At 65.9% G+C, this 57101-nt stretch carries 54 protein-coding genes, 1 tRNA gene and 2 riboswitches (1 of these 57 running past the window's edge); of the genes, 11 read left to right on the top strand and 44 right to left on the bottom strand.

The genetic code is table 11. The features are described 5' to 3' along the window. The 32 genes from L0966_RS00275 to L0966_RS00120 all read right to left on the bottom strand — a co-directional run. Positions 1–1579 carry the 5' portion of an LPD23 domain-containing protein gene (locus tag L0966_RS00275; RefSeq protein WP_234049849.1) on the bottom strand. Its footprint begins 3947 nt before the window's first position, so 1579 of the gene's 5526 nt are visible here — the first part of the coding sequence; it begins with the start codon at positions 1577–1579; its stop codon lies off the left edge, out of view. A 12-nt stretch (positions 1580–1591) separates the two neighbouring features. After that, entirely contained in the window at positions 1592–3730 is a 2139-nt protein-coding gene (locus L0966_RS00270) for a hypothetical protein (RefSeq protein ID WP_234049848.1), read from the bottom strand. 116 nt (positions 3731–3846) lie between these two features. Further along, on the bottom strand, positions 3847–4353 hold the full coding sequence (locus L0966_RS00265) for a hypothetical protein (RefSeq protein WP_234049847.1): 507 nt from the start codon (positions 4351–4353) through the stop codon (positions 3847–3849). Continuing rightward, positions 4326–4853 carry a hypothetical protein gene (locus L0966_RS00260; protein WP_234049846.1) on the bottom strand — a complete coding sequence of 176 codons (528 nt, stop codon included), beginning with the start codon at positions 4851–4853 and terminating at the stop codon, positions 4326–4328. Before L0966_RS00260 ends, L0966_RS00265 begins: the two co-directional genes overlap by 28 nt. 2 nt (positions 4854–4855) lie before the next feature. Continuing rightward, positions 4856–7342 carry a hypothetical protein gene (locus L0966_RS00255; protein WP_234049845.1) on the bottom strand — a complete coding sequence of 829 codons (2487 nt, stop codon included), beginning with the start codon at positions 7340–7342 and terminating at the stop codon, positions 4856–4858. Then, positions 7333–7929, bottom strand: a complete 597-nt coding sequence (locus L0966_RS00250) for a hypothetical protein (RefSeq protein ID WP_370640581.1) — start codon at positions 7927–7929, stop codon at positions 7333–7335. Before L0966_RS00250 ends, L0966_RS00255 begins: the two co-directional genes overlap by 10 nt. A 57-nt stretch (positions 7930–7986) precedes the next feature. Then, positions 7987–8922, bottom strand: coding sequence for a hypothetical protein (locus L0966_RS00245; protein WP_234049843.1), 936 nt, complete (start codon positions 8920–8922; stop codon positions 7987–7989). A 366-nt stretch (positions 8923–9288) separates the two neighbouring features. Then, entirely contained in the window at positions 9289–9543 is a 255-nt protein-coding gene (locus tag L0966_RS00240) for a hypothetical protein (RefSeq protein ID WP_234049842.1), read from the bottom strand. Beyond that, a complete protein-coding gene (locus L0966_RS00235) occupies positions 9540–10319 on the bottom strand; it encodes a lysozyme (RefSeq protein ID WP_234049841.1) in 780 nt (259 codons plus the stop codon). The genes L0966_RS00240 and L0966_RS00235 overlap by 4 nt, the downstream gene beginning before the upstream one ends. An 8-nt stretch (positions 10320–10327) precedes the next feature. Beyond that, on the bottom strand, positions 10328–11140 hold the full coding sequence (locus tag L0966_RS00230) for a hypothetical protein (RefSeq protein ID WP_234049840.1): 813 nt from the start codon (positions 11138–11140) through the stop codon (positions 10328–10330). A 2-nt stretch (positions 11141–11142) separates the two neighbouring features. Beyond that, positions 11143–11322 carry a hypothetical protein gene (locus L0966_RS00225; protein ID WP_234049839.1) on the bottom strand — a complete coding sequence of 60 codons (180 nt, stop codon included), beginning with the start codon at positions 11320–11322 and terminating at the stop codon, positions 11143–11145. Next, positions 11319–12893, bottom strand: coding sequence for a portal protein (locus L0966_RS00220; protein ID WP_234049838.1), 1575 nt, complete (start codon positions 12891–12893; stop codon positions 11319–11321). The genes L0966_RS00225 and L0966_RS00220 overlap by 4 nt, the downstream gene beginning before the upstream one ends. 461 nt (positions 12894–13354) lie before the next feature. After that, on the bottom strand, positions 13355–13813 hold the full coding sequence (locus L0966_RS00215; RefSeq protein ID WP_234049837.1) for a DUF6378 domain-containing protein: 459 nt from the start codon (positions 13811–13813) through the stop codon (positions 13355–13357). Then, complete coding sequence (locus L0966_RS00210; protein WP_234049836.1) at positions 13810–14544, bottom strand: hypothetical protein; 735 nt, start codon at positions 14542–14544, stop codon at positions 13810–13812. The genes L0966_RS00215 and L0966_RS00210 overlap by 4 nt, the downstream gene beginning before the upstream one ends. Before the next feature lie 100 nt (positions 14545–14644). Then, positions 14645–14950, bottom strand: coding sequence for a GIY-YIG nuclease family protein (locus L0966_RS00205; RefSeq protein ID WP_255684170.1), 306 nt, complete (start codon positions 14948–14950; stop codon positions 14645–14647). Then, positions 14922–16796, bottom strand: coding sequence for a DNA polymerase (locus L0966_RS00200; RefSeq protein WP_234049834.1), 1875 nt, complete (start codon positions 16794–16796; stop codon positions 14922–14924). Before L0966_RS00200 ends, L0966_RS00205 begins: the two co-directional genes overlap by 29 nt. Next, positions 16793–16963, bottom strand: coding sequence for a hypothetical protein (locus L0966_RS00195; protein ID WP_234049833.1), 171 nt, complete (start codon positions 16961–16963; stop codon positions 16793–16795). The genes L0966_RS00200 and L0966_RS00195 overlap by 4 nt, the downstream gene beginning before the upstream one ends. A 29-nt stretch (positions 16964–16992) precedes the next feature. Beyond that, on the bottom strand, positions 16993–17196 hold the full coding sequence (locus tag L0966_RS00190) for a hypothetical protein (RefSeq protein WP_234049832.1): 204 nt from the start codon (positions 17194–17196) through the stop codon (positions 16993–16995). Then, positions 17196–18659 carry a DnaB-like helicase C-terminal domain-containing protein gene (locus L0966_RS00185; protein ID WP_234049831.1) on the bottom strand — a complete coding sequence of 488 codons (1464 nt, stop codon included), beginning with the start codon at positions 18657–18659 and terminating at the stop codon, positions 17196–17198. The genes L0966_RS00190 and L0966_RS00185 overlap by 1 nt, the downstream gene beginning before the upstream one ends. A 160-nt stretch (positions 18660–18819) precedes the next feature. Continuing rightward, positions 18820–19056, bottom strand: a complete 237-nt coding sequence (locus L0966_RS00180; RefSeq protein ID WP_234049830.1) for a hypothetical protein — start codon at positions 19054–19056, stop codon at positions 18820–18822. Further along, entirely contained in the window at positions 19053–19298 is a 246-nt protein-coding gene (locus tag L0966_RS00175) for a helix-turn-helix domain-containing protein (protein WP_234049829.1), read from the bottom strand. Before L0966_RS00175 ends, L0966_RS00180 begins: the two co-directional genes overlap by 4 nt. A gap of 76 nt (positions 19299–19374) precedes the next feature. Beyond that, on the bottom strand, positions 19375–19833 hold the full coding sequence (locus L0966_RS00170) for a hypothetical protein (protein WP_234049828.1): 459 nt from the start codon (positions 19831–19833) through the stop codon (positions 19375–19377). Continuing rightward, positions 19833–20534: a hypothetical protein gene (locus tag L0966_RS00165; protein ID WP_234049827.1), complete on the bottom strand. Its 702-nt coding sequence runs from the start codon at positions 20532–20534 to the stop codon at positions 19833–19835. The genes L0966_RS00170 and L0966_RS00165 overlap by 1 nt, the downstream gene beginning before the upstream one ends. 9 nt (positions 20535–20543) lie before the next feature. After that, a complete protein-coding gene (locus tag L0966_RS00160; RefSeq protein WP_234049826.1) occupies positions 20544–20690 on the bottom strand; it encodes a hypothetical protein in 147 nt (48 codons plus the stop codon). Continuing rightward, positions 20687–21409, bottom strand: coding sequence for a DUF3102 domain-containing protein (locus L0966_RS00155; RefSeq protein ID WP_234049825.1), 723 nt, complete (start codon positions 21407–21409; stop codon positions 20687–20689). Before L0966_RS00155 ends, L0966_RS00160 begins: the two co-directional genes overlap by 4 nt. Further along, a complete protein-coding gene (locus L0966_RS00150) occupies positions 21406–21918 on the bottom strand; it encodes a hypothetical protein (protein ID WP_234049824.1) in 513 nt (170 codons plus the stop codon). Before L0966_RS00150 ends, L0966_RS00155 begins: the two co-directional genes overlap by 4 nt. Before the next feature lie 83 nt (positions 21919–22001). Next, a complete protein-coding gene (locus tag L0966_RS00145; protein ID WP_234049823.1) occupies positions 22002–22337 on the bottom strand; it encodes a hypothetical protein in 336 nt (111 codons plus the stop codon). After that, entirely contained in the window at positions 22334–22594 is a 261-nt protein-coding gene (locus L0966_RS00140; protein ID WP_234049822.1) for a hypothetical protein, read from the bottom strand. The genes L0966_RS00145 and L0966_RS00140 overlap by 4 nt, the downstream gene beginning before the upstream one ends. Next, positions 22591–22758 (bottom strand): hypothetical protein, encoded by a 168-nt coding sequence (locus tag L0966_RS00135; RefSeq protein ID WP_234049821.1) that lies wholly within the window; start codon positions 22756–22758, stop codon positions 22591–22593. Before L0966_RS00135 ends, L0966_RS00140 begins: the two co-directional genes overlap by 4 nt. Continuing rightward, positions 22758–22997: a hypothetical protein gene (locus L0966_RS00130; RefSeq protein ID WP_234049820.1), complete on the bottom strand. Its 240-nt coding sequence runs from the start codon at positions 22995–22997 to the stop codon at positions 22758–22760. The genes L0966_RS00135 and L0966_RS00130 overlap by 1 nt, the downstream gene beginning before the upstream one ends. A gap of 111 nt (positions 22998–23108) precedes the next feature. Then, positions 23109–23300: a hypothetical protein gene (locus tag L0966_RS00125; RefSeq protein WP_234049819.1), complete on the bottom strand. Its 192-nt coding sequence runs from the start codon at positions 23298–23300 to the stop codon at positions 23109–23111. Between the two features lie 74 nt (positions 23301–23374). Next, positions 23375–25861, bottom strand: a complete 2487-nt coding sequence (locus L0966_RS00120; protein ID WP_234049818.1) for a DNA-directed RNA polymerase — start codon at positions 25859–25861, stop codon at positions 23375–23377. Positions 25862–26271: 410 nt separating this feature from the next. Between L0966_RS00120 and L0966_RS00115 the strand changes: the two genes are divergently transcribed. Both L0966_RS00115 and L0966_RS00110 read left to right on the top strand, forming a co-directional pair. Continuing rightward, complete coding sequence (locus L0966_RS00115; RefSeq protein ID WP_370640579.1) at positions 26272–28062, top strand: ABC transporter ATP-binding protein; 1791 nt, start codon at positions 26272–26274, stop codon at positions 28060–28062. Between the two features lie 127 nt (positions 28063–28189). Beyond that, a tRNA-Asn gene (locus L0966_RS00110) sits at positions 28190–28265 on the top strand. 350 nt (positions 28266–28615) lie between these two features. Here L0966_RS00110 and L0966_RS00105 read toward each other — a convergent pair. After that, positions 28616–30061: a DUF1254 domain-containing protein gene (locus tag L0966_RS00105; protein WP_234049816.1), complete on the bottom strand. Its 1446-nt coding sequence runs from the start codon at positions 30059–30061 to the stop codon at positions 28616–28618. Between the two features lie 187 nt (positions 30062–30248). Between L0966_RS00105 and L0966_RS00100 the strand changes: the two genes are divergently transcribed. Then, positions 30249–31259 carry an AraC family transcriptional regulator gene (locus tag L0966_RS00100; protein ID WP_234049815.1) on the top strand — a complete coding sequence of 337 codons (1011 nt, stop codon included), beginning with the start codon at positions 30249–30251 and terminating at the stop codon, positions 31257–31259. A gap of 104 nt (positions 31260–31363) precedes the next feature. Here the strand turns inward: L0966_RS00100 and L0966_RS00095 are convergent, their stop codons facing one another. From L0966_RS00095 to L0966_RS00075, 5 genes are all read right to left on the bottom strand, one after another. Then, positions 31364–33145, bottom strand: coding sequence for a methyl-accepting chemotaxis protein (locus tag L0966_RS00095; RefSeq protein ID WP_234049814.1), 1782 nt, complete (start codon positions 33143–33145; stop codon positions 31364–31366). 624 nt (positions 33146–33769) lie between these two features. After that, positions 33770–34531: a substrate-binding domain-containing protein gene (locus L0966_RS00090; protein ID WP_234049813.1), complete on the bottom strand. Its 762-nt coding sequence runs from the start codon at positions 34529–34531 to the stop codon at positions 33770–33772. A gap of 185 nt (positions 34532–34716) precedes the next feature. Further along, positions 34717–35409, bottom strand: a complete 693-nt coding sequence (msrA, locus tag L0966_RS00085; protein ID WP_234049812.1) for a peptide-methionine (S)-S-oxide reductase MsrA — start codon at positions 35407–35409, stop codon at positions 34717–34719. A 358-nt stretch (positions 35410–35767) separates the two neighbouring features. Then, complete coding sequence (gene msrB / locus L0966_RS00080) at positions 35768–36244, bottom strand: peptide-methionine (R)-S-oxide reductase MsrB (protein WP_234049811.1); 477 nt, start codon at positions 36242–36244, stop codon at positions 35768–35770. A gap of 112 nt (positions 36245–36356) precedes the next feature. Then, positions 36357–36809: a nuclear transport factor 2 family protein gene (locus L0966_RS00075; protein WP_234049810.1), complete on the bottom strand. Its 453-nt coding sequence runs from the start codon at positions 36807–36809 to the stop codon at positions 36357–36359. Between the two features lie 315 nt (positions 36810–37124). On the opposite strand from L0966_RS00075, the gene L0966_RS00070 reads away from it, so the two are divergent. From L0966_RS00070 to L0966_RS00060, 3 genes are all read left to right on the top strand, one after another. Beyond that, a complete protein-coding gene (locus tag L0966_RS00070; RefSeq protein WP_234049809.1) occupies positions 37125–37655 on the top strand; it encodes an RNA polymerase sigma factor in 531 nt (176 codons plus the stop codon). After that, positions 37652–38431 carry an anti-sigma factor gene (locus L0966_RS00065; protein ID WP_234049808.1) on the top strand — a complete coding sequence of 260 codons (780 nt, stop codon included), beginning with the start codon at positions 37652–37654 and terminating at the stop codon, positions 38429–38431. Before L0966_RS00070 ends, L0966_RS00065 begins: the two co-directional genes overlap by 4 nt. 257 nt (positions 38432–38688) lie before the next feature. Further along, the gene (locus tag L0966_RS00060) at positions 38689–40191 is read left to right on the top strand and encodes a sensor domain-containing diguanylate cyclase (RefSeq protein ID WP_234049807.1); all 1503 of its coding nucleotides are present in this window, start codon (positions 38689–38691) and stop codon (positions 40189–40191) included. Positions 40192–40202: 11 nt separating this feature from the next. Here L0966_RS00060 and prpB read toward each other — a convergent pair whose 3' ends face one another. The 6 genes from prpB to L0966_RS00030 form a co-directional block, all read right to left on the bottom strand. Next, complete coding sequence (gene prpB / locus L0966_RS00055) at positions 40203–41120, bottom strand: methylisocitrate lyase (RefSeq protein ID WP_234049806.1); 918 nt, start codon at positions 41118–41120, stop codon at positions 40203–40205. A 12-nt stretch (positions 41121–41132) separates the two neighbouring features. Further along, complete coding sequence (prpC, locus tag L0966_RS00050; protein ID WP_234049805.1) at positions 41133–42314, bottom strand: 2-methylcitrate synthase; 1182 nt, start codon at positions 42312–42314, stop codon at positions 41133–41135. A 131-nt stretch (positions 42315–42445) separates the two neighbouring features. Then, the gene (locus L0966_RS00045; protein ID WP_234049804.1) at positions 42446–43993 is read right to left on the bottom strand and encodes an MmgE/PrpD family protein; all 1548 of its coding nucleotides are present in this window, start codon (positions 43991–43993) and stop codon (positions 42446–42448) included. Then, positions 43990–44358 (bottom strand): acyl-CoA thioesterase, encoded by a 369-nt coding sequence (locus tag L0966_RS00040; protein WP_234050779.1) that lies wholly within the window; start codon positions 44356–44358, stop codon positions 43990–43992. The genes L0966_RS00045 and L0966_RS00040 overlap by 4 nt, the downstream gene beginning before the upstream one ends. 133 nt (positions 44359–44491) lie before the next feature. Further along, on the bottom strand, positions 44492–44722 hold the full coding sequence (locus tag L0966_RS00035; RefSeq protein ID WP_234049803.1) for a hypothetical protein: 231 nt from the start codon (positions 44720–44722) through the stop codon (positions 44492–44494). Between the two features lie 195 nt (positions 44723–44917). Next, a complete protein-coding gene (locus L0966_RS00030; protein WP_255684169.1) occupies positions 44918–46567 on the bottom strand; it encodes an isocitrate lyase in 1650 nt (549 codons plus the stop codon). 141 nt (positions 46568–46708) lie between these two features. On the opposite strand from L0966_RS00030, the gene L0966_RS00025 reads away from it, so the two are divergent. The 5 genes from L0966_RS00025 (at position 46709) to L0966_RS00005 (ending at position 56748) form a co-directional block, all read left to right on the top strand. Continuing rightward, positions 46709–48124: a short-chain fatty acyl-CoA regulator family protein gene (locus tag L0966_RS00025; RefSeq protein WP_234049802.1), complete on the top strand. Its 1416-nt coding sequence runs from the start codon at positions 46709–46711 to the stop codon at positions 48122–48124. 53 nt (positions 48125–48177) lie between these two features. Further along, positions 48178–48377, top strand: a riboswitch (cobalamin riboswitch). Positions 48378–48483: 106 nt separating this feature from the next. Next, positions 48484–50820, top strand: a complete 2337-nt coding sequence (metE, locus tag L0966_RS00020; protein WP_234050777.1) for a 5-methyltetrahydropteroyltriglutamate--homocysteine S-methyltransferase — start codon at positions 48484–48486, stop codon at positions 50818–50820. Positions 50821–50938: 118 nt separating this feature from the next. Continuing rightward, positions 50939–51134: riboswitch (cobalamin riboswitch) on the top strand. A gap of 106 nt (positions 51135–51240) precedes the next feature. Further along, the gene (locus L0966_RS00015) at positions 51241–54090 is read left to right on the top strand and encodes a ribonucleoside-diphosphate reductase subunit alpha (RefSeq protein WP_234049801.1); all 2850 of its coding nucleotides are present in this window, start codon (positions 51241–51243) and stop codon (positions 54088–54090) included. Between the two features lie 20 nt (positions 54091–54110). Further along, positions 54111–55247: a ribonucleotide-diphosphate reductase subunit beta gene (locus L0966_RS00010; protein WP_234049800.1), complete on the top strand. Its 1137-nt coding sequence runs from the start codon at positions 54111–54113 to the stop codon at positions 55245–55247. 151 nt (positions 55248–55398) lie between these two features. Continuing rightward, positions 55399–56748 (top strand): FAD-binding oxidoreductase, encoded by a 1350-nt coding sequence (locus L0966_RS00005; RefSeq protein WP_234049799.1) that lies wholly within the window; start codon positions 55399–55401, stop codon positions 56746–56748. Positions 56749–57101 lie beyond the last annotated feature (353 nt).

The following is a 57101-nucleotide window of genomic DNA, read 5'->3' as shown; positions in this document are numbered from 1 at the left end:
TGAATACGGGGGTTCCTCGCTGGATGTCGGCGACGACGCGATTGGCCTCCACCGATCCACGGGCTGCAATATCCTCGGTCGCCGGGTTCCGGGAGAACGGACCGAAGGCGAAGCCCAGGCCGGCGCCGAAAGCGGCCGCCATGGCATAGTCCTCACCGCTCACGGACTTACCGAGGGCGTCCTCACCGGCGGTCAGTGCGAGGTTTCCCCCAGCCGCCGCAGCCCCGGCCGCGATCCGAGAGCCAACGGCGCCGAGCTTCATTGCTCCGCCGGCCGCCGCCCCGAGGCCGCCCGTGCTGATAGCGACGGCAAGCCCGGTCGGATCAAGCATCCCGGCGGCAAGTCTCACGCCCGTCCCGGTCCATCCGGCCCGGCTGATATTCAGCTCGTTCTCGTACTGGCGGTGAGCCTGGGCCGTCAGATAGTCAGAATGAGCGGGGGAGACGCCGAGGAGCTGCCCCCAATATTTCTCGGGGAGCCCCTGCTTGCGCTGTTCAAGCTCCTCGGTGGTTGGCTGATAGTCGGGCGCCGGGGCGAAGACCGGGCTGTCGCGAAACAGGTAGGCCGTGGTGCTCTCGTCGGCGGCGGACTCCACCGTCTGCCAGAAGGTCGGAGGCGGATTGAAGGTGCGCTTGGCAACTCCTGCCGCGACGTCCTCGGGCGAGCCTGCGGGGGTGACGCCCGGGGCCGTATCTACCCAATGGGTCTTGGGGCCGGTGAAGTCGAGAGGAAGTCCGCTCTTCCGCAGCTCCGCCACGCGCTTATCAATCTCAGCCTGGGTGCTCTGGGCGTAGCGGACGCCCTCCATCCCCTTGCGGGAGAACCACTCATTCCCGACCTTGATCTTCCCTCCGATGCTCGGGTTCGCGTCGGCGAAGGCGTGCTCATTCTCCATCCCCTGGTCGGTTGTCAGACCGACGTAGTTGCTGCCTGCCGCGATGTCCTCCAGCGCGGACATGGCCTTTTGGTAATAGGCCGAGCCGGATTGCTCGGGCCGGACGATGCCCCGGCGGACCGGTCCGTAGAAGCTCTTTGCGGTGTTCCCGCCATTGAAGACCAGCTCACGAACCGACTTCCCGTACATCACGGACCGGTTGATGAGGTTCTCCATCGCCGTCTCGGGGTGATCGCCCGTCTCCAGCCGCATCAGCCCGAAGACGTAGGAGCGCAGCTCCGGGTCGTTCGCGAGTTCGTTGATGGCAGATTGCCGCTGCTTGGTCAGAACCTCACGGGTCGCGTACTCGACCGCAGGGTCGGAGGCCGTCCACCCCCCGGCTCTCCGCCGAACCTTAGGCTCCGCAGGGGCCGGGGTGATGGGCGTCTGGTCGGGGTCGCCGGGTCGGGCGGGAATGGGATCGACACCGGGGGCCGCCTGAGTGGGCTGGGGGAGGTTCTGGTCGGCCCCGGAGGTGTCCGGGAGGGATTGTGCCGGGGCCGGATCAGGGGCCGCCGGAGCGGCGCCCTGTGTATCCGGGAGGCCGGCGTCGGGGAATGTGGAAGGGGGTGCCCCCTGGCCGGGGGCGGGCAACTCGGTCGTCTCGATATTGCTTTGCGGCCCAAGGCCGAGGGTGTCGTCCATCAATCCTTGCTGTTATTCACCAAACCACGGAAACACGGGCTTGGAGGCGTTCTTGTTCACATCGGAGTTGGGGTCGGCCAGGGCCTTGAAGCCCGCCGTAAGGCCGCCCAGGTTCGGTTTCTGGGGGTTCGTGAGGAGGTCGAAGATGGGTTCCGCAGGGGTGCCCTCGAAGAGCTTCAAGCCGGCATCGCGGGACTGCGCGGCCTGCTTGCGGTCGTCGATGATCTTCGCGTTGGCCGCCAAGCTCATGGCCTTGTCCGTCTTCCTCAGGTCCCGGTCCGTGAAGGTGAGCTTGTCGCCGTTGACGGAATAGAGGGGCGCACCCGTCGCGGCGTTGATGACGCGATAGATGCCGTTCTCGAAGCGGATCGAAAGGTTCCCCGGCCCGTCGATGCCCTGGGCCTTCAGGTCGTTGGGGAACTGCTTGTAGACCTGATTGAGCACCTCGTTGACCACCGGCTCCTTGCCGATGGAGAGGAAGGAGGAGCGGTTGAACTGCGCCTGCCCGTTGATGACGGGGACCTCCTCTCCGATGCTGGCGGCGGCGGCCTTGACCGCATCCTTGGCGGAGACGCCCTGAGTGCGCACCAGGAGCTGGGCGCGGCGGGTAATCTCGGTCTGGGCGCTTCCGAGGTTGACGGGGTTGGCCTTCCAGTTCCATGGCATGTAGCCGGACTGCGGGTCGCGAAGGCCCTTCACGGCGTCATTGATCTCTTGGTAGGCGGCCTTGATCTGGTCGCCGTTGGCGCTGTCGGGGTCGATGGCTCGGGAGGCACCTTCAATGGCCTCCTGCCTCGTCTTCCCCATCTTCCGCAGGAGATGGTAGCTGTCGTAGAAGTCGCGGTCCTTGGCGTCCAGGAGGTTGTTCACATAGGCGGGGGAGCGGGTGCGCAGCGCCTCGTAGAGGTTCGCGGCCTGCTCCGTGCGCTGCTGCTCGTCGGGGTTCGTGAGCGAGGTGGTGTTGGCTGCCGACTGGATTGCCGAGTGCAGGTACCCCTTCCACTCGGGGTTCTCCACCCCGTTGCGGACGAACTGCTCCGCCTGGGCGGCGAACACGTGGCCGTTGATGACGCTCTGCGGCTGCCCCTGGAACTGCTTGGCGACCTGGGAGCGAATGCTCTGGGCCTGGAAGGTAACGGCCCCGTCCTTGATCTCCTTGGCCCCGAAGGTCTTCATCTCGCCGGTGAAGGGGTTCCGAGCGACGATGTCCTGGACCGCGTCGAAGGAGCCATCCCCGCGCGTTAGGGCCGCCTGGGCCTGCTTGAAGAGGCCATCCTTCTGCTGCGCCTCCCAGTCCTTGCCGAGCACCCGGTTGGCGTCGGCGCGGAGGGACTGGGCATCGGCGACATACTTCGGGTCCTGGGAGAAGGCGGGGAGCGCCTGCCCGGTCTTCACGTCCTTGCCGGGCGCGTCGAGGATGGCGAGCACGTTGCGGGCGGCCTGGGGCGTGGCCCGGCCGTCCGAGAGGCTGGTCTTCAGGACGCCCATGAGGCTGTCGTTCATCTCCGCCCAGGTGGCGCCATTGACGCTTCCCGCCAGTTCGGCCTTGGCCTGACGGACGCGCTCGGCCACCTGATCGGGCGTAAGGCTCCCCATGTCGGGAGCGTTCAGCACGTTGCGGAAGCCGGTGGAGATGGTGACGCCCCGCACGTCGGCATTGTGCCGGGCGATCTGGCCCTGCTGTTCCTTCAGGAGCTGCTCACGGAGCCCCACCACGGACCGCTGGAAGTTCTCGGCGCCGTGGGGCGTCCCCGTGGGGATGCGGTCCATGTAGCCCTTCGCGCGATCGGCGATGAGCTGGTCGATGTCAACGGGGGTTCCGTCCGGGTTGAGGAGCGACTGGGTTCCGCCGGGGCCGAAGTCGGCCTTCATCGCATCGCTGAACTCGTTGCCGACGTTGATGCCCACGGCGGCCTGATAGGCACCATTGGCGACAGGGTTCGCATAATAAGGCACCGTGCCGTTGCGAAGACCCTGGGCAAGCTCGGTGCTGGAAGAGCTGGCGATGTAGCGGGCTGCCGCCTCCTTCGCCTGATCGTTCTCCAGCTTCTTTCGCTCTGCCTCCTGCCGCTTCAGGTCCGCCTCATTGCGGCGGTAGAGCCCCGCCAGGGCGCCGGAGAAGGCCGACAGGGACTGGCCCAGGCGGGCCATGTCGTCGTTCTGAACCGGGCGCTCGGGCTGGACGTAGGTGTCCCCTCGGGCGGGCGCGACCGACAGAGGCTCCGGGGGTGCCAGGTCTCTTGTCTCTTGGCGGCGGTATGGGGCCATCAGCCGAACGCCCCCAGGCCGCCGGAGATGCCGCCGATGAGGAACGGCAGGAAGCTGGGGCTCTTGGCCCGCTGCACGGAATTGATGCGGGACTGGGTGTTGGCCTTCACCTGATCCATCTGGGCGTAGGCGTCATCCCGCGCCGTCTGATAGTTCTGCATGGTTGCGTCGTCCCGGCGCCCCTGCTGCGCCCACAGGTCATTGACGAGGGCGTTGACGGAGAGGCCGGTCACGCCCGCCTCGCCAGCCGAAGTTCGGGCCTGGGAGCGGGCGCGGAGGGCGTCTATATTGTTCTCGAAGAGCTTCTGGTCGGCGGCGTTGCGCTCCTGGATGCTCTTGTGCTGGAGCGCGGCATACTGGTTGTCCGCCGCCTTGTTCGCGTCGCGAGCGTTCTCGCGGTACATCTGGTTCTGCGCGTCCGCCTGGGACTTCGCGGCCTGATAGCTGGCGACACCGCCAGCAATGCTCAGGCCCAGGCTCAGGAGGGGAAGAGCGGCAACGCACATGGCGTGCTTCTGGTCCTTTCAAATGGGTAGAACGGGAGGAGCTTCGAACCCCACAGGATGGGCTCCTTGGCGACCTCGAAACCCAGCCACTTGAGCCACTGAATGTGCTTCGCATTGCGGGCATCAACAACGTTGTTCAGGGTCTCATACCGGGCCTGCTGTTCCTCCACCCACTTGCGGCTGGCGCGGAGGAACTCGATGGGACGCTTGTCGAGCACGTCGCTGCCCATCATCCACGGCTGCCCGAGCTTCGGGGTTCCGGTCTTGAGAACGCCGGGGTAGTCGGGGGTTGGCGGATAGATCGGGTCCACGCCGCACATTCCCGCCAGCTCCCCGGCGTCGGAATACATCGCCCAGGCGTCGTGCTCCCGGACCATTTCCAGAAGCACCCCCAACGGCTCACGGCCGGTGAGTGCCTCGACCTCGGCCCGGTCAGCCGGCCGCAGGATGGGCGCCAGGGCTCGGGCGTGTTCTTCAGTGGCCTTGACGATGTATCCCACGTCTATCTCTCCAGGTTGTTCTGGTTCCACATACCCCGCCAGGAAGCGGAGATGAATGAACTTGGAAGCCAGCTATCGTTGACAAGGTCGATGATGACCCTGTCATTGCGGCTCATGATGGGCACGCTCCAGCGCCGGTTCTCGGGCTTCACGGTGCCGAAGACGTGCTGGGAGTCCCCAAGCACTCGGCCGTGGTATTCCTCGGACCGGAGGGAACGGCCGTCAGGCGTCACCTCAACCCGGAAGTACCCGGTTTTGTCGAACGACAAAGCGAGGTGGTGGAGCTGGAGGCGACCGTTGATCTTCGCAATGGAGCTTCCATCGGCGGACTGGCCCCGAGCAAAGAGCGTCGAGAAGCGGTACCGGCTCTCATAGGGGTAGCCAAAATAGACCAGCTTCCCCCGCGTGTCCCCCTTGAGGGACACCGACACACCTCCGATGGAGGAGACGTCGAGCATCCGCCCGGACGACACGGCTATGATGCCGTCCTGGGGAACGAAAGGCAACGTGTAGGTGGTGACCTCGGATGAGGACTTATACACCGGGGACGCGAGCTGGTCCGAGGTCACGCGCCGGTCCAGGTGGATGAGGTAGCCGTGGTCGGCGTCGAGCGCGGAGGTGCTCATGCGGAGCTTCTCCAGGCATGTCCCGCCGGGCCGGGCCACCAGGGCGTAGATGTCGGACTTGATGAAGGCGGCGCGAAGGATGGTCCCTGCGGTCGTCCAGCGCATCCAGGCGGACTGTACCTTGTTCTGCCCCGCCCAATAGAAGCGATGGATGTAGACCGCCGAAGGGTCTCCATCGGTCAGGACGGCGAGGCAGCTCTCGTCCGGGCTCCCGATGATCTGGGTGACGCCGGTTGGGATGTAGCTCGGGGTGTGGGCGGTGACGTTGTCAGCGTCTCCGGTCTCGCTGTTGTTGTCGTAGAAGAAGTCGTAGACCGCCGCGTAGTCCCGGCTGGCGGTGCTGTCGGCGATGAAGAAGACGCTCTTGCCAACGGCCACCGGAGGCACGGTGGGGGACGAGGAGAACTCTGTCATCGGCCGAAGGGATACCGACTTGGGGGTCAGCGTCTCGTTGCCGGAGAGGCGGAACTGGGTGCCATCCGAGAATAGGATGAGGTTGTCCTGGGTGGGCACTACATGCCGCATGATCGACACCTTGACGTGGCTGGCGGCAACGTCGATGGGGTCGTCATCCAGGTAGGCGGTGGCCGTGGTCCGGTAGAAGTTGAAGAAGTCCCCAGAGCGCGAGAGTATGACGTTCTCGTCGGAGAGGAAGCCGAGCCGGTTGTGGTGGAAGAAGACGTCCTGGATGGTCCCGCCCACAAAGGACGGGTCCGGGTTGACGTCCTCGTCGTCACCGCACTCACGCTCGTTCCAGGATGCTGGCTTGAAGGTGAAGCTACCGTCCGCCTCGCGCACCAGGATGTGCGGCATGGTCGAGGCGTCCAGGCCCTTGCGGGAGCCGGGCTTGCAGGTCTCCTTCCAGAGGACTTGGGAGTTGCCGTCGTTGTCCCCGTCCTTCTGGGCGACGACCCAATAGCTGTCGGCTGCGTTTCCTTCCGTCCCGGTGATTTCGACGGTGTACCCGGTGGGCGCGAAGTTGGGCAGGTCGGAAAACCTCTGCGTCTGCCCCTTCACCACCTTCATGGCGTTGCCGTTGTACCCGTCCGCGACCGCAATCGCGAAGTCGCTGGTCGGGTGCTGGAGATGGATGGAGGAGGTGTATCGCGTCACCGACCACCCATTCGCAGCATCAATGCCGCGCTTGGACATGATCTTCGCGACCCACCCGGCATTGTCCACCATTTGGTTCACGTCCTCAGAGATGCCCCAGATGACGCGGTTCTCGGTCCCGTTGGGGGACATACCGTTGTAATAAACGCCCCCTGCCGCAGCCATCGTCCCGTCAATCAGGAGCTGGGCAATGTTCTCCGTCGAAGCGCAGCTTGCGGAGCCGGACAGCCCCCCGCCTGGAGTTACGTATTGAGCAACCCGGACGCCGTTGATGTCCACCGTGTAGGGCTTGGAATAGTTTCCTTGCACCACATTCACGAGGGCTTCGTACGGACGGGTTGGGAACCTCCCATCCGCCGCCAGCACCTTCTTCTTCTGGTTCACGATGATGGTGTAGTCGGCCACCGTCAGGGCCGCGTAGCTGGTTCCCGCACCGGACAAATAGCTGAAACCGGAAGGAGCGCTGACGGCGCGGGCGGTGCCGTCGAAACCATACACAAAAAGCTTCCCGTCCCGGATCACGAGCACGTAGCGCTCGGCCTCGTCGCGGTTGATGAGGTGCATGAACGTGGCACCGCCCGAGGTGGGGATGTTCGCGACGTGCTCGAACGGCGGGCGCTTCTTCAGGCCAGCCACGAGGGTGGCATCAAAGTTCTCCTGAAGCTCCCCCTGGGTGGGGAGGCGCATGGCGACGGCCTGCTGGGAGACGCCGTTGTAGAGCCCCGGAAGCTCGCCCGTGATTAGGCCCACGAGCGGCTCCGGCGGCGGAGGATGCGGGACGGAAGTGAGGCGTCGAGAACGTTGAGGTCCTCGTTCTCCGCTTCGTCCGACACGAACTCGGCCCAGGCGGCCTGCTCGTCCTTGACGGAATAGTTGTGCAGGTTGTCGGCCCCGAGGAACTGGTCCTCGAAGCGGCGGCCGGCGGCGATCACGATGAAGTTGCGGGCCGTCTCTGGAAGCTCGTAGAAGTCGAGACCGAAGACGATGTCCACCTTCACCGGCTGTCCGATGTTGTAGGTGTGGCCCACCGGATCATAGAGGCGCCCGCCACGCTGAACGTAAGGGCACGACGGGTCGGAAGGGTCCACCTTGAGGGTGTTGAGGGGGAGGATGATCTCGCCGTCCGTATTGGGAGACAGCGGGAAATTCTCCTCGGAGTTGAAGGACCAGCCCGATTTCTGGAGCTGGCGAGAGAAGCGTCGGATGGAGGCCAGGGCCGTGCCGGCATCAGCCGGGAGCACGGTCAGGAGGGTTTCCACAGGGCTCTCCCCGATGGCGGAGAGAAGCGCGTTTACGGCCTCCAGTTCGGTGGTCGGTGTGAGGAGAGGTGCGGTCACTTCGAAAAAAGGCAGAAGCCCCGTGAGGGACCTCTGCCATTGGAGTTGAAGGGAAGGTTACGCCACCGCGCCGGTCGCGACCTCAATCGCGCAGTCGGGCCGCAGAATGCCGTGACCCACGAGGTACTTGGCGATGAAGAACGTGCCCTGGCGGCGAATTTCGTATTCGCTCTCCATGGACATATCCATGAGCTGCACGGTGCCGGCGGCCATCTTGTTGAAGATGAGGCCCACGGTGGTGCGGAAGTCGCCCCGGTACTTGGCCGGGCCGGTCGTCACGTTGGTGGACGGGACGTGGTTCGACTTCACGATGGGGAAGCCGGCGATGGTGTCCACGCGGCCCGTCGCGACAGAACCGCGAGCGCCGAGGGTGGTGTCCACCAGACGGTCGCGCTGGGCGAGGAGATAATACTGCGCCGGGCGGAACACCGCCTGGGTGTCGGTGAGGCCGACGTTCTTCTCGTCCAGGGTCTGGGCGGCGGTGAACAGGGCCGCTTCCAGCTTCGCCGGGTCGGTCGCCATCGCGGCGTCGGTGATCCGGGAGCCGCCGGGACGGCCGGTCAGCGGGGATGCGGCACGCGCGGCAAGGGTGATGACGCGGGCGACGTTGCTGTCATAGGCGAACGCCAGGGCCTGACCCAGCTCCTTCGAGTAGGGGCCGCGCACGTCATAGTGGTTCATGGCCTCGTCCACGTTCGCGATGAACACGTTCGACTGGAGGAGGTCGTCCACGGTGATGATCGTCTCGGCGTGGTCGATGGAGCTGCCGTCGATCCAGTTGCCGGGCGTGTGATAGCCGGAGGTAGCCCGGCCGATCAGCGGGAACTGGGCGGACTTGCCGTTGCTGATCTGGCGGACGAAGTGGAGGCCCTTGAAGATGTTGATGCGCTCGAACTCGGTGAGCACCTCACCAGAGAAGAGCTTGAGGAAGAGGGCCTGAACGTCGCCTGCGCCGTTGATCTGGCCGAGGCGGCTGACAGTGGTATTGGTCACTTAGAAAATTCCTGAATGCGGGAGGATGGTTCCTCGGCATCCAGCACACGGGTCGGTAGTTGTCGGAGAGAGAACCTCAGCTCTCTTCTGCGACAGCCGCTGTAATGCGGAGCCGTGGCAGCCCCCTAGAGAGGGGCACTGCTTCACGCGCTTTCAGGAATGCTTGCCCTGGGGCGCATACCACCCCGGAGGATGGCAGAGGCGGTCCCCAGGGAGCACAACCAGTCTCAACCGCCGCAGCGGTCGAGCTTCTGGTAGTGCTTGTCGAGGGCCACCGCGTAGTTGCAGGTGGCCGTGTCGCCGGCCTTACACGCCTTCTCCATCACGTCGATGGTGGCGGTGGGCGGGGCGACGAGGGAGGGGCACTTAACGGCCCGGACGGGCTCGCTGACGCAGGCTGTCAAAAGCACCGCCAGCGGCAGAAGGAGCGCTGTCAATCGCATCCCATTCCCTTTCAATCTTCTGGATGGCATCCGTCTGGGCCTTCCGCTCGGCCGCCTTGCCGGCACCGCGCCCCTTGAGGAACACGGTGCCGAGAATGGCGAAGGCCACGCCGAAGATGGCGAGGTACTTCTTGAACGGGGAGAGGAGGCTGGCGAGCCACGCGAGGAGCGCGGTCACGCCCGGCGCATCAGGAAATAGACGGCGCCACCGGCAACAGCGGCAGCCACCACGGCGACGAGAACGGCCGGGCCAATGGAGCCGATGCCGGACACGATGCCGACAGCCTGCTTCATCGGCTCGGACACGGCCGACACAGTGTCGGAGACCTGCTGAACTCCCGCCAAAACCACGGCGGTGCCGGTGGCAGACGAGAGGATGGTCTTCATCGGGACTGGCGCCTTGGGGGCATCCACCTGCTCGGGGACGTTGGAGGGCGCGGCGGGCAGGTTCTTGGCGGCGTAGTCGTAGTCCGCGTCCCACAGCGCCACCTCGCCGGTGCGGCGGCGGACGAGGCCATTGAGGACCTTGCCCTTCGAGCGGGTGTAGAGCGCGAACTTGGCGCGGGTGCCGTCATAGTCGCCCCGGTTCAAAGGGGCGATGAGCTTCTTGAGGTTGCCGGTGCCGCAGTTGAAGGTGAACGACACCAGGGCATCGAACTGGCCCTGGGAGAGCGGCACCTTCACGAGCCGGTTGACGTCCCCTTCACACTCGTCGAGGTCCACGTCCAGGATTTCAGACGCTTCCTCCTCGGTGATGGAGATGCCGGGGACGACGCGAAGGGAATGCTTGGCGGCGTTGGTGTGGCCGTAGCCGATGGTGGCGGTGCCCTTGAGCGGGCTTCCGGTCCACTCCCGGTACTTGCCCTTTACGGGCGCCAGGAGGTCGTCATAGGGGTATGCGACGAAGCTCTCGAAGCCCTTGATGAAGTCGAGGCCTCGCTTGGAGATTTTCATGGTGGGCATCAGAAGCTGGACTTAAAGACCCTTTGCTCGACCTCGGCTCGGTATGCGGGGTCGGAGGAATAGCGGGGATCGGCCATGGCCTTGGTCATCTCGTAGACGCTGCTGAAGCCACTCTTGGTGGCAATCGGCTGGCCGGCATTGAGGAGCTGTGGCTCGTGGCCGTTGGCGCCCTCGAAGCGAGAGCGAAGGCCCTTGATCGCGAAGAGTGCGGCGTTGTGGTCACCGCTGGTGATCGTGCTGTCGAACTGGGCGATCTCGGCCGGCGTGAGCGCGGTCTTGGCCCAGGCGACCATTTCCTTGTAGCCGGCCTCCCCACCACCTGCCGAGAACAACTCAGCGGTGCGGGCGGTGGAGGCGGCCTTCTGGCCGTCGATGAACTTGTCCACCACGGCGCGAGCCTGATCTCCGAACAGGCCCTTGAGGCCCTCGGCCAGCTTCTCGCGGCTCTCGGGGGAGACATCTCCGGTGGTGTCGAACTCGTCCTGGTAGGGAGCGACGTCGAGGCCGGCCGCCTTGACGGCATCCTCGGCCGCCTTCTGCTCCTCGGTCTGCTTCGGGGGCTCGGCCGGGGGCGGCTCCTTGGCGGGGGTGCCTTCAGGAACGGCAGGCGTCTCGGGAGTGGCCGGGGGCGGCTCCTGGCCGGGGGCTTCCGGAGCCTTCTTCAGCGCGGCCAGCTCCTGCTGAACGCGGGTCAGTTCGGCCTTGGTATCGGAAAGCGCCTTTTCCAGGTTGGCGGGGGCGGCGGGCTCTTGTACTGCGGGAGGAGCCTCCGAGCCGGTGGTGGCCGGCGCGAAGGTGACGGTCTCAACCACGTTCAGAAGCTCTCCAGGACCAACCCGTTGTGGAGTTCGGTCTTGGCCCCCGGCATCACGGTCTCGGGGAAGAGGGCAGAGGTAGGCACCGGGACGGACGCATCAGCCTTGGCGGTTTCGACCTTGGTCTCGGTCTCTTCGTCGGCGGGGGCGGCAGTCTTGGTTGCGGTCTTGGTGTTCATTGGGCCTTTGCGGGAGGGGGGTTGTCGATCTTCATCTGCGTCTGCGCCATGCCACCGAGCTGCTGGAGGGCCTGGGGGCCGAGCTGCTGGACGAGCTGCATCATCTGCGCCTGCTGTTCCTGCTGGGCGAGCTGCTCGTCGGAGGCCAGGAGGCCGCCAGGGTCGATGCCGTAGGACGCGGCCGAGCGCTTCAGGAACTCCTGCGGGTTGAGGAACTTCATGGCGAGTTCCGGCCCGAGGACCTGGAGGATGTCGGCGACGAAGAGCTTGAGGTTCTGTTGGTCGTAGCCCCGGCCGATGGCCTGGAGGCCGGTGACAATCTGGGGCTGGACGAGGTCGTGGGGGAGCGGGGGAACCTGCCGGTTCTTCTCCATCCTCCGCTCGAACAGACGCACGACGGGAAGCTGAAACTCCGCGCCGAGGAGCGTGTAGACACCGCCAAGGGCGTCATCCAGCTCCGAGGCCATGTAGCGGATTTCCTCGGCCGTCACGCGCTCGCCGGAGCGCTGCACCGCAGCGTTGAGCATGAAGGCATAGGACAGCGACTGGGCGATGTCGGTGGCCTGCTGACGGGCTACGGAGAGGTCAACCTGACGGTTCGTCTGGATGACGCCGACGTCGTCCGCCGATCCGGCGATGGTGTCGCCGGTGCGGGCCTTCGCGAACTGGCGAAGCTGCACGGTGCCATTGGGCGACACCACGAAGATGACGCGAGCGGTTGCAGCCGAGCCCTCGACGATGGCCTCGACGAGCCCTTCCAGGCTGTCCAGGTCGCCCAGGTACTCCTCGACATAGGACCTGCCATAGTCCTCACCCGGCTGCACCGACAGGCGCAGAGGGAGCCACGGCAGGGCATCGGGCGTGTAGGAGCCCGTGCTGCCGGGGACCACGATGTCGCAGATTTCCTGATAGACCCTCCACATGCCGCCTTCCAGGTGGATGCGGGTGTACAGGTCCAGGTCCTTCTGCTCGTCTCCCGGCGTGCCCTTCGAGAGCTTGTCCGCCAGGGCGGCGGCTGCCTCGCGCGGGAGTGCGGCGCGGGCCACGCTTTCCTTGACCACGATCTCCAGCAAGTTGCCGGAGGCGTCGCGCTTGACGACGTATTGGTCGAGGCGGAAAACCCTCACGCGGCCTTTAGGTGGAACGTAGACGAGAACGTTGCCAACCACGATGAGGTGCTGGAGGGTGGTGAAGGCGGCCGGCCGGAACAGGGCGCTCTCCATCTCGGCGAGCACCGCCTTCTCGCGGGACGACAGCGCCTGCTCAACGGTCCCGCGCATCTGGTCTGATTGCGTGAGCTGCTGAAGAGCTTGGTCGTCGATCTGGTAGCGAAAGAACGGGGTGTTCGGGGGGAAGAGGGAGAGGAGGAGCTTCGAGCTTAGAACCCGCTGACCTCGCGCTCCCAGGGACTGGAAGGGCGTGTCGAGCTTGGAGTTCGGGCTGAAGCCGGACGGCGGTAGAAGATAAGGTACGGTAAGAGCGGCGCAGTCTCGACCGCGATCTAAGAACGGGTCTCGCCCGCCTTCGAGCGCGGCGTAGCGCTGCGCCGCCGTGGCCTGTTTCTGGTCCAACGCTAGGCGATGGTCAGGCCAGAGGAAGTGGAGGGAGCGTTGAGGTCGATACGCAGGGCACTTCGCCCGCGCCGGGCGCCCTCAACCGCCTTCGAGGCGTTCTTGGCCTCGGTCGTGGACTCATTCAAAGCGGGTGACTTCGGGGTATCCGCAGGAGGCGGAGGAGGTGGAGCCGATGCCGCTTGATGAGGAGGGGTTTTACTGCCCCCCAGGCACATGAGAGTTCTCCTGTTCTTCGCGGAGCTGGCGAAGGTGGTCGATGACGCGGCGCGTCCCCATTGCCTCTCGGACATCTCCGAAGTCCCGCCATGCGGGGTCAACGCGGTCTTTGAAGACGGCGTCAAGATAATCGAGAAGTTGCTTGGAGATGTCAGGAAGCGGTATCTTAAGAGGGGACGGTCCGCTGTAGGCTAGAGTGGCGGGAAAGTCTTCGCCGAGCGGGGGCCGGGAGATGCGAGCCACTAGCTCACCTTGCAGCGGTCCGCCACCAGCGTGGCGTAGCCGGCGATGTCTCTCCAGTGGTCCTCGGTGTCGGGGTCACCGGCGACGATGCGGCCGACCTTGTGGAAGATCATGTCGAGGGCTTCCTGCTTGTCGTTGTCCAGGCCGTTCTTGCCGGCCGCCTTCATCCAGCTCTTCGCCATGCGCTTCAGGTCCTGAGTGCACGCGGCATGGATGCCGAAGTCCCCGTGGGTCTTGGCCCGGTTGGCGAGGATGCCTTCGAGGAGGCTCCCTGTGCCAGCCCCAGGCAGCTCAGGTTTGCCGGGGCGTGCGCCACCACCGCCGAAGGGGCCTTCCTTGGGAACCCCGCGAGTGGGGGGAGCCAGCGTGTCGCCCGGCCCCATCCCCCAATTGCAGTAGCAGCACGGCTCCTCGAAAGCCTTCTTCTCGTCGAACACGCACTCTTCGCAACCAGTCATTTCGGTTCCCAAAACTTCACTTCCTTCTTCTTGTGGTCGTAATCATCGAACCGCAGGATGCGGGCGAGGCGGGCCTGGACCAGCGCGTCCTCTTCGGTGAGCTTGGCCTTCTCGTAGGCAGTCACGATGCCCGGCCAGCCCAGCTTCACGATGCCTTCAGCCCGCTTGGGGCCGATGCCAGGGCACCCAGGGTAGTTGTCGGCGGGGTCGCCGGTCAGCGTTTGGAGGAGAAAGAGCGCTTCCCCCTCCTCCTCGGTCACGGTGACCAGCTCGTTGCGCTTGATGTCCAGGATGTCGCAGGGGATTTGCCGCAGGTCCTTGTCGCCCGTGACGATCACCTTTCGGAACTTGCGGTTATTCGGGTGGGTCGCCAGAATGCCGAGCACGTCGTCGGCTTCGAGGCCCGGCTTGATGACGGCCCGGTACTCCTCCTCGGCCCACGCCACCAATGCCTTGTGGACCAGCGGCTTACGCTTGCGGCCCTCCTTGTAAGTCGGCCAGAGGGCGTGCCGGAAGGTGGGGCCAGATGGCGTGAAGCAGATGACCGGAGCCGCGTCGGCGGCCTCGGCCTCCTTCTTCGCCTTGGTCAGCATCGTGACGAAGGCATCTTTCGCTTCGTCGAGGTCGGCAGCCAGGGTGAACGTGTCGTCGTCCCATCGGGTCTCCCGCTCCACGGCAGCCCCGGCGGTATAAGCCAGGATGTCCCCGTCAACGAGGACGAGGGTCTTCACTCCCCGCCGTCCTCGTCTTCATCGTTCTCGAAAGTGACGGGGCACGAGATACCGTACTTCTCTTTGAGGAGGTCCATCCAATCGAGGACGTCACCAATGTTCATCGCAACTCCTTCTTGAGTGTGGCTAGGATGTTCTTGGCATCCTGAGGGTGAACTTGAAACCATTCCGTGCTTCCAACGCGATAGCCCTTCATCGCCTCGTGAAAGCGATGCTCGAACCCACGGCGGTCGGGGACGAACACGGCGTCCACGAGGGCGTAATCTCGGAAGGGGCTGGAGGTTTGATAGGTGCGGAGGCGCTCTGCGACGTCGAAGCTGGAGCCGACCTTCACAAATCCAGGCCATGCCGGGTTGCGAAGGACGTAGACCCAACCGTCAGTGCGTCTCCGCCCAGTTGTCGCCAATGTCGAAGTTGCCTTTCAGTGGGCAGCGGAAGCCGAAGTATTCTCCGGACTTGCGGATGGCGTCGGCGGCCAAGGTGCCGACCAGCTCCGCGAATTGAGGAAGCACCTCAATCTGCCATTCGTCGTGGTACGTGATTACGAACTCGTAGTCCTTGCCCGGAACGAGGCCGGCGGCCTGGATGTCGGCATCTAGGATCACCTGGGCCTTCTTCATGAGGACCGCCCCAGCCGATTGCAGGAGCGTGTTGAGGGCAGCGTGCTCGGACCGGACGCGGAGCTTGCGGCCGTCGAGGCCCAAGAGATAACCGCGCCCCGGCTTGATGAGCCGGCCGTCCCTGCTGCGCTTTCCGTTGAGGGTCACGCCAACGGCCTTCACGAGCTTGGCGAGAGCCGGCAGGTTCGCCAGGAACTTGGCGCGAGCGGCTCGGCCTGCGCCGACGAGGCGAGCTTTCGAGAGGGCGCCGAGGAGGGTGAAGCCCAACTTCGCATCCCCCGCCCCATAGATGAAGGCATAGAACCAGGTCTTTGCGGTGTCCCGGTCACACCCCAGCGCCTTGGCGTTGAGCGTGTGCATGTCCGTGCCATCTTCCTTGCGGCCTTCCAGCACGGTCTTGATGTAGGCGCCGCCGTCGTGCCGGGCCATGAAGCCAGCGAGGCAGCGCAGCTCCAGGGCGTCGGCGTCGCAGCCCACCAGTTTGAAGCCGGTGGAGGCCCGGAACAGTGCCCGCATCTCGTGGCCGTAGGTGGTCCTCTCCGCCGGGACGTTGGCGATGAGGCGATGCGTCATGCGCCCGGTGACGGCGCCGTTCTGGATCACCCAGCCGTGGACGCGGCCCTTGCGGGAATGCTGCATCCAGGCTTCCCGGCCGTCGCCGAGCTGGCCCATCCTCTTGGTAACAAGGAAGTATTCGGCCAGGAGCTTGGCCTCGGGGTATGGCAGCTTGTTGAGGACGTCGTCATCAACCTTGGGGGTTCCGTCCTTCCCGAACTCGGAGGGCTTCCAACCAAGGTCCATGAGCCGCTCGGCGACTTGCTTACGCGACGACGGAAGGAACGGGACCACCTTCTCTTTGAAGGTCGGAACGCCCTTGACGTAGCCGCGCTTGGCGTTGTTCACCTTGGGGGTGAACGGGGTGCGAACGATCTTGGGCGGGAAGATGGTGGACAGTTCGTCCGCCAGCTCCGCCTTACGCTTGGCGAGGGTCCCGTAAAGAGACTGGGCTGCCTCGTCATCAAAGGCGAAACCGCGCCGGGTCTGCCTCTCGATGATCCATGCGAGGTCGTGCTCAAGCTCGACGCATTCGGTCCCCCACCCGTCCGCCAGCTCCTCCTGCTCGCGCTTCCAGAGCTTGGCGGTGACCGCGACGTCCTGCTCGCAATAGTCCTGCATGGTCACGGACCACGCATCCCACGGCCCCTTGTAGTCCCCCTTGTACTCGCCCAGGCGGTGGCCCCAGGCTTCCAGTCGCTGGAGCCCGATGAGCTTCTTCGGGAGGCGGCCCTTCTCGGCAAGCCGGAAGTCCTTGTCCCGGAGCACCTCACGCGGGAACAGGAGATAGCCGAGGATCAGCGTGTCCCGGACGACACCCTTCGGCTTCCACTCTGGATAGAGCTTCTGGATGGCGGGGATGTCGAAGCCAATGACGTTGTGGCCAACGATCATATCGGCATCGGCGAGGAGCTTTAGGCCCGTCTCCAGGCGGTCGTAAGCGAACGGGTCTTCGGTCTCCGCATCTGTGCAGGACCACACCTGCCCCGTGTCGGCGTCCTGGATGACGAGGCAATGGATGGTAGTGAGTTCGTCGAGAAGCCCGTTCGTCTCGATGTCAAACAGGAGGGTGGTCACTCCGGAGCCACCTCTTCCTGCGCGTCGGCCGCCGCCCAGCCCAACTCCTGGGCGAGTTCAGCGGCCCCCTTGGGGGTAAGAGTCCACGTCATGAAGCCGGGGACGTGGAGTTCAATGGCTTTCCTCCCCGTCTTCCGCTCCTTCAAGATGGTGATCTCGAAGGACACGGGAGACGGGGCATCCCATGTCCCATCCATCAGTTGAGGGCTTCTCCCTCGGGCACCGAGAAGGTGGCCTCCAGGATGTCCATGAGTCCGTCGAGGACAGCCGGCATCCAGGACGCGGGGAAGGCAACGGCCTCCCCGGCGACGCGGAGGACGACGAACGCCGTTCCGTCCTCGGCCACGCCGATACCGAACTCCACGTCTTCGGTCTTGGTTGCGGTCGTGATATTGCCCACTAGAAGTCCTTCTTCTCTTCGTCGGTTTCGGTAGGTGGAAAAGCCCGCGCCTCCACTTCGGATAGGCGGCCGGTCTCGGTGTCATATTCGAGAGGAATGGTCAGGCCGTTGGCCCGGCCAGTGTAGCGGTCCTTGAGGACGCGGAAGGTGGTCGTCTGGCGCTCCTCCTCGTCCTCCGCCTGGGTGTCGCGTTCCATCCCGAACATGAAGTGGCTCCAGTAGCCGATGGCGCGAGAGCCCTTGAACTGCTTGATGGTCACCCGGCCGCCCTCTTCGTGGGGCTTGCCCTCCGGCGTGGTGAGGTGCGAGACGAACAGAACCCAGATGTCCAGCTCCTTCACGAGGGCTCCCAGCTCCGCCATGATCTTCTCAAGGGAGCCGCGCTCCTCGTCGCCGTGGCCGGCAAGCGCGGTGAGGTGGTCGATGTAGAAGATGCGGACACCTTCGGTGTGAGCCAGGAAGCGGATGCGGGAGGAGACGATGTCCCAATCGCAGGCGCCGAAGTGGTTATAGAAATAGAGCCGGTCGTCGTCCCGGAGCTTGGTCAGGGCCGCAACCTTTTCCTCCTTGGACCAGCTCCCATCCGGGATATGGAACGTCTTTCCGGCTGCCTTCCCGGCAATTCGCCACAGGGTCTCCTTCGGCACCTGCTCGAACGCGAACACGGCCACCTTCTTTTTCAGCACGTCGATGTCGAAGGTGATCTGCTGGGTGATGAAGTCGGTCTTCCCGATGCCGGTGCCGGCTCCGAGCGCCACCGCCTCGCCATATCGTCGTCCGAAAGTCTTGGCAGTCAGGGTGTCGAGGAACCACGGAAGCCCACCTTCCGGCTCCTCCATGGCCTCGTCGAATATGTCCGCCACCGTGACGATGCCATCCGGGCGGAACTCGACGGGGGACCACAGGGCGTCGATCAGCTCCTTGCGCCGGCCCTCCTGGAGCATCTCGTTGGCGTCCTTGAGCGGAAGCCGGATGATGCGGGCATGGCCGGGCGGGAAGAGTTCGAGGCACGCTTCGGTCGCCTCCCGGCCAGGGTCGTCCTGGTCGAAGCACAGGTCCACATGCTCGAATTTCAGGAGCCATTCCAGGTGCTTGCCCAAGGACTTCTTCGCGCCCTGGGCTCCGTTCGGGACGGACACCACGGGCCACTTGTAGCCCATCTCCTGGAACACGGTGAGCGCATCCACCTCACCCTCTGTGATGATGATGCGTTTCCCGCCGTCCCTCCACAGGTGCTGCATGAAGAGCCCAGCGGACTTGGTGTCACCAAGGAACCGGAACTCCTTGTCCCGGCCCCGGACCTTCTGGGCGACGATGGCGCCCGTGTCGTCCCGATAGTTGGCGACCTGGACCAGCTCCCCGCCCATTCGGGACACGGTGTAGCCGGCGCGGCGGCAGGTCTCTTCGGTGAGGTGGCGCTTGGTGAGGTCCTGGGCTTCTCCGAACGGGATCAGACCGGCCACTCGCCGTCCCTTCCCGTTAGGTCCATGCACATCCCGAGGAGAAGAATGGCCGTCCCCGGAGACAAAAGCCCCACAAGAAAAGCAGTAAGAATGTCCATCGCTGTAGGTTGCGCAAGCATCGGAGGAGCCGCACGATGCGCACGGCCCCTTCGATACAAGTTCACTGCTGTCCGTTGGTCACCTCCACCACCTGGGAGGAGGTCTTGAAATGCTTCTCCACCTTCACGACGAGGTGCGGGAGGCCGGTGCTGGCGGCCCGCTTCCGAGCCTCCTCCTCGGCTACCTCGGGCTGGTAGTAGGAACCGCTCGCGGTGCCCGTGACGCCGGGCGTGTTGGAGAGCGCGATGAGGAAATACTGCCCCACCTTGCAATGGGTGGCGTCGATGAGCTGCATCACGCGGCCTTCCCCTCAGCCTTCAGGCCGATGAAGTGGTAACGGGTGTAGCGCTGCTCAGTTGGGTCCTTCTCCTCGGACCGGGCGAAGATGTAGCCCCGAGCTTCGAGGTCATTGATCCGGCGCGAGAGACTGCGGATGCGGTAGAGCGCCTGGGCTTCGATGCCGGAGATGGAGCCCTTCACCCGGAAATGGTCGAGGAGGAGCTGGGTCTGCGACTTGGACATGAGCGGCTTGAAAGCCATTGCCTTACCTTTCGTTAGGTTGCTGGAGAGCTGGCGGTGGATGGGGAGCGCCGACGAAGGACGCTCCCCGTGAAGATCAGGGCCAGGACGGCGGGTCCCAGCCGAGGGCCGCCTTCGCGGCGATCATGCGTGTGAGGTCGAGCGGCTCGTCGAGCCACTCCTGCGGTATCCACTTGTCGGCAAACAGAAATCCATTGCGCTCACACCACATGGCGTAGGTGGTGGGGCTGGCCTTGCCGATGCGGGACCGGGAATTTGAGAAGACGAAGCGGACATCCAAGGCGGGATGATCGGCCTTGATGAAGAGATGCTTCTGCCTGTCGGCGGTGACGAAGCGCCCCTTGCTTTCGATGATGATGCCGTTGTGGAGGATGAAGTCCGGCGTGTAGGTGCGGGGCTTCTCGGGCTGCGTGTAGCGCAGCTTGAACTGCTCATAGACCACAGGCTCGCCGGCCCGGTTGAGCTGGTCGGCGAGCTTCTCTTCGAGACCGGAGCGATAGCCTTCGACCACGCCCCGGTCTTTCGTCACTGCCATCAGAAGTCGGCCGAGCCCTCGTCGTCATCGTCGGAGGAGCTGTCGTCTTCGCCGTCGTCCTCACCGGAGCCGCGACCGAAGCCCTCCTCTTCGGAGGCCACATAGCCGCCCTCGACCTCGCCGAAGGCACTCTCACGCTCGCCGGAACCGGCCACCAGCTCAATAACCTGGACGCCAACCAGCTCCAGGGTGATGCCGATGGCGTTGTCCTTGGCGGCGAAGTAGGCGTAGACGTCGATGTCGGCCCGGAGCTTGGAGCCGCCCCAGATGGACGGGACCGGGCTCAGCTTCTTGCCCTTGCTGTCGAAGACCTGAACCTTGGCCGTCCAGGGCGTGCCGTCCTTCTTGACGCCGGACGCCGTCTTCTTCGGGGACAGCTTGTAGGTGCCGGTCTCGTTACCCTCCTCGTCCTCCACCGCCTTCAGCGGAACGTCGAGCTTGGCGCAGCGCTTCGCTTTGGCGGTGTTGGGGTTGTCGCCGTAGTGCTCCTTCTTCATGGTCTCGAAGCCCTTGTCGAGAAGTTCTTCGAGCTTGGGGCGGAGGTTTTCGGCGACGTCTTCGTCGTAGATAAGAGTGCAACGGTACTCGCCGGCTTCATTCCACTTGGTGTCCGGCTTGTTCAGATGCGGGTAACTCGCAATGCCGATGGGGCTCACGAAGCTGCCGATCTTGATCTTGTTGCGCTTCTTCTTGTCAGCCAATGTTGTGTCTCAGTCCTGGTTGTAGAGGTGTTCGTCTTCCAGGGCCTGGGCGTCGAGACCCAGGTCCAGGAGTTCGAGAAAGAGGTCGATGGGGATGGGTTGGCCGTCAGCCCAATAGAGCTTGGCAATGCGCAGGGCGCGGGGCGTGTCGTTCATCGGGCGGCCTTCTCGTTGATCTTGGTGAGACCTTCCCGCTCCAGAACGAGGCCGATGTAAGCCTCCTCCAGCGCCTCCCGCGTCATGCCCATGCAGTCCGTGCGGAGCTGATTGATGCGGCCCTTGATGGCTTCAAGCTGGGCGCGGAGGGCGGCGGCTTCGGCCTTGGCGGCTTGGGCTTCGGCCTCTGCCTTCTCCACGCGGACCTGCTTGTCAGTCTTCTGCCAGTCCGGGAGGATGTCCTGGGCCTTCTCCACGAGCGCTTCAGCCGTGCGGCCAAACCCCTTCGCGAAGGCTTCCAGCTTCCGCCGGGCCACGTCACGCTCCCCTTCGGTGGCGCCACGTTCCACCAGGGCGTGGAGCTTCAGGGCGTGGGAAGCGTCGTCCTGGGAGAGGTCGGTGGGGGTGGGGTGCGGGGTCTTGGCGTCCTCAATGCCGAGGAACTTCCGAAGGCTGGTATCGAGGTCAAAACGGTCACGCGTGTCCGTTTTGGCAACCTGCATGTACCGGCGGGCCATTCGCTCAGAGAACACGCAGTTCTCCTTCACCCACTTCCCGAACTTGCCGTGCTGGAGCATCCCCTTGACGGCGATTAGGTGCTTCCCCGCCTCTACGGCGTAGGCCAGCATGGACTTGCCGTGCTCGACCACTTGCTGATGGTTGTAGTTGATCTCCCGGGCGAGGTAGGCGGGGTCTTCGACGATGACGACGGCGTTCACTTCACACCCCACTTGCTCTTGAACTTGCGGATGATGTCGTGCGCCTTGCTGTCGGAGTGGTCCTTCTTCCGGCCCGGCCACATGAGGAGGAGCGCCTGTTCCACTTCGGCGAGGTCGAAGCAGGGCGTCGGCCAGCCCGAGCGCTTCCGGCCCTTGAAGCGGTCGCTCCCGTAGAAGCTGGGCAGGGCCTCCAGCCGCCGGCACATATCCGCCCACCGGCTGACGGGGACCACGAAGCCCATGGCATCCTGGAGGACGTACAGGCTGGTGGCGTTGTTGCCCGTCTTCTCGCTGACGAAGTGCGGCTCGGGGAGCTTGGCGTGAGCCTCTTCCAGGGCCTGCATGAGGGACCGCTCCAGCTTGGGGAGGAGGTCCGGCGTCTCCTTCGGTCGTGCTTTCTGCTCCAGCCGGTCAAGGCGAGCGCTGGTGCGCTCCAGTTGCGCCAGGACTTCCTTAAGGAGCCCCCGGCCGTAGGGATCGTTGATGTCAATCGGCGTGTGCGCGTTCATTTGGTGCACTCCAAATTCCTGAAGAGGGAAACCAGTACGTCCGGCCGTACCACTTGAGCACGGCTCGGACGCGCCGGATGCGTTCACTCGCCGCTGTGCTTGGGGTCGAAGAGGTCGAACTCTTCCTGCTCGAAGATGGCCTCGGCGAGCATCTCCTTGATGGCATCGAGCGCCTGGGCGACCGCCTGCTCCTCGGCCTGATTGGCGGCCTGGACGGCATAGTCGCCGAACGCATTCAGGAAAGCGGTGCCGAACGCATGCTCCGACGCGCCGCAGTCGATGAGGACCTGGGTCACGATGGCGGAACCGATGGCGAGGCCGGAACGAATGGTGTTCGGCATGGCGCCGTCGATGGCGAGGCCCTCGTCGGTGAAGGTGATGTTGACGTCGCCCATGTTGATGGTGCCGTGGATGTTCATTTCAGCTCGTGCTCCGCATAGAGGCGCAGCGCCCGGAACTCGGGACGCTCGCCGTGGATGGTGTCGGCCATGAGGTTCTGGGCGACGTTGAGGACTTCGTGGGGGTTCACTCGGTGCACCCGGCAGGCGGCCAGGAAGACCGAGGCGAGGCCGGCGCACTGGAGGGCCGGCGGGTGATCCTGAAGGCGGTCGATGAGCGTCATCGCCACCTGCGCAACCACCTCGGAAGGCGCGTTGACGAGGGTGTCGTGGTTCATTCGTCGAGAAGGAGACCTTCCTCCTCACAGAACTCGCGATAGATCTGGGCGGCTTCTGCACAGCCCTCCCAGTTATCGACGCCGGCCGCTTCCAGGGCGTCCACCCAGACTTCCGCCCGGAGGAGCCGCTGGTGCTCTTCCTTAGTGATCGTGACGGTTTCCATCAGCCGACCGCCTCTTCGCTGGCAGCGGCACGGGCGGCGGTGTTCACGACGACGAGATGCGGACGAGCCTTGAGGCCGCTCTCCATGACCACCATGGCGGCGGTGAAGCCCTCCACCTTGGTCACGGGAATGCTCATGTAGCCGCCGGGGCCGCGCTTCACGTGCGCCACCTCGTCGCCGATGCGGATGTCGTTGCCGAAGATGTCGGTGAAGGCGGGGGCAGTGGTGGTGTCGTTCATTTCAGGGGTTCCTGTCGTTGTTGAAGGTGTCGAGGAGGAGGTCGGAGAGGAAGTCGAGGCCGAAGAGGAAGATGGCCCCGACAACACAGGCTCCGAGGATGACGAGGAAGGTCACCGAGGCCGGTATCCCTTCACGTTGTGGCCGTAGGTATCCCAGACGATGTCACCGAACGCCCGGTACCACTGCCGGCGCTCGTTCGAGGTCATGCTGGCGAAATCGAAGTTGGTCCCGTCCGCCAAGGTGGCGTCCCAATGGGCAGCGCCGATGCGGATGGTGATGGAAGGCTTAGGAGAAGCGTTCATGGGCTGGATGTTCCAATTTAGGCAAGAGTGGCGGGAAAGTCCGTTCGAGCGTTTATTACGCCTGAACGTACCTTCTAAGCAAAGAAGTAGGCGGACTCCCGCACCCGTTGAAGGTCGAGGGTTCCCATCTGCGGAAGCGGAGGGATGTCGAACTCCGACGCCTCTGGAGGAAGGGCCGCGACCACGGCATCCCGGAACTCGCGCAGCACATCGTGCTCTTCATACATATCCACGAAGGCCGAGCGCAGGTGCTGCGACAGCCGGTCGGTGTCGGCCGCGTAGGTCCCATAGCTGTCGTGGATCATGGCGAAGGCACCGATGCCATCGTCAAGGCACCTGTTGATGGTGAGCATCATGGCGCTGGCATCCATGCTGTGCACGAAGTTGGGCGAGATGCCCAGGGCCTGCCGGCTGACGTGGAGCTGGTCGGTGTCCTCCTGGTAGTAGACCTTGACCACGGCCCCGCGCAGCCGGCTCTCGACGCGGCGGCGGCGCAGGTCGCGGTATTCCTGGTGCGCCACGAAGCCGCTTGGGGTGGTCCACTGGAGCGGCACGCCTGCCTTCGCGGCCACTCGCGCGACCTTCTGAAGCCACGACATAACGGCCCTCGCCGCGACCACCACGTCGCCGATGGCGGCCCAGATGGTGGAGGCCAGATAGGCTTCCGCCTTGGGCAACTCGTCGCCAAAGTTGTGCCCCTTTCCATCCTTGATCTGCTCTCGGACAGCGGCGCGGGTGTACTCCAGGCAGCTCGTCATCGTGCCCCCATAGGGCAGCACCATGACCGGGCGCTTGGTGATCTTCCGGTTGAGGCCGAACGCCAGCCAGCCATAAGCCCAGCGAGCCTTCTCGTCCTCCCGACCCTCGGCACGGGCATCAGCCACTTCCTTTGCCAACCGCTCAACCGCGCGATCCGCCACCCGCTGATAGATGTCCTGCGGGACGTCGGAGGGCACGAGGTTAACCGCCGCGCCGCCGACAGGGTCGCGCAGCATGGCGCTGAAATGTTGGAGCCCGTTGCAGCTCCCGTCCTGGGCGACGGGAAGGTGGGACACGAAGGCTTCGGGGCTGTTGCTCCAGTCGATGGCGCCGAACTCGAAGCACCACGACAGGAACTCCCAAGGCTTGTCCGCCTCGGTCCACCAGCGGTTCGAGAACGGATCGCGGGCGCAGGCAGCGGCGGCCTCCCGGTGCTCCATGGCCCAGGAGACGCGGTCGTCGAAGCTGACCTTGTCCACACCGAACTCGTTGGCGCCGTGGATGCCGAGCCAGCGCAGCCCGGTATCTCCGAGGGGCTTTCCGGGGCCGAAGTGCAGAAGCGCCTTGCCACGATCGGAGCCTTGCGGGTGCAGCGTGTTGGGGATGGAGTAGACTCTTCCGCGAAAGTCAAGCTGTTGCGGAAAATAAATCTGCGCGTCGCCCCGATACTCCTTCCCTATCGTCAGGAGCTGCGCCAGCTCAAGCCGCCGGCCTTCATCCTCCGCGTTCTGCTCATAGACGAGCTTCGCTTTCTCCTTCCAGGCCCGCCGCGCGGCCTCGTTGGTGTCGATGTCGGCCGGCCGTTCGGGAAGCGGGTTCGGGTTGGGCGGGGGCATCCCAGGAAGGAGGATGCCGCGCTCGTCCGCCTCCAGCATGACGTCGAGGACCTTCCCATTGATCGCCCATGGCGTTTCCTGGATGGCGTTCATGGCCCGGTAGATGGCGGGCATCCCTGGCGCCGCCTTCAGGGCTTCGACATGGGAACGGTAGGTCCGCTTCACGACGCAAAAGCTGCGGATTGCGTGCGTCAGATAGCCACCCCCAGTGGTCCCCACCCACTTGACGGGAGGGACGACGGTGGGCGTGAGCGAGGGGCGAAGAAGGCCGGCCTTGCCGTTGAAGTCAGCGATCCACCGGCGGCCGAACTCCGTCATCTCGACCACCTTGACGGTGCTGTTCTTGCGTTCATGGACATCAAAGACCGTCATGAGCCCAGTGCGCTCGATGAGGATGTCCACAAGGCGGGTTCCGACCTGCATCTTGTCGGCACGGCTCCACCGAGGAAGCTCGATGTCCGCCGCTTTGGCGGCAGCGGAGAAGATCAATTCAGCGTGAACCGCGTCCCACGATTTGCGTTTCACGTCGCGGTCAACGGTCCGGTAGAGCTTCGGCGCGGCGTTATCGAACACCGCCATGCGCACCTCGTCTTCAAGCACCGAGCCAATGTGGTGAGTCAGACGGCCCAGCGGGCAGCGCCCCGCCGCATAATTGATGGTTTCCTTGATGGTTAGGTAAGCGACGAGGTCGGGCTCCATCTCGCCGATCTTCGACATGACGATGGACGGGCGGCCCATCTTCCGCGCCCGCTCCGCCGCGAACAGTTCGGCCACGCCATCTGCCATGGGCTGGATGAGGGACCGGATTGCATTCATAGCGCCGGGCGTCTCGCTGGCGAGCCCCTTCGCCTCCGCCTTGGAGACCAGGGTTTCCATGCGATCAATGCCGCGCTCACGCATGAAATGCTCAAGCGTGGCCTCGCGGCTGCCGTCCTCGATTGCCACGGAATTTGTCACTAGGTCCATTTGTCACCAAATCCGTATGTTCAGCCGGATTATCCGCAAAGCTGACTTCTCTGGCAGTAAGCCACTTTGCGGATACGCTTTTTCGGACTGTACGTTCGGACGTCATGGCTGTCACCGCCCTGCAAATCCGTGTACGGGGGTTCGATTCCCTCCGTGGCCTCCACGGTGCCCGGCACATTTCTCCCAGCCTGCCGAATGCCTCGACGCCCATATGGGCAAATTAGAGCGCGCGGCGGCGGAATAGCCTCGCAGATGCCAAGCACCGCACGCGCAGGCCACGCTCGCGTTTGATTTGCCCGCGATTGACTTGCCAGGGCCATGGCGCTTGAACAGCGCACAAGCGGCCGGCCGTTCGCCCGCCGCCGGAGAACCGCATGAACGCAAAACCGGTGCCCCCTTCGCGGGATCCCGTGAGCAGTGAAGAGACGACGTCGATCCTGCGCCGCCTCCTGCTCTCGGATGGCAAGCGACATTGGAAGGGCTATGCCCTTGCCCTCTCCTTCATGGCCATGATGGGCGCCTGCACGGCCGCCCTCGCCTACCTCATGAACGATGCCGTCAACGCCATCTTCATCACGCCCACGCCGGAGGCGGTGTGGCTGGTGTCGGGCGCGGTGATGCTGCTTTCCGTGGTCAAGGGCGCTTCCGCCTTTGGCCAGACCATCGCCATGGCGCGGGTGGGCAACCGCATCGTCGCCGACAATCAGAAGCGCGCCTTTGACCGGCTGCTGCAACAGGACGTGTCCTATTACGCCACCCGCCACACGGCGGAGGTGTCGTCGCGCTTCGCGGCCGGCGCCAACGGGGCGCGGGGTACGCTGGATCTGGTGATCTCGTCCATCGGGCGCGACCTGCTGTCGCTCCTCATGCTGGCGACGGTGGCCATTGTGCAGGATCCGTTCCTGGCCATCATCGCGCTGGTGGTGATGCCCACGGCGGTGTTCGGCACGCGCAAGCTCATCCGCCGGGCCAAGGGGCTGTTCACCACCGGCTTCAAGTCGGGCGTGAAGCTGTCCTCCATCGCCATCGAGGTGTTCCAGGGCATCCGCACGGTGAAGGCGTACACGCTGGAGCCGGAGATGCGCGCGCGCACCCGCTCATACATCGATGACGTGGAGCGCAACGCCAACCGGCTCGTGCGCACCCAGGCCAAGTCCAGCCCGCTGATGGAAACCCTGGGCGGCCTCGCCATCGGCGGCGTCATTCTCTATGCGGGCTACAACGTGATCGTGGCGGGCAAGTCGCCGGGCCAGTTCTTCTCCGTACTGACCGCCCTGCTGCTCGCCTACGAGCCCGCCAAGCGGCTCTCGCGGCTGCATGTGGAGCTGGTGACCCACCTGATGGGCGCGCGCATGCTGTTCGAGCTGCTCGATTCCAAGGCGCCCGAAGAAGAGCCGGCCGGCACGCCGGACCTGCCGCGCCCCCACGGGCGGGTGGAGCTCAAGGACGTGGTGTTCGGCTATCGTCAGGGCGAGGCGGTCCTGCGCGGCCTCAACCTCGTTGCAGAGCCGGGCCAGACCACGGCCCTGGTGGGCCAGTCCGGCGGCGGCAAGACCACCGTCATCAACCTCATCGAGCGCTTCTACGACCCGCAGTCCGGCGTGGTGAGCTTCGACGGGGTGGACACGCGCACCGTCACGCGCCGCTCGGTGCGCAGCGCGGTCGCGCTGGTGAGCCAGGATGTCTACCTGTTCTCCGGCACCGTGCGCGAGAATATCGGCTTCGGCCGGCCCGGCGCCACCGAGGACGAGATCATGGCCGCTGCCCGCGCCGCCCATGCCCACGACTTCATCATGGGCTTCGAGTACGGCTACGACACCCATGTGGGTGAGCACGGCACGCAGCTTTCCGGCGGCCAGCGCCAGCGCATCGCCATCGCCCGGGCCTTCCTGAAGGATGCGCCCATCCTCCTGCTCGACGAGGCTACCGCCGCGCTCGACAGCGAGTCGGAAGCGGAGGTCCAGAAGGCCCTCAGCGTGCTGCAGAACCAGCGTACCACCATCGTCATCGCCCACCGGCTCCAGACCGTGGTCAAGGCCGACAAGATCTGCGTGATCGATAGCGGCCGGGTTCTGGAATCAGGCACCCACGAAGAGCTGCTCGCCAAGCGCGGGCGCTACTATGGCTTCTATCATCTCCAGTTCGCCCACGACCAGGCGACGCCGGGCGACGACACGCCGGATACCCTTCTGCGCGCTTGATTTTCGCGTTCCCCGACCCGCTCGGGCCGGGGAACTTTCCACAGGTTGAAACAACCCTTTTCGCTTTAGGGCTTCACAAGCGGAAAACCGGTTGCTATATCGCCGGCCTCGGTCGGAAACGACCTGGTCCCCGATAGCTCAGTTGGTAGAGCGTTCGACTGTTAATCGAATGGTCGCAGGTTCGAGTCCTGCTCGGGGAGCCACTTCTTTCGCACGCTGCGGCGCGATGCCGAACCACCAGCCTGCAACTTCCTCCAGCTCATGAACGCTTTAGCGGCTCGCGACGTCGCCGATGATGGCCAGCGAGACCCCTTGCGCGCGATAAGCGTCACGACGCCAGCCCCTGCCGGGCGCCAGCGCGGCCTTGTCGCAAGGCCGCGATCCCGTGTGATCGGCCGCCTAAGTGCAGCCCATGGCCATTTTTGCCGGTCATTTTTGCTCCAGGGATCGCGGCCAGAGCTTCGCCCATCCGCGAACCGCGATCCTTTTTCGATCCTTGCCGGAGCATGCCCGCCCGACACCGGCGAAAACGCCGGGCATCGGGCGGCTGAGATCAGGCCTTCACCACCGGCGGTGGGGCCCAGGAGCCATCGAGAATCGACGGTGCAGTGCGGTTGGGCCAATAAAGCCGCATGGTCATGGCGAATGGTGCGGCGGGCGCGGGCAGCCAGTTCGCCTCTTTGTCCGCGCCGGGGGACTCGTTCTGAAAGTAGAGCGTCAGCGAGCCGTCCTTGTTGTAGACGAAGCTGTTGCGCGTACTGAGCGTGAGCCTGTTCAGCTTGTTGGGATAGAACCACAGCCCGTTGTCGATCTGGTACATGGTGATGGACCAGAAGGCCTTGGCATTGACCGGCGGCATCTCCCCCTTCCGGAAAGTGAGCGTATAGCTGTTGCGGCCATCGAGCTTGGCGCCGGAGCCGTCCACATAGGTGGTCGGATAGACCGACACCTCGGGCTGCTGGGCCGGCCAGCCATTCGAGGCCCAGATGGCGCGAGTGAGATAATCAGTGCCATAAATCGCGCCCGTTGTGGTGACGCGCCAGCCGTTCACGTTCTTGCCGAGATGGGCCCAGCCCTCATTGAGCTTGTCGGTGACGATCTGCGGCACGTCCTTCAGCGCCGCCTGTACCTCCGCGCTCAGCTTCGACATCTCGAACGGCTGGCCGGGCACGATGCCGATTTTGGCAATCCGCGCGAGCAGCGGCGCATCCTCGGCGGCAGGCTCCGCCGCGGCGGGGATCAGCCGCGTCATCCAGTTGAAGTAGCCTTCCAGCCCAAGGGCGAGGATCACCTTCTGCGGCGCCTCGTCCATCTTGATGCCCACATCCTCCACCGGCGGCGCGGCGAAGGTGTAGTCCTTGCCGTAGGCGGACAGCGGTACGACCTTGTACTGGTCCTGCAGCTTGTGGACGATCGCCAGATCCTCGGGGGTATCGAGCGCGTAGGTGCGGCCGAGCACGCCCAGATAGCGGGTCGGGTAGGCGATATGCGTCATGCCCTTGGGCACCTCGCCCTTCCACCCGGGACCGGTGAAGAGATAGGTGGCGGCATCGGTTCCAGTGGTGTTGGTGCCAACGGAGTGCTTCACCACCATCCACAGGTCGACCAGCTCGAAGTTGAAGAAGCGGTCCGTAATCTGGGGGTGGCTGAAGACCATGGGCTCCTTCAGGTCGAGCCAGGCCATGGAATAGAGCGTGTCCGCATTGGTGGCCGAAACGCCGCGATAGGTCGCCGGCGGATAGCCGCGGACATTGAAGAACGAGCCCATCGGGGCGCTCATCAGCCCAGCCTTGGCCACGTTGCTCATCTGCAGGCGGGTGATGTCGGTGGTGATCAGCGAGTAGCCGTAGACATAGGCGTCGACGGCGATCTGGCGCGCCTCTTCTACAGCAGAACTCGCGGCGCGGGCGGCGGGCATGGCCGCGGCCAGCGTTCCCAGCGCAGTCGTCGCCAGGAAGGCGCGACGGGACATCGCGCCTGGACCAAACATTTCATTCATGGGAAGTCTCCCTTAGCTGGGCGATCCTCGGGGCTGCCCCCGGCCCGGAAACGCCCGGAGCGCGGAAAAAGCCGCAAAAGGCATACGCCCTCGTGATGTTTTGCGCGCGATGCTAGGCGTGCTACCGCGTCCCCTGTTTGCCATTTCTCGCCAGCGGGGCCCGATGACCGACCCATCCAGGACAGCCTTGCAGAGGGTCAGCCCGGCGGCGGCATTGCCTGCAGTGCTGGAAGAGCTGGGGATTGACCCGCGGCCGGTGTTCGCGGGCTTGAGCTTCGGTCCGCGCGATCTCGTCAGCGGTGCGCGGGTGCCCTTCAGCCAGGCGCTGGCCATGATGGCGCGGGCCTCGGCCCTCGCCGGGCAGGCCGAGCTGGGCGTGCGCGTGGGCGCGCGCAACGACCATCGCTGCCTCGGACCGGTGGGGGAACTGATGGCCTCGGCGCCAACCGTCGGCCAGGCGCTCGCCGACTATGTGAGCATGCAGGGCGGCATGTCCCAGGCTGCCTGCTCCTACCTCATCCCCATGGGTGAGTGCACGGCGCTGGGTTTCGGCATCTACGACCGCCAGGCCCCGGGCGCCGATCAGATTTACGGCCTGGCCATGGGTGCGGGCGCGAACATGATCCGCAGCCTCTCCGGCGGGGCCGTCATGCCGCTTGAAGTGCACTTCTCCTTCAGGCCGCCGCCGACCCCCTCGCTTTTCGAGGCCCTGCTGCGAACCGAGGTCCGCTTCAATCAGCCCCAAACCTGTATTCTGCTGCGGCGGGTGGATCTGTCGGCCCCCTGCCCCACCTTCGATCCGGCACGGCGGGAACATCTGCTGGCCACGCTGTCGGCGACCTTGGGCCTGTCCGCGCTTTCCACCACGGAGCGGCTGCGGCATGTGCTGCGACCGGCCCTGAGCCTGAACGAGACATCCCTCGATGCCATCGCCCGGCGCCTTCACACCTCGCCGCGCTCCCTCGACCGGCGCCTGGCTGCGGAAGGCACATCCTTTGCGCGCGAGCGTGATGCGGTGCGCTTCGTCATGGCCTCGGAACTGCTGGCGCTGACGGAGCTTTCCATTGGAGAGATCTCGGCCGCGCTGTCCTATTCCACCCAGAGCGCCTTCGTGCGCAGCTTCCGCCGCTGGAGTGGAATGGCGCCTTCAAGGTGGCGTTCAGGGCGCCCCACCCCGCAAGCACAGGCGGAACCTTAGCCGCCGCTCTTCTTCAATGGGTGCCGGCATCCGGCGCGGCTCCGCCATCGCGAAGGCGCCCGCTGCGGGCAGCGGGCGCCTTGCCTTTCTTCACCGCCGGAGGATCACGCCGCGCGGACGTTCGACAGGAACGAGTGAACCTCACCGCGCAGGCGCTCGGCCTGCTTGGCCAGCTCCTCGGCCGAGGCGAGTACCTGGGTGGACGCCGCGCCGGAATCGCGCGCGGCGATGCTCACGCTCTCGATATTCTCGGACACCTGCTTGGTGCCCACGGCAGCCTGCTGGACATTGCGGGCGATTTCACCGGTCGCCGCCATCTGCTGGGTCACGGCGGAGGCGATCAGGCTGGAGACGCCGTTGATATCGTCGATCGACTTGTTGATGGCCGCCATTGCGTCCACCGACTCGCGGGTGGAGCTTTGAATGGCGGAGATCTGGTCGGCGATCTGCTGGGTCGCCTTGCCGGTCTGCTCCGCGAGGCTCTTGACCTCGGAGGCGACCACCGCAAACCCCTTGCCGGCATCGCCCGCCCGCGCGGCCTCGATGGTGGCATTCAGGGCCAGAAGGTTCGTCTGCTGGGCAATGGCGCTGATGAGGTCGACCACCGCGACGATGCTGGTGGCCGATTCCGAAAGCGACTGCATCTTCGATGCGGTGGCATCGGCATTCGCCGCCGCGTTGCGGGCCATGCGTGCGGACTCCTCCACCTGGCGACCGATTTCGGCGATGGAACCTGCCAGCTCCTCGGCAGCGGCAGCCACGGTTTCCACATTCGCCGACGCCTGCTCCGAGGCCGAGGCCATGGCCGAGCTCTGCACCGAAGTCTCCTCAGTGGAGGCAGTGAGGGTCTGGGCCGACGCCTCAAGCTCGGTGGCAGCGGAAGACACGATGTCGACGATGCCGCCAACCGAGGCTTCAAAGCCCTCGGCCAAACGCGCCATCGAGGCGCGCTTGTCGGCCTCGGCGCGCTGCTTGGCCTCCTCGGCCTCCCGCTCCAGCTGCACCTTCTCCTCACCGTTCCGCTTGAACACCAGGGCCGAGCGCGCCACCTCGCCCACCTCGTCGGCGCGGTCCACGCCCACCACGTTGGTCTGGAAATCGCCCCGGGCAATCTGCTGCAGCACGTCGACGATATGGCGGATGGGGCGGGAAATGCCGTACTGGCCAATCACATAGCCCAGCGCCAGCGCCACGAAAATGCCGATGGCGGCGGCCGCCATCATGACCATGGAGGCCTTGCGGTATTCAGCTTCGGCGCCAACCACCGACGCGCTCATCCGCTGGTCGAGAGAGCCCACCAGGGCGGCAACGCTCTTGCGCACATTCTCAGCCGCCGCGCGCCCGCGCAGAGCGGAATCCCGCAGCACCGCCGTGGCCTCGCTGACCTCCTGATCCTGCACATTCTCCGCCGTGCGCACGGTCGACGCCATCTGCTCCATATAGGTGTCGAACCGGGCCCGGATCTCCTCCAGGCGCGCGCGGTCGGCGGGATCGCTCAGCGCGGTGGAGAGCGCGTCGAGGTACTTATAGAACCGGGCGCGCTCCTCCTCCACCTGCCGCATGATGTCCTTGCGGGCATTCTCGCTCGGATCGATGGCGATGCGATATTCACCGCGGCTGAGCATGGTGATGCCGATGGACAGGCGCGCGCCATTCAGAGCGGCTTCCGAAACGCCGCTCATGGACTGGGCGGTGGAATTGAGGGCGCTCAGCGAGCGAACGCCAATGGCCGTGATCACCAGCGCGGCCAGCGCGAGAACGCCCACCACCATGAGGATCTTCGTGAAGATCTTGAACCGCGCCAGGAAACCCGCACCACTTCCCCCGCCCGGCTTCGAGGAGGCGGCATAGCTTCCGACGGAAACGGCATCATTGGTTACGGACATTGGGACCCTCAGCACTCAACCGATTGACATCACGGGTCGCGTCACACGACCCACGCCTGAGGCGGGGGTACTATTGTACATTTCCGTTGAAATCAACGAAAGATGCGAATGCGTCTCATCATTGGCAGCACTCTCCCGCCACCGGGGGCAGCGGGAAGGTCATGCCGTCGTCACTTCGAATGATTTCTCGCGCTCGGCTCTGCCCCGTACCGGATCCCGGGCCTGCCCGGGAACCAGATACCCGGCAATGACGATTGCCAGTTCGATGCCCCCATCTCAGCGACAATCATTAGCCCCAGGTCACCATCCGCAAATGCAACTTATTGCTAGGATGTGGATTTCCCACCAAGCACAGTTAACAACGGGCGGAATAATGGCTGAATATTTGGCATCCTGCCGCGGATTTAGGCCCTGATCGCCCGCCGATGAAGCATTGAGACAATCGAGGCCAACCCCCGCTTACACCATGCCGGCCCCGCGCCGAGCCCCCTGCACTTTCGCGGCAAAGCCTTTGATGCAAACGCCCGGGGCCAACCTGCCCCGGGATATGCTTTGTCGGCCAATAGTCCCGATCTCCGCGCGTGGCCACTCTGTTACATCTTGTGATGGAAAGTGTCCTGGTGCTCAATGCGCGGGGTTGTGCCAGCCCCATTTCTCAAAAATCTTCGCACCCTGCGGGCTCTTCAGGAAGGCAACGAACGCCTTGGCGGCCGGCTTCGCCTGCCCGCGCGCGGTCTCCACGATTCCAGTGTCACGATAGATGCGGTGCTCGGGGTCGATCTCCACCGTGTCCGCCAGCTGCGGATTGGAGACCTGCCAGATGTTCCAGATGATCCAGGCGTCGTAGGCCGTCTCATCCACCCATTTCTGTTTTGCCACGGCGCTGTTGGGGGCGAAGAAGCCGATATTGGCGCGCAGGCGCCGCACATCGTCGATGCTGCCCGTGCGGCCCGCCACATCTTCCCAGAGGCCGGTCTGACCGGCGCCATGGACGACGAGCACCTTCACCCCCGGCTTCATCAGATCCGCGAGGCCGTGAATGCCCTTGGGGTTGCCCGGCCGCACCAGGATGGCGGAGGCCCTCAGGTACAGCGGCTCCACATCCTCGCTGCGGATCTGGCCATTCATGGCGGCAACGAAGTCGGTCATCATCGCCTCGGAGCCGCTGAAGACGAGGTCGGCATCCTGCCGGGCCTTCTCGATCCAGGCGGATGTGGGCCCGGCGGTCACGGCCACCTCGATGCCCTTGGCCTTTCCGAAGGCGGCGGCGGCCTCCTTCATGGCCGGCAGCGGACCACCCGGCCCGTAGATATTGAGGTCGGCGGCACAGGCGCTCGACATGCCGGCGGCAAGGGCCGCGATGGCCAGAACGGCAAGCTTGATCATGAAGACTGTCTCCAGGGCACCGCCGCTCTCAGGAAGGGGCAGCACGGCAGCGCGGACCGGAAGGGATCCGGCGGATGGGTTGGCGGCGCCGCCCGTTGGAAAGCCCAGCGTGGCGGCGCCTGAAGGATCGACTCCGCTCAGCCGGATTTATTCCCACCGCCGATCAAGAATTCGCCGCCAGCCCCTCAGCGCCCGCTTTGCCCCACCAGCACCGGCACGGCGCGGTAGCGATCGGGATAAAGGCGGGCGAGATTGCGGATCTTGGGCAAATCATTGACGACGATGTACGGATTGCCGGGATTTCGAGTGAGGAAGTCCTGATGCGCCGCCTCGGCCGGAAAGAAAGCGTGGCCCGGCTCGATCCGCGTCGCGATGGCGGCATCATAGATCCGCGCGCCGTCGAGCTGGGCGATATAGGCCTTGGCAATGCGCGCCTGCTGATCGTCCATGGGAAAGATGGCGGAGCGATACTGGGTGCCGTGGTCTGGTCCCTGGCGGTTGAGCTGGGTCGGATCGTGGGCCACGGAAAAGTAGATCCGCAGGATCTCGCCATAGCTGATCTGCCGGGGATCGAAGGTGACCTTCACCGACTCCGCATGCCCCGTGGCGCCGCTGCTCACCATGCCATAGCGCGCGGTCGCACCCTCCCCGCCGGCATAGCCGGAGACGGCGCTCGTCACGCCCTTCACATGCTGGAACACCCCCTGCACGCCCCAGAAGCATCCGCCGGCCAGCACCGCCACCTCGCTGGGGGCGGTGGCGGTCTCATCAAGCGCCGGCGGCGGAACAGCGATGCCCTCCTGTGCCGCGCCCGGCACGCTCGCGCCCACCAGCCACACGGCCGCAAGGCCGAGAAGGAAGCCACGTCTGGCTGTCATCACATCTCTCCCTGTTCAGCCGGGCCCCGGCTGGAAGCGAAGGCACAGGCCTCGACGCCCGGTTTGATGCACCCCACCTCAAACATACGCTCTGCGAAGACATACGCTCTCCGAGGGCACCGGGCCGGCGGATGGGCACCCAGAGCCATAGGCCTTTGACCCATGCGCCCCGTCGAGGGCGAGGCGAAGGCGACCGGCCCACACTTGCGACCGCGCCGCCACCACGTCACAAAGCTCAGCTCCATGCCGCTCTGAAGGGACGGGCCATTGAGCGAAAGGGCCCGACCGCCCGGAGAGAGCGGCTGAGACCGTTGCGCGTGCCAGCTCGGCAAGCCTGCGGCAACCGCACCATGGCGCCTCACCCCACCGCCGGAGCGAAGCTCAGGGCCACGCCGTTCATGCAATAGCGCAGGCCCGTGGGCGGGGGCCCGTCCTTGAAGACGTGGCCGAGATGCCCGCCGCAGCGCGCGCAATGCACCGCCGTGCGCGCCATGCCGTAGGAGAAGTCGCGGGTTTCGCCCACCGCCCCCGCGAGCGGCGCCCAGAAGCTGGGCCAGCCGGTGCCGCTGTCGAACTTGGTGGCGGAGGAGAAAAGCGCATTGCCGCAGCCGGCGCAGGCGAATGTGCCGCGCCGGTGCTCCTCATTGAGCGGGCTGGAATAGGCCCGCTCCGTCCCGTCCTGGCGCAACACCGCATATTGCTCCGGCGTCAGCCGCTTTCGCCATTCCGCGTCCGAGTAGGACACCGGAAAAGTCGCCGCCAGCGCGCGCGGCCCAGGGGCAAGGCCGATGGCGGCGAGCGCGCTGGACAGCAGCAGGCAACGTCGTGTCAGCATGGTGATCGCTCCCTGTGTCCCTGTGGCCCGCTCCTCGGGTGGCAGTCATGGACACGCTTCCAACGGCACGCATGAGGGCGGGGCGCACCCATAGCGACCGCCCGTGGTTGCTTCAACGCGCAGCGGCCGGTTTGACCTGCCACACCTCGTCCACCAGGCTGCCCTCGCGATAGACCAGCACATAGCGCACCCCCACCTTGGCCTTGCCGGCGAAGGTCACGTCGGCGGTGACGGTGGCGCCCTTGGGGTTGGCCGCCTCCGAGATCGCGGCAATGGAAGCCTGCTGCGGGCCCTGCGCGGCAGCGAACTTCGACCACACGGCGGTGAGCGCTTCCGGCCCCGCATACGTGCCGTCCAACGGACCGCCGATCCAGTGCAGCTGCGCACCCGGAGCATAAACGCCGGTGACGGCCACAAGATCCCCGGCGGCGATGGCCGCGACGCGCGCGCGGGCAAGATCTTCGGCCGGGCCCGCCAGAGCGGCGCTCGCGGAAAATGCCAGCACGGCGAAGGGTGCGGCCAAGGGTGCCGCGAAGGGTGGCGCGAAGGCGGAAAGTGTCCTCATGGTGGATCCCCTTCTTCAGGAACGGACATGACGTTGACCCACCCACCCCCGGCTTTATTCCCGGGATTTCAGATTTTTCCCTCGGTGGTCGCCGGCGACTCATGCCGGCAAAAAAATCATGCGCGTTGGGAATAAATCGACGCTACATGGGGTCCCACCGTTGATCGGGCTCGGTGCCCGATGGAGATCCGCAATGCCCTTCCCCTCCGCCCGCGCTCGCCCTGCGGCGACGCCCGCGCCTTCCGCCGGATGGAAACGCGGATCGAGGGCGCACGGGCGCGCGGGCGGAGGAGCAACGCCGACGGAGAAGTCCGCATGAGCGCCGACATGGCGAGCCTCATCACGCCCGTCATTCCCGCCTTGCGGCGCTATGCGCGCGCGCTGCTGCGAGACCGGGCGGCGGCGGACGACCTCGTTCAGGACTGCCTGGAACGGGCGGTGGGCCGCTGGCATCAGCGCCGGGAGGATGGGGACGCCCGCGCGTGGATCTTCGCCATTCTGCACAACCTCGCCATGACCCGCCTGCGCCGCGCGTCGGCCCGCCCCCAGGCCGTGCCCATCGAGGAGGCCGGCGAGGGTGAGCTTGCCCACGCGGCACCGCAGGAGGAGCAGTTGCACTACCAGGACGCCCTTGCCGCCCTCGGCCACCTGCCGGAGGAGCAGCGCGCGGTGCTTCTGCTGGTGGGCGTCGAGGACCTTTCCTACGCGCAGGCGGCCAAGGTGCTGGACATTCCCGTGGGCACGGTGATGTCCCGCCTGTCGCGCGCCCGGGAGCGGCTTCATGATGCCATGTCGGACCATGCGCGGCGCGAGAGCGCCCACCCGCACCTGCGGAGAGTGAAATGAGCATCCGCCCCGTTACCGAGGACGACCTGAACGGCTATGTGGACGATGCCCTGACCGCCGAGCGCCGCGCCGAGGTGGTCAGCTATCTCGCCGCCCACCCCGAAACCGCGGCGCGGATCGAGGCTTTTCGCGCGGAACGCGACATGTTGCGCGCCGCCCTCGCTCCTGTTGCCGAAGAGCCCCTGCCGCCCGAGCTCGACCTTCAGCGCATGATCGAAGCCCGTGCCCGCCCAAGCTGGCGTTCGCACTGGAGGACGGCGGCGGCGGCCGTGCTGCTGCTTGCCGTCGGCGCCGGAGCGGGATGGATGGCGCGCGGCTTCCAGACGCCCCCGGCCGAGGGCCTCCAGGCGCTGGGCCAAGAGGCTTCCGCCAGCTACGCCGTGTTCGCGCCGGACCGCGCCCGGCCTGTCGAAATCCGCGCCGAGGATCGCGCGCAGCTTGCCGCCTGGACCTCGCGGCGTCTGGGGCGGCCCGTGGCCATCCCCGATCTCGCCGCGGCCGGATATCGCTTCATGGGCGGCCGCGTCGTGGCCACCGAGCATGGCCCGGCCGCCCTGTTCATGTATGACGACGACCAGGGCAAGCGCCTGGTGATGCTGGCCCGGCCGATGCAAGCGGATGCCGAGGCGCCCATGACGCCGCACGCCGGGCATGGGGTCCATGGCTTCAGCTGGTCGGACGACGGCCTGGGGTACAGCCTGGTGGGCGATGACGACCCGGCGGCGCTCCACCCCGTGGCCGACATCGCGCGCCGCCAGATCCGCAAGCAGGCCTGATCGCCGCCCCCAACCGAAAGCACGCCGGGCCGTGACGCACACCGAGCAGACCGCGGACCGGCCCAAGGCGCGCGAGCGGATGCACAGCGTGACAACGGCCATAGATTTCAACGAATACGAGCCACACCCTGAGGTCGTATATTCCAGCAAAAACCGGTGAGAAAGCCCTCCTGCTGGCGGCGAAAGCATGTTTCCTCGCGCTCAATTCGCGGTAATGAAGGAAGCAACGGATCTGGATGCCGGCAAGAGTGAGCCGCATGGACATAGGGCCGAAACGCCTCGCGAGGGGCCCCCTTTTCCCAGCCGTGGTGGCTGCGCTGATCGCGGCCATCGTGTGCGTGCAGGGCTACATTCTCCACCGCTCCCACGAAGCGACCTGGCTTTTGGCTGAGCGCTCGGCGGAAAACGTCCTCAACACCCTGGCCGCCAACATCGAGCGCAACCTCGACACCGTCCAGCTTTCGCTGATCGGCCTGGAGAGCGCCTCCCTCATCGAGAACATCGATACGCTGGACCCCACGGTCCGCAGCATGCTGCTGTTCGATCGCGCGGCGAGCGCCAGGGACCTTGGCGCCATGATCGTGCTGAGCGCCAAGGGCGACATCCGCTTCGATTCCAGCTCCCCCATCCCCCGGGTGGGAAATTTCTCGGACCGGGACTATTTCCGCCTCCAGCTGGAGCCCGGGCGCGGCACCTTCATCAGCCGGCCTTTTCCAAGCCGCCTGCGCAATGGCGAGCCCAGCATGGCCATGAGCCGGCGCATCTCCAATCCGGATGGCAGCTTCGGCGGCATCGCTGTCGCCTCGATCCGCATGGAATTCTTCCGCAAGCTGTTCACCAAGGTTGACCTTGGCGCGGACAGCGTCATTGCCCTCATGCGGACCGACGGCATTCTCCTGTTCCGCCATCCGCCGCTCGGGCACGACACGCGCATTGGCACCGACATCGCCACCTCGCCCATCTTCCAGAAGCTGCTGGCTGCACCGGGAGACCACATCACCGAGCGTTCCACCCTCGATGGCATCCGGCGCTATTATGTCAGCGCGCGCATCGGCGGTTTTCCTTTGATGCTCGCGGTCGGCATCTCCACCGCAGCGGCCATGAAGGATTGGAATGAGCGGGCGCTCGTCACTATGGTCATCACGGCCGTGGTGTGCGTCCTCATCGTCCTGCTGTTCCGGGCCCTGCGCCTGGCTTTGGTGCACAGCCAGGACATGGAGGAGCAGCTGGAAATCATGGCCGTCACCGATGCACTCACGGGCATTCCCAACCGCCGCGCCTTCGACATGGCCATGGGCAACGAGATGAAGCGGGCGGCGCGCTACAAGACGGAACTTTCCGTGCTGATGGTGGATGTCGACCACTTCAAGAGGGTCAACGACACCTATAGCCACGCCATCGGCGACGAGGTGTTGAAGCGCGTCGCGCGGCATATTTCCGAAGCCATCCGCCGTCCGGGCGATTTCGCGGCCCGCTATGGCGGCGAGGAATTCGTCGTACTGCTGCCCTGCACCGGCGCGCCGGGCGCCCAGATGATCGCCGAGCGAATCCGCCGCTCCGTCATGGTCATGACTCCAAGCCCGAATGCCCCCGCCCTGCAACAGGTGACGGTCAGCATCGGCGTGATATCCCAGCACGTCACCCACGGGCAGAGCGAGCGCACCCTGCTCCAGATCGCCGATGATGCGCTGTACGCAGCCAAGGCGGCCGGTCGCAACAAGGTGGTCACCGGCCCAGTGACCACCTCCAGCGCCGCCTGAACCGCTCGCGCCTATTGCGCCGCCAAGGGGGGCACCACGGTTGCCACGATGGAAGCGTCGAGCGCCTCGAACGCCTTGAGGCCGATGGTGTTGTAGAGCTCGGCGCGGGTCTGCATCTCCCCCACCATGGACTGGGTGGAACCCTCGCGGGCAAGGATCGCGTAGAGCTTCTCCTGGGCCTTGTTGGCGACCCGCAGGGAGGAGACCGGCCAGATGACCAGCCGATAGCCCATCGCCTCGAATTCGGCGGCGGTGAAGAAGGGCGTACGGCCGAACTCCGTCATGTTGGCGAGCAAGGGCACGCCGGGCATGCGGCGGGCGAACTCGCGAAACATCTCCGCATCGGTCAGGGCCTCGGGAAAGATGGCGTCGGCGCCGGCTTCCACATAAAGCCTTGCGCGGGCCACGGCGCCCTCGATGCCCTCGCTCGCAGCGGCATCGGTGCGGGCGATGAGATAGAGGTGGCGCCGGGCTTTGGCGGCGGCGGCCACCTTGGCCGCCATGTCGCGGGCATCCGCCAGCTTCTTGTCGTTGAGGTGGCCGCATTTCTTGGGCAGCAGCTGATCCTCGATATGGACCGCGCCGGCGCCGGCCTCCTCGAAGGTGCGCACCATGTGCATCACATTGAGCGCCTCGCCATAGCCGGTGTCGCCGTCCACCAGCAGCGGCAGGCTGCTCGCCCGCGCGATCTGCCGGATGAAGAAGGCCACCTCATCCACTGTGATGATGCCGAGATCGGGCAGCCCCATGGAGGCGGTCATCGCCGCGCCGGACAAATAGAGGGCCTCGAACCCCGCGCGCCGCGCCTGCAGCGCCGCCATGCCGTTGTGGGCGCCGGGCAGCTGCAGAATGCCACCCCGCTCCACCAGCGCCCGGAAACGCAGGCCCGCGGGTTCGGCGGGAAGGTCGGAAGAGATGAGATAGGGCATCTGTCTACTCCTTCACGCGGCCCGGATGGCGGCGCGTCCGCGCGCCTCCAGCGGCACGAATGCCTGATGCTCCGGCCCCACATAATTGGCCGAGGGACGGATGATCTTGTTATCCGCCCGCTGCTCCAGAATGTGCGCGCTCCAGCCCGAGGTGCGGGCGATGACGAACAGGGGCGTGAACATGGCCGTCGGCACGCCCATCATGTGGTATGAGACGGCGCTGAACCAGTCGAGATTGGCGAACATCTTCTTCGTCTCGCCCATCACCTGCTCAATGCGGGCGGCGATATCGAACATCTTGGTGGAACCCGCCTCCAGCGACAGGCGCCGCGCCACCTCGCGGATGACGGCATTGCGCGGGTCGGCCACCGTGTAGACCGGGTGGCCGAAGCCGATCACCACTTCCTTGGCGGCCATGCGGCGGCGAATGTCGGCTTCCGCCGTGTCCGGATCGGCGTAGCGCTTCTGGATCTCGAAGGCGACCTCATTGGCGCCGCCGTGCTTGGGCCCGCGCAGGGCGCCGATGGCCCCGGTGATGGCCGAGTAGAAGTCAGCCCCCGTGCCGGCAATGGACCGAGCGGTGAAGGTGGAGGCGTTGAACTCGTGTTCCGCATAGAGGATCAGCGAGGTGTGCATGGCCCGCACATGGCTCTCGGACGGCGCGCGGCCATGCAACAGGTGCAGGAAGTGGCCGCCAATGGTGTCGTCATCCGTCTCCACCTCGATGCGCCGGCCATTCTGCGAAAAGTGATGCCAATAGAGCAGCATGGAGCCGAGGGCGGCCATCAGCCGGTCGGCGATGTCGCGCCCGCCGGCCGGGTTGTGGTCCGCCGCCTCGGGCAGCACGCAGCCCAGGGCCGAGACGCCGGAACGCATCACATCCATGGGGTGGGCGGCGGCGGGCAGCTCCTCCAGGGTGCGGCGCACGGCGGCGGGCAGGCCCCGCAGGCTTCTCAGCTTGGCCTTGTAGGCGGAAAGCTCCGCCAGGGTGGGCAGGCTGCCATGAACGAGAAGATGGGCGATTTCCTCGAAGGTGCAGCTTTCAGCCACGTCGAGAATGTCATAGCCGCGATAGTGCAGATCGTTGCCGGAGCGGCCAACGGTGCACAGGGCCGTATTTCCGGCCACCACGCCGGACAGGGCCACGGACTTCTTCGGCGCGGCCTTTCCCGCGCTCGGCTGATGCTCGGACATCTGATCCTCCTCGAAGACCGATTGGAGATGGCGCAAGGCCACAGGTGATGGGGACGCACGCACTGCCGCGGACCGGCGGCCCCCTCCCCCGCGAACGGAAGAGGGTTCCGCGTCCGGTCCGGTGGCGGTGGTCAGGCGGAGACCACGGCGAGTTCCGGCGCCGCGCGGCCACGCCAATCGAAGACGCCGGTGGCGCGGGCGGCGCCGAGCAAGGCCGGATCCACCTGGAAGGTGAGGCCGCACAGATCGTCGGCCTTCAGCCTGGGAAGGCGTTCCACCGTGCCGAGGAAGCGGTCCTGCTCCGCCGGCGAGACCACGCCCTTTGCCAGCTCACGGAACTTGGCGATGTATTCCCGCCGGCCGAAGGGGCGCGCGCCGAGGGGATGGGCGTCGGCGATCGCCAGCGCGTCCTCGATCACCCGGCCGTCCTTCAGCGTCACCACCACACGGCCGCCGAAGGCCTTCTCCTTCGGGTCCCGCGCGTGGTAGCGGCGGGTCCATTCCGGATCCTCGACGGTGGAGATCTTGTGCCACAGCGCGATGGTGGAGGGCCGGCCCGCCCGCTCCGGCGCATAGGAGCGCACGTGGTGCCAGGCCCCGTCCTCCAGCGCGACGGCGAAGATGTACATGATGGAGTGGTCGAGGGTCTCCCGGCTGGCCTTCGGATCCATTTTCTGCGGATCGTTGGCGCCGGTGCCGATCACATAATGGGTGTGATGGGACGTGTGGATGACGATGGACGCCACCTGCGCCAGGTCGCCGATCTTCGGCCCCAGCCGGCGGGCCAAATCGATGAGCGCCTGGCTCTGGTATTCGGCCGAATGCTCCTTGGTGTAAGTGTCGAGGATGGCGCGCTTCGCCTCGCCTTTCTCCGGTAGCGGCACGAGATATTCCGCCTTCGGGCCGCCCAGCATCCAGGCGATGAAGCCATCCTCGCCCTCCCAGGCCGGGGAAGGGGCGCCCTCGCCGCGCATCACGCGGTCCACCGCTTCCACCGCCATCTTGCCAGCGAAAGCGGGGGCATAGGCCTTCCAGCTTGAAATCTCACCCTTGCGCGACTGGCGGGTGGTGGTGGTGACGTGCAACGCCTGCTGCACCGCCTGATACACCGTCTCGGTTCCCAGCCCCAAAGCCGCGCCGATGCCCGCGGCCGCCGAGGGGCCGAGATGGGCGATGTGGTCGATCTTGTGCTCGTGCAGGCAGATGCCCTTCACGAGGTCCACCTGGATCTCATAGCCGGCGGCGATACCGCGCGCGAGCGCCTCGCCATCGAGCCCGCAATGCTGCGCCACGGCCAGGATGGGGGGAATATTGTCGCCGGGATGGGAATATTCGGCCGCCAGGAAGGTGTCGTGAAAGTCGAGCTCGCGCACGGCCACGCCATTGGCCCAGGCCGCCCATTCCGGCGACACGCGCCGGTGCGGAGAGAGGCCGAACACGGTCGAGCCCGGCTGATAGGGGTGGGCGAGCGCCTGCGCCCGCGCGCTCGCCACCGGGCGCCGGGCGAGGGAGGCCGCCGCCACCGCCGCATTGTCGATGATGCGGTTGCCGATCATCTCGACGACATCCGGCTCCACCGGCACCGGATCGGTGGCGACTTCCGCGATCTTCCAGGCCAGCTGGTCGGCCCGCGCCAGGTGCTCGGCGGACTTGTAGGTGTGGACGTGATGCTGCTTCACGGGGCGTGATCCTCGGCTGAATTGGAAAGGGAAGGCACGGGCACGGGTCGGCCGGCGGCATCCACCGCCACCATCTCGAAGGCCCCGCGCACGGCGAGCCTGCGGGCACCGGAGAGGAGGGCCTCGGCCGTCATCTCCACCTCCACCGTCATGGAGGTGCGCCCCACCCGGGTGACGCGGGCGCAAAGCTCCACGATCTCGCCCACCCGCACCGGCACGTGAAAATCGGTCTTCTGCGCGCTCGCCATCACCACCGGCGCGCGGGCGCGGCGGGTGGCGGCCACGAAGGCCGCCTTGCCCAGAAGCGAGAGGGCGTTGCCGCCGAACAGGGTGCCGTAATGATTGGCCTGATCGGGGAACACCATCTCCAGGAACAGCGTTTCCGCCGGCACCGGAATGGCACCCTCACCCGCGGCAGAGCGCGCAGCGGGGGACTTGACCGGGGGCTTGACCAGGGGCTTGGCGGCCTCGCGCGGGATGGCGGCGGGCGGGGCCATTTCACGCGGCTCCGCCAGCTGCGGGCTCACGCACCAGCGGGATCATCTGGTCGCCCCAGGCGCCGGCCCCGTCATGGTGGCGTGAGACCCGCACCAGCTCCACCGAGACACCGGAGGCCACCGCCCGCTGGATCGCCTCGTTCACCCGGTGCACGGCATCGGCCACGCGATTGATGGCGCGCTCCCGCTCGGGCAGCTCCGGCGCCATGACGGCCTTGAATTCGGCATTCATGCTCGATCCTCCTCGGTCGATGCTGTTGAGGATGAAAAGGGGTGAGGGGCGCCTTTCCGGCAAAGCCCGGAACCGCGGGGCGGGCCGCCCCTCACCCAGCCTTCTCCCTGCCGGGCGGCGGGCTGCCACGGCCGCACCGTCCGGTGCGCGGTCAGGTGCCGCCTTCCGCGCCGGGAGAGGGAACGTGGCGGGAGGTCACTCCGCCGCGAACTGGTTCATGGTGTTGGCGTGGCCACCGGCCTTCAGCGCCCGCTCGCCACCCACCATCTCCTTGAAGGTGTCGCCGAGGTTCGAACCCACTTCGTGCTGGTGCCTCACGGCCGAGACACCGCGCCGGATCTCCTCGCGCTGCACCGTGTTCACGTAGGCCTTCATGCGGTCCGGGCCGAAATAGCCGTGGCTCAGTTCGTCCATGCTCTTCGCGGTGAGATGGAAGGTGGGCAGCGTGATGAGATTGTGGAACACGCCCGCCTCGCGCGAGATGTCTTCCTGGAACCGCGCGAGGCGGGCATCCGCCTCCTGGCCCAGGGGATCGTCGTCGAGCTTGGCGGACATGAGCAGCGCTCCGTCGGGATAGCTCTCCGCCCCGGCGCGGCCCTGCGCGATCCAGTCCGCCCGCACCTGCTTGCGCAGATTCAGCGTCCAGTTGAAGGAGGGCGAATTGTTGTAGGTGAGCTTCGCGCCCGGCACCACCGCGCGGATCTCGGCCACCATGGCCGCGATCTCCTGCACATTGGGCGTATCGGTCTCGATCCACAGAAGGTCGGCGCCACCCTGGGTGAGGGAGGCGATGCAATCCTCGATGACCCGTGCACGGCCCGTGCCGTCCTGAAAGGCGAACAGTCCGTTGGCGAGGCGCACCGGGCGCACCAGCGCGCCGTCCAGCACGATGGCAAGCTCCCCTTCCCGCAGCGGATCGGCGGCGGTGACAGGGGTGGTCTTCAGCCACTTGGTGTACTGGCTGGCGAGGTCGCCGGGACGCTGGCTGACCGGAATCTTCTGGGTGAGACCGGCGCCCAGGCTGTCGGTGCGCGCAACGATGACGCCCGCTTCTACCCCCAGTTCCTCGAAGGCCAGGCGGCAGGCGCGCAGCTTCTCGATGAAATCCTCGCGCGGCACGGTCACCTTGCCGTCCTGGTGGCCGCACTGCTTGGCATCAGACACCTGGTTCTCGATCTGCAGGCAGCAGGCGCCCGCCTTGATCATCTCCTTCGCCAGCAGATAGGTCGCGTGCTCATTGCCGAAGCCGGCATCAATGTCGGCGATGATGGGCACCACATGGCTCTCGAAGCCGTCAATGGCCGCGATGGCCTCACGCTCGGCCGCCACATCCCCCTTGGCGCGCGCCGCCTTCAGGGCCTTGAACAGGTCGTTCATGGCCACTTCGTCGGCCTGACGCAGCGAAACGTAGATCTCCTCAATGAGATCCACCACCGAGGTCTTTTCGTGCATGGACTGGTCAGGCAGATGGCCGAAGCGGTTGCGCAGGCCCGCCACCATCCAACCGGACAGGTAGACATACGCCCCCTTCACCGTGCCCCTGAGGCGCTTCACCGACTTGATCATCTGCTGGGCATGGAAGCCGGACCAGCAGCCCAACGACTGGGTGAAACGGGAGGGGTCGGCGTCATAGGCGGCCATGTCGGCGCGCATCACCTGGGCCATGGCGCGGGCGATGTCGAGATGAGTGCCGAAGCTGTTCTGCAGGCGCAGCTGAATGATGTCGTCCACGCTCACGCCGCCCGGCGCCACGCCATCGGGAAAGCGCGCCTTCAGTTCGGCGGCGAGTGCGGCGTAGCTCTTGCGCTGGCCCATAGGGTCTTCCTCTTCGCGTTCTTCAGTCATGCCGCCAGCCGCGAATTTTCTTGCGGCAGGATCGTTTCCTCACAATATTTGCCGCCGACACGGTGCGGAATGACTGAAAATGCGTGGATTTGCGATGCTTAACTCGCCAATTTGCAAATCTTGCGAATGCGAAGGACAGCCATGAAGAAGACCTTCGTCGGCGTGCGGCTCAAGCGCCTGCGGGAAGAGCGCGGACTCACCCAGCTGGCGCTCGCCCAGGCGCTCGGCCTGTCCGCGAGCTATCTCAACCAGCTGGAGAAGAACCAGCGGCCCCTCACGGTACCCGTGCTGCTGAAGATCAACGAGATCTTCGGCGTGGACGTTCAACTGTTCTCGGAGGGCGAGGAAGGCCGCCTGATCGCCGACTTGCGCGAGGTCTTCACCGATCCGCTCAATGGCGAGCGGGTGAGCCTTGCGGAGCTGAAGGAGGTGGCCGCGGCCATGCCCGCCCTGGGCCGCGCCGTGGTGGCGCTGAACCGGCGCTGGCGCCACGCGCTGGAGCGGGCCGATGCCATGGCCGGCGAACTGGGCCTGGGCTCCGGCGGCGTCGCCACGCTCGCCACGCCCATGCCCTACGAGCAGGTGCGCGACTTCTTCTACGCCCACCACAATTACTTCTCTGATCTGGATGAGGTGGCCGAACAACTGGCCGAGCGCGCGGGCCTGGTGCCCGGCGACATGGCGGAAGGCCTTGCCCGCCACCTGGAGGCCCACCACGGCGTGCGAGTGGCGCGGGTGGAGGATGAAGGCCAGCGCCGCTTCCTGCCCGCCGAGCGGGTGCTGCGCCTCGCGCGTGGGCTGGAGGACGGCCAGCGGGCCTTCCAGATGGCCACCCAGCTCGCCTTTCTGGAGCAGGGCCCGCTCATCGACCGGCTGGCGAACGAAGCCGCGCGCGGAGTGAAGGAAACGCGGGCGCTGGCGCGCATCGGCCTTGCCAACTATTTCGCGGGCGCGCTGCTGATGCCCTATGCGGCCTTCCTGACCGCGGCCGAGCGGGAGCGCTATGACATCGAGCGGCTGGGCCGGGCCTTCGGGGTGGGGTTCGAAACCACCTGCCACCGCCTGAGCTCGCTGCAGCGGCCGGGGTCGCTGGGCGTGCCCTTCTTCTTCATCCGCGTGGACCGCGCCGGCAACATCTCCAAGCGCCAATCGGCCACCGACTTTCACTTCTCCCGCGTCGGCGGAACCTGCCCGTTGTGGAACGTCTACGAGGCTTTCGCCCAGCCGGGGCGCATCCTCACCCAGGTGGCGCAGATGCCGGACGGGCGCGCCTATCTGTGGATCGCCCGCACCGTGCACCACGGCACCGGCGGCTATGGAGCTCCGGGCAAGACCTTCGCCATCGGCCTCGGCTGCGACATCCGCCATGGGGGGCGGCTCGTCTATTCACGCGGGCTGGCGCTGGACGATCCCGCCGCCGCCACCCCCATCGGCGCGGGCTGCAAGGTGTGCGAGCGCCCCGCCTGCCCGCAGCGCGCCTTCCCCCTCATCGGCCGCCCCCTCGCCGTGGACGAAAACCGCAGCGTCTTCGCACCCTATGCGGCTGGAGAGCGATAAATTACGATATAAGCATGTCGTTATATGATGCTTGACAGAGGGTCCGTCGCAGGACAGATTTCCAATGTCGAGGTTCTCCGGCCTGCCTTCTGGTGCCGGAGCTAAGAGGGAAGCCGGTGCAAGGCCGGCGCTGCCCCCGCAACTGTCAGCGGCGAGCCGAGGTCCATTCACGTCACTGGGCGCGAGCCCGGGAAGGCGGACTTCAGGTGACGACCCGCGAGCCAGGAGACCTGCCCCGGCAAAATCGTCCTCGGGCGGGGTGTCCCGGTGTGCGCTGCAGGCTCCACCGGCTGTCGCCGCGCGGGGACCTCACGCCTGCCGTCACGGCCTGCCCACAGCAGAAGGGCTTTGCAGCCGTGATGTCATCCACCATTCCCGTCGCCACACTCGGCACGCCGCGCATCGGGGTCCGCCGCGAGCTGAAGATGGCGCTTGAAAGCCATTGGGCGGGCAGAACCTCTCAAGCCGATCTCCTGGCCACCGCCGCCGCTCTGCGCGCGCAGAACTGGGCGCGCCAGAAGGCTCGCGGCGTCTCCATCATCCCGTCCAACGATTTCTCGCTCTACGATCAGGTGCTCGACACGTCCGTGATGGTGGGCGCCATTCCACCAGCCTATGGCTGGAGCGGCGGCCCGGTTCCGCTCGCCACCTATTTCGCCATGGCGCGAGGCAGCGAGGGCGCGCGAGACGCGGGCTCCTGCGGGCATGCACACGCGGATGAGGGCAACGGCGTGCCGGCCCAGGAAATGACGAAGTGGTTCGACACCAACTACCACTACATGGTGCCGGAATTCGCCCCTGACCAGCGATTCACCCTCGCCTCGCTCAAGGCGCTTGAGGAATACCGCGAGGCCAAGGCGCTGGGCTATCAGACGCGCCCCGTGCTGCTTGGTCCCGTCACCTTCCTGAAGCTCGGCAAGTCAAAGACGCCGGGCCTTGATCCGCTGGTGCTGCTCGGCAATCTCCTGCCCGTCTACACCGACATGCTGCGGCGGCTGGTGGCCAATGGCGCGGAATGGGTGCAGATGGACGAGCCGTGCCTGGTGCTCGATCTCGACGAGGCGACGCGCGACGCATTGCGCCGGGCCTACGCCGCCTTCGCGCGGGCGCTGCCCCACCTGAAGATCATGCTTACCACCTATTTCGGCGCGCTCGACGACAATCTGGACACCGCCCTTTCCCTGCCCGTCGCCGGCCTCCACCTCGACCTTGCCCGCGCGCCGGAACAGCTTGAAACCGTCGCCGCGCGGGCCCCACGGGGGCTCGTGCTGTCGCTCGGCGCCATTGACGGGCGCAACATCTGGCGGGCGAACCTGCCCGGTCTGGTGGAGCGGCTGAAGGCCATCGTCTCCCGGCGCGGAACCGATCACATCCAGATCGCGCCTTCCTGCTCGCTGCTGCACGTGCCCATCGACCTGGAGCTGGAGGGCGATCTGGATGGCGACCTGAAGTCCTGGCTCTCTTTCTCGCTTCAGAAGATGGACGAGCTCGGCGTGCTCGCCTCCGCCCTTTCCGGCGAGGGGCACAAGGTGAAGGCGGCGCTTGACGCCTCGGCCGCGGCCGCAGCCGCCCGCCGGGCCTCGCCCAAGGTTCACGATGCCGCCGTCGAGGCACGCGCCGCCGCCGTCTCGCCCTCCATGACCCACCGCTTGAGCCCGTTCGTCCAACGCGCCCAGACGCAGAGGCAGCGCTTCGGCCTGCCGCTCTTCCCCACGACGACCATCGGCTCGTTCCCCCAGACCGCCGAGGTCCGCCACGCCCGTTCCGCCCATGCGAAAGGGACGCTGAGCGAGGAGGCCTATGGCCAGTTCCTGCGCGAGGAAACCGCCCGCGCCGTGCGCTGGCAGGAGGAGATCGGCCTCGACGTGCTCGTTCATGGCGAGTTCGAGCGCAACGACATGGTGCAGTATTTCGGCGAGCAATTGTCCGGCTTCGCCTTCACCCGGCATGGATGGGTGCAGAGCTACGGCTCCCGCTGCGTGCGCCCTCCCATCATTTTCGGCGACGTCTCGCGCCCGCGCCCGATGACGGTGGAGTGGTGGCGCTATGCCCAGTCCCTCACTTCCAAGCCGGTGAAAGGCATGCTCACCGGGCCTGTGACCATCCTCAACTGGTCGTTCGTGCGCGATGACATCGCGCGCAGCGCCACCTGCCGGCAGATCGCCCTTGCCATCCGCGACGAGGTCCAGGATCTGGAGGCGGCAGGCGCCGCCATGATCCAGATCGACGAAGCGGCCCTGCGCGAGGGGCTGCCGCTGCGCCGCAGAGCCTGGCGCGCCTATCTCGACTGGGCGGTGGAGGGTTTCCGGCTGTGCTCCTGCGGGGTGCGGGATGAAACGCAGATCCACACCCACATGTGCTATTCGGAGTTCAACGACATCATCAATGCCATCGCCGCAATGGATGCCGATGTGATCTCCATCGAGACCGCGCGCTCGAAGATGGAGCTGCTCGATGCCTTCCGCAGTTACAAATATCCCAATGAGATCGGGCCCGGCGTCTACGACATCCACTTGCCCCGCATCCCGGCCGTGCCGGAGATGACGGACCTTCTGGGCCTCGCCCGCCGGCGGCTCGACGACGGGCAGATCTGGGTCAATCCCGATTGCGGGCTGAAGACCCGCAAGTGGGAGGAGGTGCGCCCCGCCCTGGTCAACATGGTGGCCGCCGCCCGCGCGCTGCGCGCCGAAGGCTGATGTCCACACAGGAGCGGCCGTCGCGGGCGTGCCACGCCTGCGACGGCCCTCGGCAGAACCGCCCCTCGCGAACAGGGGACATTCCACGCCATATATTGACAGCCGCACGGGCCTCGTCGCTACATGTAGCCGTCACGGTCTCTCGACTCGAAAGAGCGAGAGCGAAGAGGGAAGCCGGTGCGATGCCGGCGCTGCCCCCGCAACTGTAAGCGGTGAGCCAAGGTCCATCCATGCCACTGGGCGCAAGCCCGGGAAGGCGGACTTCAGGCGTTGACCCGCAAGCCAGGAGACCTGCCGTGACACAGCTAACGTCCTCGGGCGGGGTGTCCCGGTGGATCGCATTCTTGGCGTCGCGGGCCCGCCCCGCGCCCTTTTGCGACCGCTTGGCCTTTGCCCCCAACCATTTGGGGTTCAAGGCAAATGTCTCTTTCCCTTCAAGCCGGCCCGGCCCTTTCCAAGGCCTTCACTTCCAGTGAACCGCCAGCAGCGCGCACAGCCGAGCCGGCCTATCAGGTCATCCGCCGCAATGGGGCGGTGACGCCGTTCGATGCCGGCAAAATCGCGGTGGCGCTCACCAAAGCGTTCCTGGCGGTGGAAGGCGGCCATGCAGCCGCCTCGCGCCGGGTGCATGAGATCGTCGCCGAGCTCACCGGGCAGGTGGTGGCCAACCTGACCCGCCGGGCCGACGCGGGGCGCACCTTCCACATCGAGGACATCCAGGACCAGGTGGAACTGGCCCTCATGCGCGGCGAACGCCACAAGGTGGCGCGCGCCTATGTGCTCTATCGCGAGGACCGCGCCAGGGAGCGCGCCGCCGCGCAAGGCGCCAGCGCCGGGGCAAGCGCCCCGCAGCTGCACGTGCGCGGCACCGACGGCGCGCTCGTCCCCCTTGACGCGAAACGGCTGGAAATCCTGGTGCGCGAGGCCTGCGCCGGGCTCGATGGCGTGTCCCCCGCGCCCATTCTCGCGGAGACCCGGCGCAATCTTTACGACGGCATTTCCCATGCGGAACTGGCGCTGGCGCCCATCCTGGCCGCCCGCACGCTGATCGAGACCGAACCGGACTATTCCAAGGTCACGGCCCGCCTGCTCACGGACAGCCTGCGGCGCGAGGCCCTCAGCTTCGTGCACAACCGGCCCGACCAGGCGACCCAGGCGGAGATGGCCGACCGATATGCGGATTACTTCCCCGCTTATGTGAAAGCCGGCATCGCGGCCGACCTCATCGACCCGGAGCTCTGGCAATTCAACCTGCCCCGGCTCGCCGCCGCCCTGAAGCCCGAGCGCGATCTTCAGTTCGACTATCTCGGCCTGCAGACCCTTTATGACCGCTACTTTCTCCATGTCGACGGCACGCGCTTCGAGCTGCCCCAGGCCTTCTTCATGCGCGTGGCCATGGGACTCGCCCTGCGTGAGATCGACCGGGAGGCGCGGGCGATCGAGTTCTATGATCTGCTGTCGTCCTTCGATTTCATGGCCTCCACGCCCACATTGTTCAATGCGGGCACACCGCGCCCGCAATTGTCGTCCTGCTTCCTCACCACCGTGGCGGACGACCTGGACGGCATCTTCAAGGCCATCCGCGACAATGCCTTGCTCGCCAAATATTCCGGGGGCCTGGGCAATGACTGGACGCAGGTGCGCGGGCTCGGCGCCCATATCAAGGGCACCAATGGCGAGAGCCAGGGCGTCGTGCCATTCCTGAAGGTGGCGAATGATACGGCCATCGCCGTCAACCAGGGCGGCAAGCGCAAGGGCGCGGTGTGCGCTTATCTCGAAACCTGGCACGTGGACATCGAAGAATTCCTCGATCTGCGCAAGAATACCGGCGATGACCGCCGCCGCACCCACGACATGAACACCGCCAACTGGGTGCCGGACCTGTTCATGGAACGGGTGGAAGCCGGCGCCGACTGGACGCTGTTTTCCCCCGACGAGACTCCGGACCTGCACAACCTTTACGGCAAGCCCTTCAAGGCGGCCTATGAGGCCTATGAAGCCAAGGCGGCGCGCGGGGAAATGCGGGTCTGGCGCCAGGTGAAGGCGGTGGAGCTGTGGCGGCGCATGCTCACCCTGCTGTTCGAGACCGGGCACCCCTGGATCACCTTCAAGGACCCCTGCAACCTGCGCTCGCCGCAGCAGCACGCGGGCGTGGTCCACTCCTCGAACCTGTGCACGGAGATCACCCTCAACACCAGCGCCGACGAGGTGGCCGTGTGCAATCTCGGCTCCGTGAACCTGGCGGCCCACGTGACGCGCGAAGGCCTGGACGTGGACCGGCTCCGGCGCACGGTCGCGACCGCCATGCGGATGCTCGACAATGTCATCGACATCAACTTCTACACCATCCCCGAGGCGCGGCGCTCCAACCTGCGCCATCGGCCGGTGGGGCTCGGCCTGATGGGCTACCAGGATGCGCTGGAACACCAGCGCCTGCCCACAGCCAGCGACGCGGCCGTGGCGTTCGCCGACATCTCCATGGAAGCGCTGAGCTATTTCGCCATTTCCGCGTCCGTGGATCTCGCCGAGGAGCGCGGGCGCTACGCCTCGTTCGAGGGCTCTCTGTGGTCGCAGGGCATCCTGCCCGTGGACAGCCTGGACCTCCTGGCGGCCGCCCGCGACGGGCACACGGAGCTCGATCGCTCGGCCCGCCTCGACTGGGCGGGGCTGCGCGAGCGGGTGATGGCGAAGGGGATGCGCAATTCCAATGTCATGGCCATCGCCCCCACCGCGACCATCTCCAACATCGTCGGCGTATCCCAGTCTATCGAGCCCGCCTACAGCCAGCTTTATGTGAAGGCGAACATGTCCGGCGACTTCACAGTGGTGAACGCGAACCTGGTGCGCGACCTGAAAAGCCGCGGCCTGTGGGACGAGGTGATGATCTGCGATCTCAAATATTATGACGGCATGGTCAGCGCCATCGACCGGGTGCCCGAGGATCTGAAGGCGCTTTATGCCACCTCCTTCGAGATCGCGCCGGAATGGCTGATCCGCGCGGCGGCGCGGCGGCAGAAATGGATTGACCAGGCCCAGTCCCTGAACCTCTACATGGCCGAGCCTTCCGGCCGAAAGCTGGATGAAGCCTATCGCCTGGCATGGCGGCTGGGGCTGAAGACCACCTATTACCTGCGCTCACGCTCCGCCACCCATGTGGAAAAATCCACCCTGCGCGGCACCGACGGCAAGCTCAATGCCGTCACCCCCATCCTCGTTGGCGCACCCAGCGCGTGCTCCATCGCCGATCCCGCCTGTGAATCCTGCCAGTGAGCGCAGAAGGAGCCCTGACCATGCTCGACTGGTCCGATCCGCAGGCCCTCGTCACCGCCCCTCCCACGCACGGGGTCCGCGAGCCTCACCCTCTGGCATTGAGCGACGCCACCGGCCTTGGCGCCATCGACCGTGGCGCCGGCCGGGTGAGCGTGGATGAAAAGCGCATGCTCAACGCGCGCGCCGACGTGAACCAGATCCTGCCCATGAAGTACAAATGGGCATGGGAGAAGTATCTTTCCGCCTGCAACAACCATTGGATGCCCACCGAGGTGTCCATGCAGGCGGACATTGCGCTGTGGAAATCCCGCGATGGCCTCACCGCGGACGAGCGGCACATGGTGAAGCGCAATCTCGGCTTCTTCGCCGCCTCCGAAAGCCTGGTGGCGAACAACATCGTGCTCGCCATCTACCGCCACCTCGCCAATCCCGAATGCCGGCAATACCTGCTGCGGCAGGCCTTCGAGGAGGCGGTGCACACCCACACCTTCCAATACGTCGTGGAAAGTCTTAGCCTCGACGAGGGCGAGCTGTTCAACATGTATCGGGAGGTGCCCTCCATCACCGACAAGGCGGCCTGGGCGCTGGCCTACACCCAGAACCTCTCCGATCCCGCCTTCGCCACCGGCACGCCGGAGACGGACCAGGCCTTTCTGCGCGATCTCGTCGCCTTCTACGTGGTGTTCGAGGGTATGTGGTTCTATACCGGATTCGCGCAGATCCTCTCGCTCGGCCGGCGCAACAAGATGGTCGGTGTCGCGGAACAATACCAATACATCCTGCGCGACGAGAGTATTCACCTGAATTTCGGCATCGACGTCATCAACCAGATCAAGGTGGAGGCTCCCCACCTCTGGACCACCGCCTTTCAGGAGGAGGTGCGCGCCATGCTCAAGGCCGCCGCCGAGCTGGAAGCCGCCTATGGGCGCGAAACCATGCCGCGCGGTCTTCTGGGGCTGAATGCCGCGCTGTGCGAACAGTATATGCACTTCATCGCCAATCGCCGCTGCGCCCAACTCGGCCTCGCGCCTGTCTTCGCCGAGGCGGAGAATCCTTTTCCCTGGATGAGCGAGGCCATGGACCTGAAGAAGGAGAAGAATTTCTTCGAAACCCGGGTCATCGAATACCAGAACGGTGGCGCCCTCGCCTGGGACTGAGGGTTTGCGCCCCCACCCCGCGCCAAGGCCTTTCCAGCGCTCCGCCGGGCGGGCTTGTTTTCTGCATGGACAACAAAGTTGCCTACACAGAAACGCGGCGCTAGGAAGGTTGTCTGCGAATTCGGCACCGCGCGGCGGAAAGGCGCACATCATGAGCGAGGCTGCGGCACACCCCTCCCTGGACGCACTGGCGCGCGGCGCGGTGCCGCCCGGCGCCTCACTCACCTTCGCACCTTATTGGTGGGAGGCCGCGCCGAGGGCCGGGACGCAGCCGGAGCCCCTGCCGGATGAGGCGGACGTGGTGATTGTCGGCTCTGGCTTCACCGGCCTGTCCGCCGCCCTCACCCTGCTGCGCAACGGCCGCCGGCCGCTGGTGCTGGATGCCGGCGTGCCCGGCTTTGGCGCCTCCACCCGCAATGGCGGCCAGGTCGGCAGCGGCAATCAGAAGTTCCGCGTGAAGCATCTCATCGCCCTGCGGGGCCGCGCGAAGGCGGAAGCGCTGCTGCGCGAAGGCGTGATGATGCTAGAGCACATCGCCGGGCTCATCGATCGGGAAGGTATCGAATGCGGCTTTGCCCGCAGCGGCCGTTTCCGCGGTGCCATCCGCCCCGAGCATTACGAATCCATGGCCCGCGACATGGAGGACCTGAAGGCGGTGGCGGGGGTCGAGAGCTTCATGGTGCCCCGCGCGGAGCAGCACCGGGAAATCGGCACCGACCTGTTCCATGGCGGCTCGGTGCTGCCCGACGATGCGAGCCTTCATCCCGGCCTCTACCATCACGGCCTCATGGCGCGGGTGATCGCGCTGGGCGGACGTGTGCACGGCGCGGCGCAGGTGAAGCGGCTGCGGGCGGAGAACGCCGGCTTCACCCTGTCGACGGCCCGCGGCGCGGTGCGCTGCCGTGATGTCCTCATCGCAACCAATGGCTATACGAGCGGGCTGGTGCCGGAGCTCGGCCGGCGCATCGTGCCCGTGGGCTCAGGCCTGATCGCCACCGGAGAAATCCCGCCGGAGCGCTTCGCGCCGCTGATGCCGGCGGGCCGCGTCTATGGCAACACCAACCGCGTCTTTTCCTATTTCCGCGCGCCGCCGGGCGAACGCCGGATCGTCTGGGGCGGCCGCGTGGGGCGCCTCGCCCCGGCGGGCACGCCCGGTGCCTATGCCCACCTGGCGCGGGACCTGCTGAAGACCTTCCCGGCTCTCGGCGACATCCCCGTGACCCATGCCTGGGAGGGGCGCATCGGCTACACTTATGACGAGGTGCCCCATCTCGGCCGCACCAAGGACGGCGTGCATTTCGCCATCGGCTATTGCGGCACGGGCGTCTCGCGCTCCACCTATTTCGGGCACAAGGTGGCCCTGCAGCTCATCGGCTCCGCGGAAGGCCGCACGGCGTTCGACGACCTCGCCTTTCCCCCATTCCCGCTCCAGCCCGTGGCGGCCCAGGCCGTGCCGGTGGTGGAGACCTGGTATCGCATCCGCGACGCCCTGAACGTGTGAGGCCAACTGCGCCGCGCAGGACCCAGGTCCGATCGACATTTAAGAGGCACGTTCCCTCTCCCGCTTGCGGAGGAGGTTGAGGGGGCAGCAGAACCGCCTTAGCCGGGAGCGCCTCAGTGGCGCAGAGACCGGAGATTCAAGGCTTTCGAGATTTTCGAAGCGCTGCCCCCTCGCCTCTCGACCGGGGGCCACCTCCCAACATTTCGCCCCGCCCCAGCCCTCCCCCGCAAGTGGGAGAGGAGCCGCGCTATGAGGCGTGTGGCGGTAGTGGGGTATAGCGGCGCCGCATGTGCTGAATGTCGATCGGCCCTAACACTACTTTGGCAGAATCAGATTGGCGGTCTCCAGATGGC

Origin of the sequence: Xanthobacter sp. NM-59 (assembly GCF_021401125.1) — a bacterium.
Classification (GTDB): domain Bacteria; phylum Pseudomonadota; class Alphaproteobacteria; order Rhizobiales; family Xanthobacteraceae; genus Xanthobacter.
The sequence above is the reverse complement of the archived record's forward strand: the minus strand, read 5'-3'. Positions and strand labels throughout refer to the sequence as shown.

Bases quoted from the DNA above. Each gene is read 5' to 3' on its own strand.
- L0966_RS00225 (WP_234049839.1), bottom strand. From the start codon at position 11,322: ATGAACACCAAGACCGCAACCAAGACTGCCGCCCCCGCCGACGAAGAG.
- L0966_RS00035 (WP_234049803.1), bottom strand. From the start codon at position 44,722: ATGAATGCCGAATTCAAGGCCGTCATGGCGCCGGAGCTGCCCGAGCGG.
- L0966_RS00145 (WP_234049823.1), bottom strand. From the start codon at position 22,337: ATGAACATCCACGGCACCATCAACATGGGCGACGTCAACATCACCTTC.
- L0966_RS00215 (WP_234049837.1), bottom strand. From the start codon at position 13,813: ATGACTGGTTGCGAAGAGTGCGTGTTCGACGAGAAGAAGGCTTTCGAG.
- L0966_RS00070 (WP_234049809.1), top strand. From the start codon at position 37,125: ATGAGCGCCGACATGGCGAGCCTCATCACGCCCGTCATTCCCGCCTTG.
- L0966_RS00005 (WP_234049799.1), top strand. From the start codon at position 55,399: ATGAGCGAGGCTGCGGCACACCCCTCCCTGGACGCACTGGCGCGCGGC.
- msrA (WP_234049812.1), bottom strand. From the start codon at position 35,409: ATGACAGCCAGACGTGGCTTCCTTCTCGGCCTTGCGGCCGTGTGGCTG.
- L0966_RS00265 (WP_234049847.1), bottom strand. From the start codon at position 4,353: ATGTGCGTTGCCGCTCTTCCCCTCCTGAGCCTGGGCCTGAGCATTGCT.
- prpB (WP_234049806.1), bottom strand. From the start codon at position 41,120: ATGCCCTATCTCATCTCTTCCGACCTTCCCGCCGAACCCGCGGGCCTG.
- L0966_RS00150 (WP_234049824.1), bottom strand. From the start codon at position 21,918: ATGAACGCGCACACGCCGATTGACATCAACGATCCCTACGGCCGGGGG.
- L0966_RS00040 (WP_234050779.1), bottom strand. From the start codon at position 44,358: ATGGTGTTCCCCGATCAGGCCAATCATTACGGCACCCTGTTCGGCGGC.
- L0966_RS00105 (WP_234049816.1), bottom strand. From the start codon at position 30,061: ATGAATGAAATGTTTGGTCCAGGCGCGATGTCCCGTCGCGCCTTCCTG.
- metE (WP_234050777.1), top strand. From the start codon at position 48,484: ATGTCATCCACCATTCCCGTCGCCACACTCGGCACGCCGCGCATCGGG.
- L0966_RS00270 (WP_234049848.1), bottom strand. From the start codon at position 3,730: ATGGCCCGCCTGGGCCAGTCCCTGTCGGCCTTCTCCGGCGCCCTGGCG.
- L0966_RS00090 (WP_234049813.1), bottom strand. From the start codon at position 34,531: ATGATCAAGCTTGCCGTTCTGGCCATCGCGGCCCTTGCCGCCGGCATG.
- prpC (WP_234049805.1), bottom strand. From the start codon at position 42,314: ATGTCCGAGCATCAGCCGAGCGCGGGAAAGGCCGCGCCGAAGAAGTCC.
- L0966_RS00160 (WP_234049826.1), bottom strand. From the start codon at position 20,690: ATGAACGACACGCCCCGCGCCCTGCGCATTGCCAAGCTCTATTGGGCT.
- L0966_RS00175 (WP_234049829.1), bottom strand. From the start codon at position 19,298: ATGGCTTTCAAGCCGCTCATGTCCAAGTCGCAGACCCAGCTCCTCCTC.
- L0966_RS00170 (WP_234049828.1), bottom strand. From the start codon at position 19,833: ATGGCAGTGACGAAAGACCGGGGCGTGGTCGAAGGCTATCGCTCCGGT.
- msrB (WP_234049811.1), bottom strand. From the start codon at position 36,244: ATGCTGACACGACGTTGCCTGCTGCTGTCCAGCGCGCTCGCCGCCATC.
- L0966_RS00010 (WP_234049800.1), top strand. From the start codon at position 54,111: ATGCTCGACTGGTCCGATCCGCAGGCCCTCGTCACCGCCCCTCCCACG.
- L0966_RS00065 (WP_234049808.1), top strand. From the start codon at position 37,652: ATGAGCATCCGCCCCGTTACCGAGGACGACCTGAACGGCTATGTGGAC.
- L0966_RS00135 (WP_234049821.1), bottom strand. From the start codon at position 22,758: ATGGAAACCGTCACGATCACTAAGGAAGAGCACCAGCGGCTCCTCCGG.
- L0966_RS00015 (WP_234049801.1), top strand. From the start codon at position 51,241: ATGTCTCTTTCCCTTCAAGCCGGCCCGGCCCTTTCCAAGGCCTTCACT.
- L0966_RS00235 (WP_234049841.1), bottom strand. From the start codon at position 10,319: ATGAAAATCTCCAAGCGAGGCCTCGACTTCATCAAGGGCTTCGAGAGC.
- L0966_RS00125 (WP_234049819.1), bottom strand. From the start codon at position 23,300: ATGAACGCTTCTCCTAAGCCTTCCATCACCATCCGCATCGGCGCTGCC.
- L0966_RS00130 (WP_234049820.1), bottom strand. From the start codon at position 22,997: ATGAACGACACCACCACTGCCCCCGCCTTCACCGACATCTTCGGCAAC.
- L0966_RS00060 (WP_234049807.1), top strand. From the start codon at position 38,689: ATGGACATAGGGCCGAAACGCCTCGCGAGGGGCCCCCTTTTCCCAGCC.
- L0966_RS00075 (WP_234049810.1), bottom strand. From the start codon at position 36,809: ATGAGGACACTTTCCGCCTTCGCGCCACCCTTCGCGGCACCCTTGGCC.
- L0966_RS00095 (WP_234049814.1), bottom strand. From the start codon at position 33,145: ATGTCCGTAACCAATGATGCCGTTTCCGTCGGAAGCTATGCCGCCTCC.
- L0966_RS00140 (WP_234049822.1), bottom strand. From the start codon at position 22,594: ATGAACCACGACACCCTCGTCAACGCGCCTTCCGAGGTGGTTGCGCAG.
- L0966_RS00120 (WP_234049818.1), bottom strand. From the start codon at position 25,861: ATGGACCTAGTGACAAATTCCGTGGCAATCGAGGACGGCAGCCGCGAG.
- L0966_RS00030 (WP_255684169.1), bottom strand. From the start codon at position 46,567: ATGACTGAAGAACGCGAAGAGGAAGACCCTATGGGCCAGCGCAAGAGC.
- L0966_RS00025 (WP_234049802.1), top strand. From the start codon at position 46,709: ATGAAGAAGACCTTCGTCGGCGTGCGGCTCAAGCGCCTGCGGGAAGAG.